General features: G+C 71.9%; 48 protein-coding genes, 1 tRNA gene and 1 pseudogene. 31 read left to right on the top strand and 19 right to left on the bottom strand.

Features of this window, described 5'->3' with window-relative positions; genetic code table 11:
• Positions 1-211 precede the first annotated feature (211 nt).
• The gene (locus ABZ815_RS48185; protein WP_357708868.1) at positions 212-961 is read left to right on the top strand and encodes a WecB/TagA/CpsF family glycosyltransferase; all 750 of its coding nucleotides are present in this window, start codon (positions 212-214) and stop codon (positions 959-961) included.
• Here the strand turns inward: ABZ815_RS48185 and ABZ815_RS48180 are convergent.
• The 6 genes from ABZ815_RS48180 to ABZ815_RS48155 are packed head-to-tail and all read right to left on the bottom strand — an operon-like array spanning position 951 to position 7,401.
• Complete coding sequence (locus tag ABZ815_RS48180) at positions 951-1,841, bottom strand: sulfotransferase (RefSeq protein ID WP_357708865.1); 891 nt, start codon at positions 1,839-1,841, stop codon at positions 951-953. The genes ABZ815_RS48185 and ABZ815_RS48180 overlap by 11 nt on opposite strands.
• The gene (locus tag ABZ815_RS48175; protein ID WP_357708863.1) at positions 1,838-3,091 is read right to left on the bottom strand and encodes a polysaccharide biosynthesis C-terminal domain-containing protein; all 1,254 of its coding nucleotides are present in this window, start codon (positions 3,089-3,091) and stop codon (positions 1,838-1,840) included. Before ABZ815_RS48175 ends, ABZ815_RS48180 begins: the two co-directional genes overlap by 4 nt.
• The gene (locus tag ABZ815_RS48170) at positions 3,079-3,933 is read right to left on the bottom strand and encodes a sulfotransferase domain-containing protein (RefSeq protein WP_357708861.1); all 855 of its coding nucleotides are present in this window, start codon (positions 3,931-3,933) and stop codon (positions 3,079-3,081) included. The genes ABZ815_RS48175 and ABZ815_RS48170 overlap by 13 nt, the downstream gene beginning before the upstream one ends.
• Entirely contained in the window at positions 3,930-4,826 is an 897-nt protein-coding gene (locus ABZ815_RS48165; RefSeq protein ID WP_357708859.1) for a hypothetical protein, read from the bottom strand. The genes ABZ815_RS48170 and ABZ815_RS48165 overlap by 4 nt, the downstream gene beginning before the upstream one ends.
• On the bottom strand, positions 4,823-6,088 hold the full coding sequence (locus ABZ815_RS48160; RefSeq protein WP_357708857.1) for a hypothetical protein: 1,266 nt from the start codon (positions 6,086-6,088) through the stop codon (positions 4,823-4,825). Before ABZ815_RS48160 ends, ABZ815_RS48165 begins: the two co-directional genes overlap by 4 nt.
• Positions 6,085-7,401, bottom strand: a complete 1,317-nt coding sequence (locus ABZ815_RS48155; RefSeq protein WP_357708855.1) for a Wzz/FepE/Etk N-terminal domain-containing protein — start codon at positions 7,399-7,401, stop codon at positions 6,085-6,087. Before ABZ815_RS48155 ends, ABZ815_RS48160 begins: the two co-directional genes overlap by 4 nt.
• A 356-nt stretch (positions 7,402-7,757) precedes the next feature.
• On the opposite strand from ABZ815_RS48155, the gene ABZ815_RS48150 reads away from it, so the two are divergent.
• Positions 7,758-8,777, top strand: a complete 1,020-nt coding sequence (locus ABZ815_RS48150) for a hypothetical protein (RefSeq protein WP_357708853.1) — start codon at positions 7,758-7,760, stop codon at positions 8,775-8,777.
• An 11-nt stretch (positions 8,778-8,788) separates the two neighbouring features.
• Here the strand turns inward: ABZ815_RS48150 and ABZ815_RS48145 are convergent, their stop codons facing one another.
• From ABZ815_RS48145 to ABZ815_RS48135, 3 genes are read right to left on the bottom strand one after another with little or no spacing between them, the layout of a single operon-like run.
• A complete protein-coding gene (locus ABZ815_RS48145) occupies positions 8,789-9,691 on the bottom strand; it encodes a sulfite exporter TauE/SafE family protein (RefSeq protein WP_357708850.1) in 903 nt (300 codons plus the stop codon).
• A complete protein-coding gene (gene cysC, locus ABZ815_RS48140; protein WP_357708848.1) occupies positions 9,679-10,905 on the bottom strand; it encodes an adenylyl-sulfate kinase in 1,227 nt (408 codons plus the stop codon). The genes ABZ815_RS48145 and cysC overlap by 13 nt, the downstream gene beginning before the upstream one ends.
• A 59-nt stretch (positions 10,906-10,964) precedes the next feature.
• Positions 10,965-11,684: a methyltransferase domain-containing protein gene (locus tag ABZ815_RS48135; RefSeq protein WP_357708846.1), complete on the bottom strand. Its 720-nt coding sequence runs from the start codon at positions 11,682-11,684 to the stop codon at positions 10,965-10,967.
• Between the two features lie 62 nt (positions 11,685-11,746).
• Here ABZ815_RS48135 and ABZ815_RS48130 point away from each other — a divergent pair, with 62 nt between their 5' ends.
• From ABZ815_RS48130 to ABZ815_RS48035, 20 genes are all read left to right on the top strand, one after another.
• Positions 11,747-12,118, top strand: coding sequence for a signal peptidase I (locus tag ABZ815_RS48130; protein WP_357708844.1), 372 nt, complete (start codon positions 11,747-11,749; stop codon positions 12,116-12,118).
• A 75-nt stretch (positions 12,119-12,193) separates the two neighbouring features.
• Positions 12,194-15,694 (top strand): transcription-repair coupling factor, encoded by a 3,501-nt coding sequence (gene mfd, locus ABZ815_RS48125; RefSeq protein ID WP_357708842.1) that lies wholly within the window; start codon positions 12,194-12,196, stop codon positions 15,692-15,694.
• The gene (locus ABZ815_RS48120) at positions 15,691-16,317 is read left to right on the top strand and encodes a SurA N-terminal domain-containing protein (RefSeq protein ID WP_357708875.1); all 627 of its coding nucleotides are present in this window, start codon (positions 15,691-15,693) and stop codon (positions 16,315-16,317) included. The genes mfd and ABZ815_RS48120 overlap by 4 nt, the downstream gene beginning before the upstream one ends.
• A gap of 4 nt (positions 16,318-16,321) precedes the next feature.
• A complete protein-coding gene (locus ABZ815_RS48115; RefSeq protein ID WP_357708840.1) occupies positions 16,322-17,257 on the top strand; it encodes a MazG family protein in 936 nt (311 codons plus the stop codon).
• A 75-nt stretch (positions 17,258-17,332) separates the two neighbouring features.
• Positions 17,333-19,207, top strand: coding sequence for a protein kinase (locus tag ABZ815_RS48110; RefSeq protein ID WP_357708836.1), 1,875 nt, complete (start codon positions 17,333-17,335; stop codon positions 19,205-19,207).
• 123 nt (positions 19,208-19,330) lie between these two features.
• Positions 19,331-20,608 (top strand): phosphopyruvate hydratase, encoded by a 1,278-nt coding sequence (eno, locus tag ABZ815_RS48105; protein ID WP_357708834.1) that lies wholly within the window; start codon positions 19,331-19,333, stop codon positions 20,606-20,608.
• A 71-nt stretch (positions 20,609-20,679) separates the two neighbouring features.
• Entirely contained in the window at positions 20,680-21,090 is a 411-nt protein-coding gene (locus ABZ815_RS48100) for a septum formation initiator family protein (protein ID WP_357708832.1), read from the top strand.
• Entirely contained in the window at positions 21,080-21,568 is a 489-nt protein-coding gene (locus tag ABZ815_RS48095; RefSeq protein ID WP_357708830.1) for a DUF501 domain-containing protein, read from the top strand. Before ABZ815_RS48100 ends, ABZ815_RS48095 begins: the two co-directional genes overlap by 11 nt.
• The gene (locus tag ABZ815_RS48090) at positions 21,559-22,506 is read left to right on the top strand and encodes a Ppx/GppA phosphatase family protein (protein ID WP_357708828.1); all 948 of its coding nucleotides are present in this window, start codon (positions 21,559-21,561) and stop codon (positions 22,504-22,506) included. Before ABZ815_RS48095 ends, ABZ815_RS48090 begins: the two co-directional genes overlap by 10 nt.
• A gap of 187 nt (positions 22,507-22,693) precedes the next feature.
• Positions 22,694-24,115 carry a hypothetical protein gene (locus tag ABZ815_RS48085; RefSeq protein ID WP_357708825.1) on the top strand — a complete coding sequence of 474 codons (1,422 nt, stop codon included), beginning with the start codon at positions 22,694-22,696 and terminating at the stop codon, positions 24,113-24,115.
• An 88-nt stretch (positions 24,116-24,203) separates the two neighbouring features.
• Positions 24,204-24,530 (top strand): PadR family transcriptional regulator, encoded by a 327-nt coding sequence (locus tag ABZ815_RS48080; RefSeq protein WP_357708822.1) that lies wholly within the window; start codon positions 24,204-24,206, stop codon positions 24,528-24,530.
• Positions 24,527-25,453 (top strand): hypothetical protein, encoded by a 927-nt coding sequence (locus ABZ815_RS48075; protein WP_357708820.1) that lies wholly within the window; start codon positions 24,527-24,529, stop codon positions 25,451-25,453. The genes ABZ815_RS48080 and ABZ815_RS48075 overlap by 4 nt, the downstream gene beginning before the upstream one ends.
• An 18-nt stretch (positions 25,454-25,471) precedes the next feature.
• Positions 25,472-26,266 carry a uracil-DNA glycosylase gene (locus ABZ815_RS48070; protein WP_357708817.1) on the top strand — a complete coding sequence of 265 codons (795 nt, stop codon included), beginning with the start codon at positions 25,472-25,474 and terminating at the stop codon, positions 26,264-26,266.
• Between the two features lie 95 nt (positions 26,267-26,361).
• Entirely contained in the window at positions 26,362-27,678 is a 1,317-nt protein-coding gene (locus ABZ815_RS48065; protein WP_357708814.1) for an NAD(P)/FAD-dependent oxidoreductase, read from the top strand.
• Between the two features lie 80 nt (positions 27,679-27,758).
• Positions 27,759-28,271: an ACT domain-containing protein gene (locus ABZ815_RS48060; RefSeq protein WP_357708812.1), complete on the top strand. Its 513-nt coding sequence runs from the start codon at positions 27,759-27,761 to the stop codon at positions 28,269-28,271.
• Positions 28,268-28,792 (top strand): peptide deformylase, encoded by a 525-nt coding sequence (locus ABZ815_RS48055; protein ID WP_357708809.1) that lies wholly within the window; start codon positions 28,268-28,270, stop codon positions 28,790-28,792. Before ABZ815_RS48060 ends, ABZ815_RS48055 begins: the two co-directional genes overlap by 4 nt.
• A 49-nt stretch (positions 28,793-28,841) precedes the next feature.
• Positions 28,842-28,917 (top strand) — tRNA-Leu (locus ABZ815_RS48050).
• A 366-nt stretch (positions 28,918-29,283) separates the two neighbouring features.
• Complete coding sequence (locus ABZ815_RS48045) at positions 29,284-30,075, top strand: Bax inhibitor-1/YccA family protein (RefSeq protein ID WP_357708806.1); 792 nt, start codon at positions 29,284-29,286, stop codon at positions 30,073-30,075.
• 158 nt (positions 30,076-30,233) lie between these two features.
• Positions 30,234-30,467, top strand: a complete 234-nt coding sequence (locus tag ABZ815_RS48040) for a DUF4287 domain-containing protein (RefSeq protein ID WP_357708803.1) — start codon at positions 30,234-30,236, stop codon at positions 30,465-30,467.
• Between the two features lie 56 nt (positions 30,468-30,523).
• Positions 30,524-30,931: a PPOX class F420-dependent oxidoreductase gene (locus ABZ815_RS48035; RefSeq protein WP_357708800.1), complete on the top strand. Its 408-nt coding sequence runs from the start codon at positions 30,524-30,526 to the stop codon at positions 30,929-30,931.
• Positions 30,932-30,994: 63 nt separating this feature from the next.
• Here the strand turns inward: ABZ815_RS48035 and ABZ815_RS48030 are convergent, their stop codons facing one another.
• From ABZ815_RS48030 to ABZ815_RS48020, 3 genes are all read right to left on the bottom strand, one after another.
• Complete coding sequence (locus tag ABZ815_RS48030; RefSeq protein WP_357708798.1) at positions 30,995-32,212, bottom strand: acetyl-CoA C-acetyltransferase; 1,218 nt, start codon at positions 32,210-32,212, stop codon at positions 30,995-30,997.
• Positions 32,213-32,286: 74 nt separating this feature from the next.
• Complete coding sequence (locus tag ABZ815_RS48025; RefSeq protein ID WP_357708795.1) at positions 32,287-33,615, bottom strand: PQQ-binding-like beta-propeller repeat protein; 1,329 nt, start codon at positions 33,613-33,615, stop codon at positions 32,287-32,289.
• Between the two features lie 147 nt (positions 33,616-33,762).
• Entirely contained in the window at positions 33,763-34,746 is a 984-nt protein-coding gene (locus ABZ815_RS48020; protein ID WP_357708793.1) for an SGNH/GDSL hydrolase family protein, read from the bottom strand.
• Positions 34,747-34,872: 126 nt separating this feature from the next.
• Between ABZ815_RS48020 and ABZ815_RS48015 the strand changes: the two genes are divergently transcribed.
• Complete coding sequence (locus ABZ815_RS48015) at positions 34,873-36,243, top strand: cystathionine beta-synthase (RefSeq protein ID WP_357708791.1); 1,371 nt, start codon at positions 34,873-34,875, stop codon at positions 36,241-36,243.
• Here ABZ815_RS48015 and ABZ815_RS48010 read toward each other — a convergent pair whose 3' ends face one another.
• Positions 36,244-37,092: an NAD(P)-binding domain-containing protein gene (locus ABZ815_RS48010; protein ID WP_357708788.1), complete on the bottom strand. Its 849-nt coding sequence runs from the start codon at positions 37,090-37,092 to the stop codon at positions 36,244-36,246.
• Positions 37,093-37,164: 72 nt separating this feature from the next.
• On the opposite strand from ABZ815_RS48010, the gene ABZ815_RS48005 reads away from it, so the two are divergent.
• Positions 37,165-40,392 (top strand): BTAD domain-containing putative transcriptional regulator, encoded by a 3,228-nt coding sequence (locus tag ABZ815_RS48005; RefSeq protein WP_357708786.1) that lies wholly within the window; start codon positions 37,165-37,167, stop codon positions 40,390-40,392.
• A gap of 276 nt (positions 40,393-40,668) precedes the next feature.
• On the opposite strand, the pseudogene ABZ815_RS48000 reads toward ABZ815_RS48005, so the two are convergent.
• Positions 40,669-40,935: pseudogene (locus ABZ815_RS48000) on the bottom strand (histidine kinase dimerization/phosphoacceptor domain-containing protein); the annotation flags it as partial.
• A 589-nt stretch (positions 40,936-41,524) separates the two neighbouring features.
• Between ABZ815_RS48000 and ABZ815_RS47995 the strand changes: the two are divergent.
• Positions 41,525-41,734 carry a hypothetical protein gene (locus ABZ815_RS47995; RefSeq protein ID WP_357708783.1) on the top strand — a complete coding sequence of 70 codons (210 nt, stop codon included), beginning with the start codon at positions 41,525-41,527 and terminating at the stop codon, positions 41,732-41,734.
• A gap of 122 nt (positions 41,735-41,856) precedes the next feature.
• The gene (locus ABZ815_RS47990; protein ID WP_357708780.1) at positions 41,857-42,996 is read left to right on the top strand and encodes a cystathionine gamma-synthase; all 1,140 of its coding nucleotides are present in this window, start codon (positions 41,857-41,859) and stop codon (positions 42,994-42,996) included.
• Positions 42,997-43,017: 21 nt separating this feature from the next.
• Here ABZ815_RS47990 and ABZ815_RS47985 read toward each other — a convergent pair whose 3' ends face one another.
• Both ABZ815_RS47985 and ABZ815_RS47980 read right to left on the bottom strand, forming a co-directional pair.
• The gene (locus ABZ815_RS47985; protein ID WP_357708777.1) at positions 43,018-43,449 is read right to left on the bottom strand and encodes a hypothetical protein; all 432 of its coding nucleotides are present in this window, start codon (positions 43,447-43,449) and stop codon (positions 43,018-43,020) included.
• 10 nt (positions 43,450-43,459) lie between these two features.
• Entirely contained in the window at positions 43,460-43,585 is a 126-nt protein-coding gene (locus tag ABZ815_RS47980) for a hypothetical protein (RefSeq protein WP_357708775.1), read from the bottom strand.
• Positions 43,586-43,724: 139 nt separating this feature from the next.
• On the opposite strand from ABZ815_RS47980, the gene ABZ815_RS47975 reads away from it, so the two are divergent.
• From ABZ815_RS47975 to ABZ815_RS47965, 3 genes are all read left to right on the top strand, one after another.
• Positions 43,725-44,147: a DUF6292 family protein gene (locus tag ABZ815_RS47975; protein WP_357708773.1), complete on the top strand. Its 423-nt coding sequence runs from the start codon at positions 43,725-43,727 to the stop codon at positions 44,145-44,147.
• 189 nt (positions 44,148-44,336) lie between these two features.
• Positions 44,337-44,693, top strand: coding sequence for a tetratricopeptide repeat protein (locus tag ABZ815_RS47970; RefSeq protein ID WP_357708770.1), 357 nt, complete (start codon positions 44,337-44,339; stop codon positions 44,691-44,693).
• A gap of 54 nt (positions 44,694-44,747) precedes the next feature.
• Positions 44,748-44,912, top strand: a complete 165-nt coding sequence (locus tag ABZ815_RS47965) for a hypothetical protein (protein ID WP_357708767.1) — start codon at positions 44,748-44,750, stop codon at positions 44,910-44,912.
• A 26-nt stretch (positions 44,913-44,938) separates the two neighbouring features.
• Here ABZ815_RS47965 and ABZ815_RS47960 read toward each other — a convergent pair whose 3' ends face one another.
• The 3 genes from ABZ815_RS47960 to ABZ815_RS47950 all read right to left on the bottom strand — a co-directional run bounded on the left by ABZ815_RS47960 (position 44,939) and on the right by ABZ815_RS47950 (position 49,129).
• On the bottom strand, positions 44,939-46,906 hold the full coding sequence (locus ABZ815_RS47960; RefSeq protein ID WP_357708872.1) for a hypothetical protein: 1,968 nt from the start codon (positions 46,904-46,906) through the stop codon (positions 44,939-44,941).
• Positions 46,907-46,943: 37 nt separating this feature from the next.
• Positions 46,944-47,702: a hypothetical protein gene (locus ABZ815_RS47955; RefSeq protein ID WP_357708764.1), complete on the bottom strand. Its 759-nt coding sequence runs from the start codon at positions 47,700-47,702 to the stop codon at positions 46,944-46,946.
• Positions 47,703-47,764: 62 nt separating this feature from the next.
• Positions 47,765-49,129: a sigma 54-interacting transcriptional regulator gene (locus tag ABZ815_RS47950; RefSeq protein WP_357708762.1), complete on the bottom strand. Its 1,365-nt coding sequence runs from the start codon at positions 49,127-49,129 to the stop codon at positions 47,765-47,767.
• A gap of 199 nt (positions 49,130-49,328) precedes the next feature.
• Between ABZ815_RS47950 and ABZ815_RS47945 the strand changes: the two genes are divergently transcribed.
• Complete coding sequence (locus ABZ815_RS47945) at positions 49,329-50,510, top strand: FIST N-terminal domain-containing protein (RefSeq protein WP_357708870.1); 1,182 nt, start codon at positions 49,329-49,331, stop codon at positions 50,508-50,510.
• Entirely contained in the window at positions 50,507-51,481 is a 975-nt protein-coding gene (locus ABZ815_RS47940; protein WP_357708760.1) for an ROK family protein, read from the top strand. The genes ABZ815_RS47945 and ABZ815_RS47940 overlap by 4 nt, the downstream gene beginning before the upstream one ends.
• Positions 51,482-51,651 lie beyond the last annotated feature (170 nt).

The following is a 51,651-nucleotide window of genomic DNA, read 5'->3' as shown; positions in this document are numbered from 1 at the left end:
CGACACGGCGGCGGCCAGGACCGCCGCCCCCGAACCCGCGCGACCCCACGCCTCCGAGGCGGCGGCGGCCAGGACCCACGCCTCCGAAGCCGCGTCCGCGCGGACCCGGGGGCCCGAGGCCGGTGTCGGCAGGGCCCGGCGTTCCGGTTCCGTGGTCACCCGGCCTTCCGGGGGCCCGGCCGGTCGCGGGGCGGCCGCTGTCAGGGAACGGGTGCAGGTCGGCGGGGTCGGCGTGGACGTCGTCTCCGAGGCCGACGTCGTGCGCTGGGTGGCCGCGGAGGCGGCGGCCGGCCGGGGCGGACGCATCGTGACGCCCAACGTCGACATCTGCCGGGCCGTCGCCCGCGACCCCGCCCTCCAGGAACTCGTGCGCTCGGCCGACATCGTGGTGGCCGACGGGATGCCGCTGGTGTGGGCGGCCCGGCTGCTCGGCACCCCGCTGCCCGAGCGCGTCACCGGGGCCGACCTGATCTGGTCGCTCAGCGAGGTGGCCGCGGCCCGGAGCTGGCCGGTCTACCTGCTCGGCGGGCCGCCGGGGGTGGCCGAGCTGGCCGCCGACGAGCTCAGGAGCTGCCGTCCCGGGCTGAAGGTGGCGGGGGTGCACGCGCCGCCGTACCGCTTCGACGACACGGCCGAGGGGAGGGAGCGGGTGCGGCGCAGGGTGGTCGCGGCGCGTCCCCGCCTGGTGTTCGTCGGGCTGGGTTTCCCCCGGCAGGACCTGCTCATCGCGGAGCTGCGCGAGGAGCTGCCCGAGGCGTGGTTCGTGGGCTGCGGGGCGGCCATCGCCTTCGCCGCCGGGACGGTCCAGCGGGCGCCGCGCTGGATGCGCCGGGCCGGGCTGGAGTGGGCGTTCCGGCTGATGAGCGAGCCCGGACGGCTGGCGCGGCGCTACCTCGTGGACGACCTCCCCTTCGCGGTACGCCTGCTCGCCGGCTGCCTGCTGACCAGGCTCAGGCGGTGAGCGCCCGGACGCGGGCCGCCTCCTGCGCGGTGAGCCCCCGGGCCGCGGTGGCCACGGCGTGACGGGAGTCCATCGGGCGGAAGGCCGTACGCGACAGGCCCGACCAGGCGAAGGCCGCCGACCGGCGGGACGGCGTGGTGCAGGCCCGGACGATCCGGCGTTCGGCGGACGGCGTCCAGGGCAGCCCCGCGTGGGCGTACAGGGCTTTGAAGCCGGTGACCGGGTCTTCGGCCAGGGACTCGTACGAGGTGACCAGGACACCGGGCGTGGCGGCCAGCACCGACCGGGCGGCCCGCCACAGGGCGGCGGTCGTGGCCAGGTCGTCGGCGCAGCCGAGCAGCGGACGCAGGTCCAGCAGCCCGGGATGGTCGCGGACGAGGAGCGGCTGGCCCAGCAGGTCGCGGACGTCGAACCGCCAGCCGAGCCGCCGCCAGCTCGCCGCGAACGACACCGGATCGCGCACCAGGACGATCACCGCGCAGCCCAGCCGCCGGGCGAACCACCCGGCCGACAACACCGCGAACGGGTCGTCCAGCAGCGCCCGGCGCCCGGTCAGGCGGCCTAACGCGAACGCCGTGCCGTACCGCGCCAGGCGGGCCAGGTCGTAGGGGGAGTGGTTGGCGCGCAGCTCGGGCAGCCAGTGGTAGCGCAGGGCGACCGTGTCGCGGAAGGCGGGCAGGAAGTCGGTGGCGTTGTCGTCGCAGATGTACTGGAACCTGTGGGTGACCTCGGCCCGCAGCACACCGGGGCAGCGGCCGGGCGGGTGCTGCGGGTTGAGCGGCTCGTTGACGTAGACCAGGCCGCCTCCGGCGGTGAGCATCTTGCCGGCCCAGCTCGTGCCGCTCCTCGGCAGGCCGGTGACCAGGACGGGCGCGTTCACGCGGCCGTCGCCCAGGTGCGCGGGCGCAGGGCGGGCAGGGTGTGGCGGCCGAACGGGCGCAGGCCGTAGCGGTGGTGGAGCTGCCACAAAGGGAGCAGGTTCTTCACGATCACCCCGCCCGACCAGCCGACGACCGCGCCGAACGCGCCGTGGGAGGGGATCAGGACCAGGTCGAGCGTGGCCGTGCAGGTGATCGCGGCCAGGAGGTTGAGCAGGCTGGTCAGAGTGTGGCCGGCGGCGGTCAGGACGACGTCGACCATGCCGCAGGCGGTCGCCACCAGCATCGTCCCGGCCAGGACGAGGGCGATGGGGGCGGCGGCGCCGTACGCGGGGCCGAAGACGCGCAGCAGCCACGGCGCGAGGACGGCGTAGCCCAGCCACACCGGCCAGGTCAGCAGCACCAGCCAGATCGTGGTGGCCTGGTACAGCTCGCGCGCCCGGCCCAGCTCCCTGTCGGCCAGCGCCCGGACCAGCCGCTCCTGTACGGCCTGCGCCAGCCCCTGGTTGGCGAGCTGCCCGACGACCCGGAACCGGGTGGCGGCCGTGTAGACGGCGGCCTGGGCCGGCCCGCCCAGCCAGGCGACGACCACGATGTCCAGCCGCTGGAACACGGCCTGGATGGCTCCGGCGACGGACCTCGGCGCGGTGTAACGCCACAGGTCGCGCCCGGTCCCCGGCAGGTACGGCGTGCGCGGCGCCCGTCCGCGCAGACCGGCGAGGGCCAGGACGAGCAGCGGCAGGAAGGGCAGCGCCCAGGCCGCCGGCAGCCATTGCGGCGCGTGCGCGAGAGCCGCCCAGGTGACGAGCACGAGCTGCGCGACGGGCAGCAGCACGCCGTCCAGCAAAACGGTGGGCCGCATCGAGCCGAACCCGCGGGTGGCGGCCAGGGCGACGTCGCCGAGCACGATGACCGGCAGGGCCCAGGCCAGCAGCCCGATGCGCGGTTCCAGCAGCACGCCGGCCGCGCAGGCGGCGAGCGCGCACGGCACCAGGGCCGCCCGGAAATATCCAGAAATACCGCGATAGTCGTACGTCTTGGCTCGCGCGATGAAGTACACCAGCCCGTTGCCGGCGTCCAGCTTGGCGATGCCGGCCGCCATCAGGGCCAGGGCCGTCACGCTGAAGAACGCCCCGGCCTGCGCCGGGCTGAACGCCCTGGTCACCACCACGGCCACCAGGAACTGCGCCAGCGCGCTCACCCCGGCCCCGGTCAGCCCGGCGATCCCGCGCCGGACCATCACCGGCGCCACGACGGCTCACCGCCCAGCCAGCGCGTCAGCCGCGCGTCGTAGGGCTCGAAATGGTCCCTGAGCGCCTGCTCCAGCACGCGGGGCACCGGCCGGGGCAGCGGCCTGCCGTTGTGCCGCTCGAAGGCCGGATAGCCCAGGTGCGGCACCGTCAGGAACTCCAGGACGCGGTCGTAGGCGGTCTCGGGCTCGGCGAAGAACCGGTGGCTGTCGAGCACCAGGAGACGGTCGCGGCCGAAGAGCGGTTCGAGGCGGTCGAGCTGGTCGGCGTACCGGCCGCGGGCCACGTACGCGTGGTGGCGGTGGGAGTGGTGCTCGGCGAACGGCGACACGCGCAGGCTCTCCTCCGCCCCGGCCAGCCGCTCGGCCTCCAGCTCCAGGGCGGACTCGAAGTGCGACTCGTACTCGAAGCCCCTGGCCAGCTCGTGGGCGTGGGCGGAGGAGGCCCGCGCGACCGGGTCGCGGACCAGGACGATCAGCTTGACCCCGGGCAGGTCGGCGGCGATCCGCTCCCCGGCCAGCGGATGGAACAGGTAGTAGGGGGACGACTCGAACGCGTGGGCCCGGCCGCCGTACCGGTGGGCGAGCAGCGCCGCGCCCGCCCGCAGCGGGAAGTGCGCCTGGTACCAGGCCATCGGCCGGTCGTAGCCGACGTCGAAGTAGTGGACGCCCTTGTGCAGGACGGGCTTGAGCAGCAGCGGGTGCTGGGCCAGCGCCCGGTAGAGCGAGGTCGTGCCGCACCGCTGCGCCCCCACGATGAGGAACGACGGCAACACCCGCGCGCTGGACGTGAACCGGCCCGCCAGACGCGAGATGGACAGCACCGGCCGCTTCATCGTCCTCATGGCAGCAGCTCCTCGTGGTCGACGGCCGGGTTGAGCCAGGTCTCGGGCGGCCCGAGCGGGTGGTGGCCGTCGGCGGCGTGCCGGTCGGCCAGCGCGATGAGGTAGCGCAGCGCCGTGCGCTTGGCCTCGGCCGGCGACAGGCCGAGCGGGGCTAGCTCGCGGGCCGCCCTGGCCACGCAGGCGCGGGCCGCCGTGGGCGGGGCCATCCTGCGCAGCGCGCGCTGGAAGAAGTGGTGCACGGCGTCGAGGCCGTAGAGCACGCCGGTCTCGTACCGCTCCCAGTCCCAGACGAGCAGCCGGCCGTCGGCGGACGGGCAGATGTTCCACGGGGACAGGTCGCCGTGCCAGGCCGGCGAGGGGCCGCCGGTGGCGGCGATCTCCTTGACGGCGGCGTGCAGCAGGGACGGGGGCACCCGGCCGCGCCGTACGGGCAGCGGCGAGAGCGCCAGCACCGGCAGGCCGCGCCACTCGCCGTGGTGCAGCACGTCGGGCACGACGACGGTCTTCAGCGGCGCCCCGGCCAGGCCGCGCAGCGCGGCCGCCTCGCGGCCGACCAGCTCGCGGGCCAGCGGGCCGTCACCGACCTTCACGAACGCCAGCAGCCGCCCCCCGGTACGGGCCTCCAGCACGGGCTTGCGATTGGGCCGCAGCGCGGGACGCACGTGGAGCACGGTCTCCACGGGCGCGTCGAACACCTCGCCCAGGTAGGCCGCGATGGAGTCCTCGACCGGCACGGTGACCGCGCCCCCCACGTGCCACCAGCGCCGCGGGGCCAGCCGCCGGGGCAGCACCCGGTGCGGCAGCACCGAGTACGGCCGCGGCGACCCGGTGCCCGGATACAGCAGGCGCACGGTCTCGCGGAGGTATCCGAGCCGCGCGGAGGCGTCCTTCATGCGTTCCTCCACAGCAGGGCGAACGAGATGAGATAGAGGCTCAGCGGCGTCACCAGGCCGTCGTAGACGAACATGTAGAGCAGCACGAGACCCATCACCAGCACCCCGGCCAGCCCGATCGGGGAGCGGTCGGCCCAGTGGCGGCGGATGGCGCCGAGGAAGAAGGCCACGTAGAGGGCGGCCCCGGTGAAGCCCTGGGTGATCAGCAGCAGCCAGAGCTGCCCGTCGCTGCCGAGCGGCGGGTGCCCGCAGGCCGCGCACCACTGGGTCTTGCCGGTGGTGATCGAGCGGTGGTTGCCGAGCGAGTTGCGGGTGTTGCCGTAGCCGATGACCGGCGAGTGACGGGCCGCGGCGACCGTGGCGGTCATGGTGAAGGCCCTGACGTCGTTGGAGTGCGGTTTGTCCAGCCGTTGGGCGAACACCGAGGCCAGCGGGCTGAGCGCGAACACCACCAGCCCGGCGGCCACCGCCCCGCACAGCGCGACCCTGGTACGGCCCGCCACCCGCACGATCAGGTACGCCACCGCCAGCCCCAGCCCGATCCACAGGCCGCGGTTGAGCGAGTACACGACCGGGACCGCGGCCAGCGCGATCACCAGGACCGCCAGCACCCGGCGTCCCCGCCCGCCGTACGTCCACCACCCGACGACGAACCAGATCAGCAGCACCGACGCGTTGCTGCCCCACGCGTTGGCCCATTCGAAGGGCGCCTCCGGCCTGGGCGCGGAGTAGCCGAGCACCTTCTGGGTCTGGGCGGCCGTGGGATGGATGAGGTTCTGGACGAAGGAGTTCTCGCTGATCCAGCCGGGCAGCAGCATCTCCACCGGCGAGGTGAAGCCGAAGTGCGGGAAGACCATGCCGAGCAGGCCGCCGGCGACCGTCGTGAGGAACAGCACGCCGAGCCAGCGCACCAGGCGCAGTTGCGGCAGCTCGCGCTCGGTCAGGTTGCCCAGGTAGAGCACCATGACCAGGACGGACACGTACAGGGCCAGGCGCATGGCCCAGCCGATCAGGCGGCCGGAGCTGAACTCGCCGTACGTGCCGGGCGGCAGCTCGTCCAGCATCATCGCGCTCAGCAGGTAGCCGGCGAGCAGCAGCAGCCACAGGCCGAACCCGTGGGGCACCCGGACCGGCCGGCGCCGCCACAGGATCACGGCCATCGGCGCGGCCAGCACGATCACCGACAGGCCGCCGAACCCCAGCGCCCACCAGACCGGGTAGCCGAGCAGGAGCGCCGCGATCGGCCAGGCTGGTCCTGTCACGTCTGCTTGCGTTGCCGGTGGTGGAACGACGGCATGGGCGTGGTCTCGGCCGCCAGGCTCACCTCCAGCTCGCCGGTGGCGACGAGCTTGCCGAGCGAGGTGTGGGTACGCGGCTCCAGCAGCGGGACGAACTCCGGCACCGCGTCGGTGGCCGTCACCACGCCGACGATCGGCACGTCGTGCCGCTCCAGATGGCGGGCGGCCGCCGTCACCTCGGGCGCGCTGACCCGGCCCAGCCCGACCAGCAGCAGCGCCGCGTCGGCCCTGGCCAGGTCACGGACGTCGGAGCCGTCGAGCACCGACAGCGGCGCGCTGATGGCCAGCGGCTCGGCCAGTGAGGAGGCGTAGAGGTCGGGGGGCAGCGACCGGACCAGCAGCCGCTGGCCCGGGCAGGCCGCGACCACGGCGCAGGCCAGCTCGTGCAGCACGCCGTGCTCGCGGGAGGCCGACAGGTCGGTCAGCACGGGCAGCCCGGTCAGCCGCTCGACGTCGGCGGCCGTGCGCAGCCGGGTGTCGAGCCGGTCGCGGGTGTAGGCCGCCGCCGCGCCGAGCAGCAGGCCGGCCATCAGGCCGGTGCCGAGGAAGAGCGGCAGGCTGGGCGAGCTGGGCCGGGTCGGCGGCAGCGCCTCGCTGATGACCGAGCCGGGGGTCACCGCGATCGTGCGCAGCGCGTCGTACTTGAGCGTCAGGCTGGCGGCCTGCCGGTTGAGCACGCTCTGGCGCTGGGTGGCGATGGCGTGCTCGGCGCTGCCCTTGGGCAGCCGGCCGACCTCTTTGATGGCCGCGTCGAGGCCCGTGTCGACCTGCTTGAGCTTGGCCAGCACCGCCTGCTGCCGTTCGGCCATCGCGGCCTTCGCGCTCTCGCGCCTGTTGGCCAGGTACGCGTCGGCGTAGGCCCGGGACTGAGCGGCGGCAGCCACGGGGTCGGCGTCGGTCACGGAGATCCACAACACCGCGGAGTTGGGCGGCACGGAGACCTCGACCGGCCGGGGCGCCGTGATCCGCAGAGTCTGGGCGACCCGGGCCGAGACCACCGCCGACTGGGCGATCTGGGCCTCGGTGTCGAGGTTGAGCGGCTCCCGCTGCCGGTTGCTCACCTGGTTGCTCTGGTCCTGGCCGTCGACGGACGTGACCAGGACCTGGGTGATCGCGGTGTAGGCCGGCGGGGTGGCCCGCATCAGGGCGAGCCCGGCGGTGCCGCCGACCACCACGCAACCGACGAGGAGCAGCCAGCGCCTGCGCAGCAGCGAGAGGTGCTCGTCCAGGTCGGCGCCCGGCGGGCGGCGCGCCTGGAGATCCGGCGACGGGCTCATGGGGACGGTCTCCTGGAGGGGATGCGCGCTGTCGCGAGTGGGCAACGCTGCGTCACTTGCCGCAGTGTGCGCCCACTATAGGCCGGACGGATATTACCCAAGTCGAATACTGAAGATTTTTTCCGGTACGGCCGCCAAGATGCCCATTTTTGAAAGGATATTTCGCAAAAAGCTGGGTGGATGGACAGGTGCCTTGAGCTGGGCAGACGAGCACACTGGCTGAAGTTCGAGGAATGGCATGGCAAGGTTCAGGTTTGACAGGCGGGGTCCGTCGACAAGGGGGTTGGAAGGCGTTGCAGATTCGGGGCTTTTCTCATTTCGCGACTTTCGCGACGAAAACCGCATTTATCTGCGCGGTGCTCGCCCTCCCGGCCGCCTGCTCGACGGCCGAGGGCGCGCCCGCCCGGGTCGACACCAGCACGGCCGAGCTGGCCGGCGCGCCCTCCTGCGCGGTCACCGCCAGGCTCATCCCCTCCTGCGGCGCCTGGTGGGGCGTGGCGCCCGAGGTCTTCACCGGCGCTCCCGTGGCCGAGGCGCTGCGCGGGGCCGAGTCCCGCATGGGCGCCGGCGCCGACGTGCTGCACGTCTACCATCGCGGCAGCGAGCTGTTCCCCACCCCGCAGGAGATCGGCCTGGCCCGCGACCCCGGCCGGCCCAGGCTGCTCATGATCAACTGGAAGCCGTCGTTCGACCGCACCTGGGCCGAGATCGCCGACGGCGCGCTCGACCGCCGCATCGACCGCCTGGCCGCCTACCTCAGGCGCACCTTCCCCGAACGTTTCTTCCTCACCCTCCACCACGAGCCGGAGAACGACGTGAACGCCCGCTCGGGGTCGGGCATGCAGGCCACCGACTACGCGGCGATGTACCGGCACGTCGTGCTCCGGCTGCGCGCGCAGGGGGTGAAGAACGCCGTGACGGTCATGACGTACATGGGGGCGCCCAACTGGGCGGCCAAGCCCTGGTTCGAGGACCTCTATCCGGGCGACGACGTGGTGGACTGGGTGGCCATGGACCCGTACGCCGACGACCGGGTGCACGACTTCGACGGGCTGGTGAACAAGACCCGCAAGGAGTACGGGCAGTGGCCGGGGTTCTACCGGTGGATGCAGGCCCGCTTCCCCGGCAAGCCGGTCATGGTGGCCGAGTGGGGGGTGTTCGAGCGGCCGGCCGACCGGGCCTTCAAACGGCGGTTCTTCGAGTCGGTGCTGAGACAGATCAAGCGGTATCCGCAGATCAAGGCGTTGCTGTACTTCGACTCGCCGCGGGCGCCGCGCGGCAACACGAGCTTCGACTCCGATCCGGGCGCGGCCCGCGCCTTCACCCAGCTCGCCCGCGACCGCTACTTCCGCTCGACCCGCGTGCCGCGGCCCTGACGCCGCGCCTTCTAGCGCCGCGCCTCCAGGGGCCGCCCGACGGCCGCGTTCGCGTCGCCGCGCCGGGCGAGCAGGCCGCCGCGCAGCCGCCAGCCGGCGAACGTGACCGCGCAGGCGGTGACGAGGAGCCAGGCGGTGAGGGCGTTGCCGACGTCCAGGAGCTTGAGCGCGGAGGCGAGCAGCACGATCGCCAGCAGGGCCCTGATCAGGCCGCCCGGAGCGCGTGAGGAGATCCGCGCGCCGAGGTAGACGCCGGGGATCGAGCCGACGAGCAGCGAGAGCGTGAGCTCCAGCTTGAAGTCGCCGAACAGCAGGTGGCCGAGCGCGGCCGACGCGACCAGAGGCACGGCCTGCACGAGATCGGTGCCGACGAGCTGGTTGGCCTTGAGCGCCGGATAGAGCACGAGCAGGGCCACGATGATCAGCGAACCTGAACCTACGGACGAGATGCCCACCACGAGCCCGCCTACCGTACCGACCAGTAGGGTCGGAATTGGGCGCACGACGATGTCGTGGGCGCTCGACGAGCCGCCCCTCGCGCCGAGCCAGCCCTTGACCGCCATGCCCGCGACGGCCAGCAGCAGCGCCACGCCCAGCGCGTACTTGACCGCGTCGGTGACGGCGAACGCGCGGGCCAGGAACACCCCGCAGAACGCGGCCGGCACCGACCCCGCGCACAGCCAGCCCACCAGCCGCAGGTTGACCGTGCCGCGCCGCAGGTGGACGACGCTGCCGACCGGCTTCATCACCGCCGAGGCGACCAGGTCGCTGGAGACCGCGGCCAGCGGCGGGACGTTGAAGAACAACATCATCATCGGGGTCATCAGCGCCCCGCCGCCCATGCCGGTCAGACCGACGACGACGGCGACGACGAAGGACCCGGCTACCAGCGCGAAGTCGATCAACGTACCCATCCTCCGGACCGCAGCGCCCCCAGGACCTGGGAGACGGCCGCCTCGATCGAGATGTGCGTGGTGTCGATCACCAGGTCGGCGTCGTCCGGCTCCTCGTACGGGTCGGAGACGCCGGTGAACTCGGGGATCAGGCCGGCTCGGGCCTTGGCGTACAGGCCCTTGCGGTCGCGCCGCTCGCACTCCTCCAGCGGCGTGGCGACGTGCACGAGCAGGAAGTCGGCCCCGACGGACTCGACGCCCTCGCGCACCTCCTCGCGGGTGGCCGCGTAGGGGGCGATGGGGGCGCAGATCGCCAGGCCGCCGTGGCGGGCGGTCTCGGCGGCGACGAAGCCGATGCGCCGGATGTTCAGGTCGCGGTCGGCCTTGGAGAAGGTCAGGCCCTTGGACAGCAGGTGGCGCACGACGTCGCCGTCGAGGTAGGTGACCGTGCGGGTGCCGAGCTCCAGCAGCGCGTCGCGCAGGCCGCGGGCGATGGTGGACTTGCCCGAGCCGGACAGGCCGGTGAAGAAGACGACCAGGCCGCGGCGGTGGGGCGGGCCGGGCAGCGTGACGGGCTCGGGGCCCGCGTAGTGCTCGGTCGCGCCGTAGGCGGTGGCGACGTGCTCGCGCAGTTCGAGGTCGATCTCCGGCTCCGCCCGCGGCGCCAGCGGGACGGGGACCACGAGGGTGCCCTCGGGCAGGCGTTCCCCGGCGCGGAGCGCGGCGCGGACGACCCCGGGGCCCGCCTCGCCGTACGCGAGGGGGAGCAGCACGATCACCGCGTCGAGCTCCTTGGCGGTGGCGGTGATCTCGGTGAGGTCGTCGAGCGGCCCGCGCATGGTGACGGCCAGCGCGGGCCGGCCGCCGAGCTCGGCCCTGACCTCGGCGGGAGTGCGGCGCAGCCGGGCGAACGGGCCGTGCTCGGGCGTGCCGAGCGCCTTGAGCGGGCCCGAGGTCAGGCCGTCGGCCTCGCGCGCGGCCACGGTGAGCACGGCCAGTGGCAGGCCCTCGGGGTCGAGCAGCCGCACCTCGTCGCCGGGCGAGACCTCGGCGGGAAGGTGGAGGGTGACGGGCGCGGGCCACGGAGTGCCGTCGGCGAGCGTGCCGCGCTCGTGCACGGCGTGCACGTCGTCGTGGCCCAGGAAGCCGGTCAGTGGCTCGAACGCCCCGGACAGCAGCAGCTCAAGGTCGGCCAGCTCGTGCGCGTCCGGGGTCCACTCCACGGTTTCCGACATCCCAACTATTCCGATTGAATTGGTAGGAAAGGAGTCTACTCACTCATGGGGCCGTGTCGCTAGAGCAGGCGGGCGAAGTGATGTTGCGGCTTCCTGATCACCATGGTGATCTCGTCGTGGGAGGCGGTGTAGCGCCCGCCGCTCAGCCGGTCGACCAGCCTGACGGCGGCGGAGCCGAGCCGGCCGGCGCGGGCCGGGCCGCTGATCCGGCGCTCGTCGTCGATGATCATCAGGCCGCGGCTGAGACAGAAGGCGTGCATGCCGTCGCTGGAGGCCAGCGGCTCGTAGACGACGGGCAGCGGACCCGGCGTGCCGGGGGTGACGAGCGCGCGCCACAGCAGCCGACGCAGCCACGACGGCGTGAGCCGGTCGAGCACCCCGTAGGCCGACTTCCTGTCGCGCATGCGCAGCAGCACCAGGCCGCCCGGGCGCAGCGACTGGAGCAGGCGGTCGAACACCAGCTCGGCGTGCTGGACGCGTTCGAGCAGGAAGGACAGGTGGATCACGTCGTAGGCGCGGTGCTGGAGCGGCACGCAGCGCAGGTCGCCGAGCGACCAGGCCACCAGGTCGGCGCGCTCCTCCACGACGTCTCTGATGACCGGGTGGTCCTCGTCGGCGCCCGTGGCCCTGGCCTCCAGCGGTTCCACGTCGAGCGGCTCGTCGTGGGCGCACCCCGCGACGAGCAGGTCGAGCCGCCGGCTGAACCGCCCGGCCCAGTGCTCGCGGATCCGTTGACCGAAGATGTCGCCTCGCTGGGCGACTGATCGCACCTCAGACATGTCACCTACAGTAATCAATCGAGCGGTCTCGGTTACGCACTTCCCTGCTAGCGTCCTGCCCCGTGGACGAGCAGGTTTACGTGGGGAACGCCGACATCGACGCCGCGGGCGACCGCGGCTGGCTGCTCGGTCACTTCAAACCCCTCGGCGACCCACGGCACAGTGAAGAAGTCGAGATCAAGTGGGGTGTGCACCCGGCGGGCGACGAGCGTGCCCAGTGGGTCAGGGGTGAGCAGCGCACCGCCCTGCTCGTCCTGATCAGCGGCCGGTTCCGGGTGGAGCTGCCGGGGCGCAGCGTGCTGCTGGCCGAGCGCGGCGACTATGTGGTGTGGGGCAAGGGCGTGGACCACTCGTGGGTCGCCGAGGAGGAGTCGGTGGTGCTCACCGTACGCTGGCCGTCGGTCCCCGGTTACCGGGTGCCGCACCCCGAGTAGGCTGGGTGGAGACCCCCGCGACCTTACCCGGCCGGGGGTAGTTGTGTTGCCGTCGTGGGGCTGTGGGCGTATCTGATGAGTCTTTCCGGACTGCTTGACCTTGTTGCCCTGGGGGCCGGGGCCGACCCGAAGCTGACCGCCGCGCTCGAAGAGGGCGGCGACGTCTCACTGATCGCGCCCTCGGCGCTGCGGCCGTTCGGCGTGGCCGCGCTGGCCGCGCACGATCAGCGCACCGTGCTGGCCGTCACCGCCACCGGGCGTGAGGCCGAAGACCTCGCGGCGGCGCTGACCAGCCTCGTCGAACCCAGCTCGGTCGCGGTGTTCCCGGCCTGGGAGACGCTGCCGCACGAGCGGCTCTCGCCGCGCAGCGACACCGTGGGTCAGCGCCTGGCCGTGCTGCGCAGGCTGGCGCACCCGGTCAAGGGCGACACCGCCGCCGGCCCGCTCGGCGTGGTGGTCGCCCCGGTCAGGGCGCTGCTCCAGCCGATCGTCAAGGGGCTCGGCGACCTGGAGCCCATCAGGCTGAGGGCGGGCGACGACGCCGACCTCGACGCGGTGGTCGAGCGGCTGGTCACCAACGGTTACCACCGGGTCGACATGGTGGAGAAGCGCGGCGAGGTGGCCGTGCGCGGCGGGCTGCTCGACGTGTTCCCGCCCACCGAGGAGCATCCGCTGCGGCTGGAGTTCTGGGGCGACACCGTCGAGGAGATCCGCTGGTTCAAGGTGGCCGACCAGCGCTCGCTGGAGGCGGCCGAGGACGGCCTGTTCGCGCCGCCGTGCCGCGAGCTGCTGCTGACCGGCGAGGTCAGGGCGCGGGCGCGGGAGCTGGCCCAGGAGCACCCGGCGCTCGCCGAGGTGCTCGACCAGCTCGCCGAGGGCCTGCCGGTCGAGGGCATGGAGGCGTTCGCGCCCGTGCTGGCGGGGGAGATGGACCTGCTGCTCGACCACCTGCCGATCAGGTCGGCGGTGTTCGTGTGCGACCCCGAGCGCATCAGGGGCCGGGCCGAAGAGCTTGTACGCACCTCGCAGGAGTTCCTGGAGGCGTCCTGGATCAACGCGGCGGCCGGCGGCGAGGCGCCGATCGACCTGGGCGCGGCAGCCTTCCGCACGCTGGAGGACATCCGCGGCCACGCCGACTCGCTGGGCCAGCCGTGGTGGACGATGGCGCCCTTCGGCAACGGCGTCGAGCTCGACGCGCAGGACTCCGAGGCGTACCGGGGCGACACCGCCAAGGCGCTGGGCGACATCAAGGGCTGGCTGGCCGAGGACAAGGCGGTCGTGCTGCTCAGCGAGGGCCACGGGCCGGCCGAGCGCATGGTCGAGCTGCTCAAGGGCGTCGACGTGCCCGCCAGGCTCCAGCGTTACCTGGACAAGGCGCCCGAGCCCAAGGTCGTGCACGTCTCGACCGGCCTGATCGAGCACGGGTTCATCACGCCGCGCCTGGCCGTGCTCACCCACCTCGACCTGGTGGGCCAGAAGGCGTCCACCAAGGACATGCGCCGGCTGCCCTCGCGCCGCCGCAACATGGTCGACCCGCTCCAGCTCAAGGTCGGCGACCACGTCGTGCACGAGCAGCACGGCGTCGGCCGCTACGTCGAGATGGTCCAGCGCACGGTCCAGGGCGCGACCCGCGAGTACCTGGTCATCGAGTACGCCAAGGGCGACCGCCTCTACGTGCCCACCGACCAGCTCGACGAGGTCACCCGCTACGTCGGCGGCGAGGCGCCCACGCTCAACCGCATGGGCGGCGCCGACTGGGCCAAGGCCAAGTCCAGGGCCAAGAAGGCGGTCAAGGAGATCGCCGGCGAGCTGATCAGGCTCTACTCGGCCCGCATGGCCTCGCCGGGCCACGCCTTCGGCGCCGACACGCCGTGGCAGCGCGAGATGGAGGACGCCTTCCCCTACGCCGAGACCGGCGACCAGCTCGAAGCCATCGACGAGGTCAAGCGCGACATGGAGCGCGGCGTCCCGATGGACCGGCTGATCTGCGGCGACGTCGGCTACGGCAAGACCGAGATCGCGGTGCGGGCGGCGTTCAAGGCCGTCCAGGACGGCAAGCAGGTGGCCGTGCTGGTGCCGACCACGCTGCTGGTGCAGCAGCACCTGTCCACCTTCACCGAGCGCTTCTCCAGCTTCCCCATCGCGATCAGGCCGATCTCGCGCTTCCAGAGCGACGGCGAGGTCAAGGGCACGATGGAGGGGCTCAGGTCGGGCGCGGTCGACGTCGTCATCGGCACCCACCGGCTGCTCAGCCCGGAGGTCAGGTTCAAGGACCTCGGGCTGATCATCATCGACGAGGAGCAGCGGTTCGGCGTCGAGCACAAGGAGGCCATGAAGCATCTGCGCACGCAGGTCGACGTGCTGGCCATGTCGGCCACGCCGATCCCGCGCACGCTGGAGATGGGCCTGACCGGCATCCGCGAGATGTCCACGATCCTCACCCCGCCTGAGGAGCGGCATCCGATCCTCACGTTCGTGGGGCCGTACGAGGAGAAGCAGATCGGGGCGGCGATCCGGCGCGAGCTGATGCGCGACGGCCAGATCTTCTTCGTGCACAACCGGGTGGCCTCCATCAACCGGGTGGCGGCGCGGCTGCGCGAGCTGGTCCCCGAGGCGCGCATCGCGGTGGCCCACGGCCAGATGAACGAGCACCAGCTCGAAAAGATCATGGTCGGCTTCTGGGAACGCGAGTACGACCTGCTCGTCTCCACCACGATCGTCGAGTCCGGCCTCGACGTGCCCAACGCCAACACGCTCATCGTCGACCGGGCCGACAACTACGGCCTGTCGCAGCTCCACCAGCTCAGGGGCCGGGTCGGGCGAGGCAGGGAACGCGGTTACGCCTACTTCCTCTACCCGCCCGAGAAGCCGCTGACCGAGACCGCCCACGAGCGCCTGGCCACCATCTCCCAGCACACCGAGATGGGCGCGGGCATGTACGTCGCGATGAAGGACCTGGAGATCCGCGGCGCGGGCAACGTGCTGGGCGCCGAGCAGTCGGGCTTCATCGCGGGCGTCGGCTTCGACCTCTACGTGCGCCTGATGTCCGAGGCCGTGCAGGAGCAGAAGGCCAAGCTGTCCGGGGCCGAGGTCCAGGAGGAGCAGCAGGACGTCAAGGTCGAACTGCCCATCAACGCCCACATCCCGCACGACTACGTCACCTCCGAGCGGCTGCGGCTGGAGGCGTACAAGCGGATCGCGGCCATCGTCGCGCCGATCCACATCGACGAGGTGCGCGAGGAGCTCACCGACCGCTACGGCAAGCCGCCGGTGGAGGTGGAGAACCTGCTGGAGGTGGCCCGCTTCCGGATCAGGGCGCGGGCGGCCGGGCTCACCGACGTCACGCTGCAGGGGCAGAACATCAAGTTCGGCCCGGCGCGGCTGCGGGAGTCGCAGCAGGTCAGGCTCGACCGGCTGTACAAGAAGGCCATCTACAAGCAGGCGGCCGAGACCCTGCTCGTGCCGGTTCCCAAGACCAAGCCGCTGGGCGGGCAGCCGTTGCGCGACCTCGATCTGCTCAAATGGTGCGGCGACCTGGTCGAGGCGATGTTTCTTGAGCCCGCGCGGGTAAGCTGAGCGCGGTTTTTGTTCGGAAAGGGACGCATGTGAAGTCGATTCGAGTGGCTGTGGCCGCCGGCGCGGTAGGACTCGCCGCGCTGACCGCCTGCTCTTCGCCCATGGAGGCCGGAGCAGCGGCCGTGGTCGGGAGCGAGCGCATCTCGGCCCGCGACCTGACCAGGAACGTTCAGGAGTACGAGACCGCGCTCAAGCGCGCCAACGTCTCGGCCGAGCAGCTCGGGGTGCCCGTCACCCAGTTCGTGCTCTACCGGATGGCGAACGAGAGCGCGTTCAGGCAGCTCGCGGCCAAGCACAACGTGCAGGTCAGCGAGGGCGAGATCGACGCCGCGCTCAAGGACCCGGGCCAGTACCAGTCGCCCGAGATCAACCTCATCGCCAGGGGCGTCAGCCCGGCCGACGCGCGCGGCTACCTGCGTGCGGAGCTGGGCGCGGTCAAGGTGCGCAACCAGCTCGGCAACGCCCAGGACCAGGCGGCCCAGGAGAAGTTCGTCAAGGAGCTGACGAGCATCAAGCCGATCTACAGCCCGCGTTACGGCGAGTTCACCCAGCAGGGCTTCGTCGACCCGGGCCGGTTCGGCAAGTCCTCCCAGCAGGCGCAGCAGCAGCCGCAGCAGGGCTAGCCCGATGCCGCTGATCGTCGTCACCACCTCGCCCAGGGTCGCGCCGGGCCTGCTGAGCGACCAGGCCTGGCAGGCGCTGCGCTCGGGGCCCGTCCTGACCGGCTCCGACGCCCACCCGCAGCTTCCCTATCTGGCCGCCGCCGGGGTCGAGGCGGAGGTCGTCGTGCCCGACGCGGTCGCGCTGTCCAGGCGGGCGGTGCGCGAGCGGGTGGTCTGGCTCGCCGGTGACGACGAGGACTTCATGCGCGCGATCGGGCGCGCGGCCATCGCGCTCGACGAGCCGCCGCTCATCGAGGTCGTGCCCGGTTCGTACGACCTGCCCGGCTCGCGGGTGCTCGACCTGGTCGCGGTGATGGACCGGCTGCGCACCGAGTGCCCGTGGGACCGCAAGCAGACGCACGAGTCGCTGGTGCCGTACCTGCTGGAGGAGGCGTACGAGGTCCTGGAGACGATCGAGCAGGGCGACCACGCGGCGCTCCGCGAGGAGCTCGGCGACCTGCTGCTCCAGGTGGTCTTCCACGCCCGCGTGGCCGAGACGTTCGACATGGACGACGTGGCCGCCGGCATCGTCGAGAAGCTCGTCCGGCGGCACCCGCACGTGTTCGGGTCGGTGCGGGCGGAGAGCGCTGACCAGGTCAGCGACAACTGGGAGGCGATCAAGGCGGCCGAGCGGGCGGCCAAGGGCGAGGAGTCGTCGTCGGTGCTCGACGGCGTCCCCATGGGCCAGCCCGCGCTCGCGCTGGCCGCCCAGCTGCTGCGCCGGGCCGAGCGGGCCGGCGCGCCCGACGCGCTGGCGTCGGCGATCGGCCAGGGCGTGGCGCGGGAGCTGTTCGACCTCGTACGCCGGGCCCAGGAGGCCGGGCTGGACCCCGAGGCCGAACTGCGGGCCGCGGCCCGCGCCTACCGCGACCGCGTACGCGCGTGGGAGTCGAACGCCTGACCGCCCTGGTTGTCGGAACAAGTCGCCAAATGCCAGGATCCTGAGGGGCTTGAACCGGCGAGCCGAGGGGGACTGGTGGTGGAGCTGAGGCCGCTGCGCTCGGGGGAGCCGCGGGAGGTGGCGGGCTACCGCCTGCTCGGCCGGCTGGGCGACGGCGGGCAGGGGTCGGTGTTCCTGGGCCGCGACGCCGACGGCGGCCACGCGGCCGTCAAGGTCCTGCATCCGCGGCTGCTGGGCGACGAGCGGGCCACCCGCCGGTTCCTGCGCGAGAGCGTGACCGCGGCCAAGGTGGCGGGGTCGCGGACGGCCCGGATCTACGGCAGCGGGCTGGCCGAGGGGCGGCCGTACATCGTCAGCGAGTTCATCGACGGGCCGTCCCTGCACGACCTGGTCTTCGACGGCGGCCCCCTGACCGGCGCGGAGCTGGAACGGCTGGCGGTCGGCACGATCACGGCGCTGACCGCCGTCCACGGGGCGGGCATCGTCCACCGCGACCTCAAGCCGAGCAACGTGCTGATGGGCCAGGACGGCCCCCGCGTGATCGACTTCGGCATCGCCAGGGACATGGACCTCTCCACCACCGCGAGCAGCGTCGTCGGCACGCCCGGGTACATGTCGCCGGAGCAGATCGCGGGGGAAAGCGCGACGTCCGCGTCCGACGTCTTCAGCTGGGCGTCCACCGTCGGGTTCGCCGCCACCGGGCAGCCGCTGTTCGGCCGGGACTCGATCCCCGCCGTCATGAACCGCATCCTGCACGCCGAGCCCGACCTGCGCGAGGTGCCCGAGCCGCTGCGGGGCGTGCTGCGCGCGTGCCTGGCCAAGGAGGCGGGGGCGCGGCCGTCGGCCGACGAGGTGCTGGCGTGGTTGGTGGGGCGTACGGCGGCGGCGCCGCGCGGCCATGCCCCCAGGAGGGCGCCGCATGAGCCGCGGGGTGTGCGGGCGGCGGCTTCCGAGGCGCGGCAGGGGATGCGGTGGGCGGCGGCCGGGGTGGGCGTGCTCGTCGTCCTGGGCGTGGGGGCCGGGATGTTCTGGCGGAACGCCGGTCTTCCCGCCGTCGAAGGGCAGAACGGGGCGCCGGCGGCGTTCGGGGTCGAGCTCGGTCCCGAGTTCGGGCCCGCGTCCGGGGCGGACGTCGCGGCGATGGCCATCGGGCACCACAAGGGCGCGCCCGTCGTCGCCTACGCCGAGAGGTCCGGCAAGTCGATCGAGGTGTGGGACCCGCGCGTCGGCGAGCCGCTCGACCGGCTCCCGGACGCGGGCCCCACGCCGGTGCGCTCCCTCGTGCTGATCCCCGTGGGCGGCAGGCAGACCGCCGTCTGGACGGGTACGGACGGAATCGTGCGGCGCTGGCGCATCGGCGACGCCCGTCCCGGCGTGTGGCACCAGGTGTGCCGGTCGGAGGCCCGGCTGGCGTCCGGCCAGTGGCGCAAGCAGCCCGCGGTGGTGATCGGCTGCCCCGACGGTCAGGTCGTGACGCTCGACCTGACCTCCAACCGCATCGTCGCCAGCGACCGCCTCGCGACCGGCCCGGTCACCGCCCTGGCCTGGGACGAGTCCACCGGCAAGGCCCTCGTCGGCACCGGCCGGGGCCTGGTCGGGGCGCCCGCCGGGCTGCTCGGCAAGGGCGAGGTGCGTTCGGTCGCCGCGTTGGGCGACGGCCGGGCCGCCGTCACCACGGGCGGCTCGACCGCCGTGTACGACCTGGACAGCGGCGCCTTCGAGCGCGGCTTCAGCACGGGCGCGGCGGACGTCGGCGTCACGGCCGCGGGCGGGCGCCGGATGATCGCCGGCGGCGGCGACGGGGTGACCGTGTGGAACGCCGACCGCGGCGAGCGGCTGGGCGACCTGGCGCCCGGCCGGAAGGTCACCGGGCTGGCGGTGGGCGACGGGCTGCTGGTCGTCGCGACGGGCAGCCGCCTCCAGGCCTGGAGCCTGTCCTCGACCGGCTGACCTGCGACGGGCCCGAGCTCGCGTTCCGGCGGCCGGGCCGTGGGGGTGACCGTGCCGTACCGGTGCACCGGGGTACCGATAGGCTCTGATGGCATATTGCCTTTCGCTTAAGGAGCGCTACCCGTGGCTACCATCGAGGTCGTTTACGCTCGCGAGATCCTCGACTCCCGGGGCAACCCCACGGTCGAGGTCGAGGTCGTGCTCGACGACGGCAGCAGCGGCCGGGCCGCCGTGCCGAGCGGGGCGTCCACCGGCCAGTTCGAGGCGGTCGAGCTGCGTGACGGCGGCAAGCGCTACGGCGGCAAGGGCGTGGAGAAGGCCGTGCTCGCGGTGACCGACGAGATCTTCGAGGAGATCAACGGGGTCGAGGCCGAGGACCAGCGCATCATCGACCAGATCATGATCGACCTCGACCGCACGCCCAACAAGGCCAAGCTGGGCGCCAACGCCATCCTGGGCGTCTCGCTCGCCGTCGCCAAGGCCGCGGCCGACAGCGCCGACCTGCCCCTGTTCCGCTACGTCGGCGGCCCCAACGCCCACGTGCTGCCCGTCCCGATGATGAACATCCTCAACGGTGGCGCGCACGCCGACACCAACGTCGACATCCAGGAGTTCATGATCGCGCCGATCGGCGCGGAGACGTTCCGCGAGGCCGTGCGCATGGGCACCGAGGTCTACCACGCGCTCAAGGGCGTGCTGAAGGAGAAGGGCTACGCGACGGGCCTGGGCGACGAGGGCGGCTTCGCCCCCAACCTGCCCTCCAACCGCGACGCCCTCGACCTGATCCTGGTCGCGATCGAGCGGGCCGGCTACGTGCCGGGCGAAGACGTGGCGCTGGCCCTCGACGTGGCCGCCTCCGAGTTCCACAAGGACGGCGTCTACACGATCGACGGCAAGGGCGTCTCGGCGCAGGAGCTCATCGCCTTCTACGAGGACCTGGTCGCCAACTACCCGCTCGTGTCCATCGAGGACCCCCTCGACGAGGACGACTGGTCGGGCTGGAAGGCCATCACCGAGGCCCTCGGCGACAAGGTCCAGCTCGTCGGCGACGACCTGTTCGTCACCAACCCCGAGCGGCTGGCGCGCGGCATCGACGAGGGCACCGCCAACGCCCTGCTGGTCAAGGTCAACCAGATCGGCACGCTGTCGGAGACCCTCGACGCCGTCGACCTGGCCCACCGCAACGGCTACCGGTGCATGATGAGCCACCGTTCCGGCGAGACCGAGGACACGACGATCGCCGACCTGGCGGTGGCGGTCAACTGCGGCCAGATCAAGACCGGCGCCCCGGCGCGGTCCGACCGTGTGGCCAAGTACAACCAGTTGCTGCGCATCGAGGAGCTTCTCGACGATGCCGCCCGCTACGCGGGTCGCGCGGCTTTTCCGCGGTTCCGACGCTAGTTTCGACTGACGGCTCGCGGCCGGGGAAGGTCTGACGGCCGCGAGCCGTACGTCGAAGGGGGTGTGCAGCATTGGCGAAGAGGCCGCAGCTGACCGGGCGGGCCGCCATCCTCGCGGTCGTGGTGTGCGCGATCGCGATGAGCCTGGCCTACCCTGTGCGCGAGTACATCAGCCTGCGCCGCAGCATCGCCGAGCTGCAGGCGGAGAAGGCCAGGGTCGAGGCCGAGCGGCAGACTCTGCTGGCGCGCGACAGACAGAGCGACGATCCCAACTGGATCAAACGCACCGCCAAGGAGCGGCTGCACTTCTGCGGCCCCGGCGAGAAGTGCTACGTGGTGATGGAGCCCGACCAGGGCAAGGAGCAGACGGCCGTGAAGCAGCCCGTCGAGGTGCCCCCGTGGTACCAGACGCTGTGGGAGTCGGTGGAGGCGGCCGACAAGGGCACGGGCCGCAGAGCGGTGGAGAGCAGCAGTGGAAAGTGACGACGTCGAGGCGGTCCAGCGGCAGCTCGGCCGTCCGCCCAGAGGTCTGCGCGAGGTGGCCCATCGCTGCCCGTGCGGCAACCCCGACGTGGTGGAGACCGCGCCGCGGCTGCCCGACGGGTCGCCGTTCCCGACCCTGTACTACCTGACCTGCCCCAAGGCCGCCTCGGCCATCGGCACGCTCGAAGGCTCGGGCCTGATGCGCGAGATGCAGGCCAGGCTGGCGACCGACCCCGACCTGGCGGCCGCCTACCAGGCAGCCCACGACGACTACGTCGCCAGGCGCGACAAGGCGGCCCACGACGAGGGCATGGAGCCGCTGCCCCGCGGCATGCAGAGCACCGGCGGCATGCCGCTGCGGGTGAAGTGCCTGCACGCCCTGGTCGCGCACGAGCTGGCGGTGCCGGGGAGCAACCCGTTCGGCAGGGAGGCGCTCGACGCGCTCCCCGACTGGTGGAGTGACGGACCATGCGTGTAGCGGCCATCGACTGCGGCACCAACTCGGTGCGCCTGCTCATCGCCGACGTCCGCGACGACGTGCTGCACGACGTCGAGCGGCGGATGGAGATCGTCCGCCTGGGGCAGGGCGTCGACCGCACCGGCATGCTGGCGCCCGACGCGCTGGAGCGCACGTTCAAGGCGATGCGTTCCTACCGCGAGCTGATCGACCGGCACGGCGCGGTCGCGACCAGGGTGGTTGCCACGAGCGCGACCCGCGACGCCGGCAACCGGCAGGAGTTCGTCGACGGCGTCCGCGAGATCTTCGGCGTGGCGCCCGAGGTGGCGACGGGGGCGGAGGAGGCCGAGCTGTCGTTCACGGGGGCGACCAGGGGCCTGCTGCGCATCTCGCCGGAGACCGAGCTGCCGCAGGGCCCGCTGCCCCCGTACCTGGTGGTGGACATCGGCGGCGGTTCCACGGAGTTCGTGGTCGGCTCCGAACACGCCGAGGCCGCGCTGTCGGTGGACATCGGCTGCGTACGCCTGACCGAACGCCACCTGCGCGACGCCGGCGACCCGCCGCCGGCCCCGGCGCTGGAGGCCGTCGTCGCCGACATCGAGGCGGCCCTCGACCGGGTCGCGGAGGCGGTGCCCGTCGAGCGGGCGCACACGCTGGTCGGTCTGGCCGGGTCGGTGACCACGATCGCGGGCATCGCGCTCGACCTGCCGGCCTACGACTCCGCGCGCATCCATCACTCCAGAATCTCCGCCGAACAGGTCCACGAGGTGACGCGGCGGCTGCTCGCGATGACCCATGGTGATCGCGCCCGGGTTCCGGTGATGCATCCCGGACGTGTTGACGTGATTGGTGCCGGTGCCCTTATTCTTGACCGGATCGTGCGCCGTTTCGCGTTTTCGCAGGTCGTCGTCAGCGAACACGACATCTTGGACGGAATCGCCTGGTCTCTCGCTGGCTAGACCGCCAAATCCGGACATTTCCGATCTATGTCCCGTGTTGAGTGTGCAATCACTATTGTGATTAGGTAAAGGCGCAAAACGGGGGCTTTGCCATTTTGCTGTGCACGGAAGGTGCCGGCGTGGCGACCGTTCCCGAGCGCGTCTTTTCCCTCACGGAATGGAGCACTCTCACATGATGTCTGTTGGGTTGGCACGTAAGGCGGCGGCGTTCGGCGCCTCCGCCGCCGTGCTGGCCGCCATGGCGGCGGGCCTGGTAGCCAGTCCCGCGCAGGCGGCGACCTCGTCCGCGGCCGGCAAGGCAACCACGGCCACCGCGGCCAAGTCCGCCAAGGTGTCGGTCACGGCGCCGAAGGCGTCCGACCAGGACTACCAGGGTTCCTGCCCGGTCAAGGTCAACTTCTCGGCCAAGATCAAGGTCCCGGTCAAGGGCAAGACCGAGCTCGCCTACCGTTGGCTCCACGGTGACGGGTCCAAGGGCAAGGTCCAGGTTGTCAAGCTCAAGGGCCACGGCACCAAGTCGGTCACCGTCAAGGAGTCGGTGACCTTCAAGGGTGAGGTCAAGGGCTGGGAGGCCGTCCAGGTCCTCGGTCCGAAGAAGGTCACGTCCAAGAAGGGCTACTTCTCGGTCTCGTGTGTCGACCTCGGTGATGTCCGTACGGACAAGGACGTGTCGGTCTCGGCGCGCGCCTGGGCGAACCCCTCGTCCTACGAGGGTGTCTGCACCCCTGGTGACAAGATCGACTTCACCGGTCTGATCAGCGTCAACCACCCGAGCTGGGTCCGCTACCGCTGGATCCTGAACGGCGAGGTCGTCGACTACGGCAAGGTCAGAGTCTCGAGCAAGCGCAAGGTCGGCTTCGGCATCTCCCCGCGTCACAGCCAGCGTGGCTGGGCGCAGCTTGAGATCGTCGGCCCCGACAGCGCCCGCTCCAACCGCGCCTACTACAAGGTGTGGTGCAAGGACTCGACCCCCGCTCCCGCTGCGAAGGTGTCGGCCACCGACCTGGTGACGGCCACCAACAACAACGGCTGCAAGGTCGGCGCGCACGCCAACGTCAACGCGACCGGCGCCGCGCGCGTCCAGTGGACCTGGGCCCTCAACGGCGAGTCCGTCGCCAAGGGCGAGAGCTACTTCTCGGCCGGCGGCTCGAAGACCGTCGAGCTCCCCGAGCGGGCGCTGACCGGCGAGGCCGCCAAGGGTGGCAAGATCACCCTGACGGTCACCGGCCCGAACAACAACGACTCGATCACGCAGTCGTACGCGGCGTGCGAGGCTCCCAAGCCCACCGCGTCCGTGTCGGCCGTGTCGGTCACCGGTAACCGCAACGACATGTGCGCGGACAACCGTGGTCCCGGCGTGGACTTCTCGGCCACCCTGCACAGCACCGGCCCCACCACCGTCAAGTACTACTGGGTGGTCAACGGCGTCAAGGACGTCAACGTCCTGGAGCGTCAGGTCAACGGCGACGTCGCCGTGACCTGGGGTGTCGGTGGCACGCACAACAGCAAGGAGACGAAGGGCACCATCGAGCTCGTCGTCGTCAGCCCGAACGCCGCCTCGTCGGGGGTCGCCAACTACTCGGCGACCTGCCCGAAGGTCGACGCCTAAGCTGATCATGTGACCGGGCGGCACCCTCAGGGGAGCCGCCCGGTTCTCTTGTTGCCACTACTGTGCTTTGCGCAGTACTCTTCTTTGCGTGGATAGCAGTCAACTGCTCAAGGGCGTGCTCGACCTGGCCGTCCTCGCCGTGCTCGACGAGCGCGACGGCTACGGCTACGACGTCGTGCGCAGGCTCAGGGAGGCGGGCCTGGAAGACGTGGGCGACGCCTCCGTCTACGGCACGCTGCGCCGCCTGTTCAAGGCCGGCGCGCTCAACTCCTACGTCGTGGCCTCCGACGAGGGCCCGCACCGCAAGTACTACGGGCTCAACGAGGTCGGCCGCACCCTGTACGCCGCCTCCGCCAAGCGGTGGACGTCGTTCGCGGCCACCATGGATTCCCTGCTCAAGGAGGGGCACGCATGACCGCGCCGATCACGCCGATCACGCCGGAACAGTACGCGCAGGCCGTCCGCGACGCCCTGGCCGGTCACCCCGACCGGGACGAGCTGATCGAGGACGTCGACGACCATCTGGCCGAGATCGCGGCCGAGTCGGACCTGCCGCTGGAGGATCGGCTCGGGCCGCCCGCCGCGTACGCGGAGGAGCTGGTGGCCGCCTACGGAGGGCGTCCCCAGAGCCGTCAGAGGCGCCGTCCGCGGCCGGGGGTGTGGGCGGCACGGGCGCACGCGGAGCTGCTGCGCCACAAGCCGTACCGGAGCTTCGCGGCCTTCCTGCCGGAGTTGCGGCCCGGCTGGTGGGTGCTGCGCGGCTACCTGCTGGCCATGCTGCTGCTGGCGATCACGGCGCGCGGCGGCGTCGTCCCAAGGAACCCGGCGGAGTGGGCGCTCGTGGCGGCGGCCGTGTGGGTCTCGGTGTGGTTCGGCCGGGCCCGCGGGGGGCGCCTGGTCGCGCTGCTGGCGACGGGCGTCAACGTGCTGGCGGGGCTGGCGCTGCTCGCCGGCATGGCGGCGGCCTCCGACGGGGACGACCAGCCGGTCATGATGTCGGCGCCGGCCGACGTGATGCTCGTCGGGGGCGGTCTCGACATCTACAACATCAAGCCGTACGCCAAGGACGGCAGCCCGCTGACCGACGTCTACCTCTACGACCAGGACGGTAAGCCGATCACGCTCGACCCCGAGAGCCGCGGCTACAGGGTCGACCGGTCGTGCGGGGAGCCGGTGCTCAACCGCTACCCGCTGCCGCTGATCCAGGAGCAGGAGCTGATGGCGGAGAACGGCATGCCCACGGCCACGCCCAGCGCGTGCCCGACGGCCTCCACGGCGCCCCCCACCCCTACGCCCACGCCGACCACCGTCACGCCCGCGCCGAAGAAGACCGGATGATCGGGCACCATCGGTGTCATGAGCTTCGTACCACCCGGCACCGGCTGGCCCGGCGACCCCGCCACCCCTGACACCCCGGTGGCCCATGACCCCGCGGACGTGCGCCGCCTCGCCTCCACCGCCGGCACCCTCGCGGAGCTCACGGCCGAGCAGTCCGTCTGCCGCGCCTGCCCGCGTCTGGTGGAGTGGCGCGAGGAGGTGGCGCGCGTGAGGCGGCGCGCGTTCGCGGACGAGACGTACTGGGGCCGTCCCGTCCCGGGTTGGGGGGCCGAGCGGCCGAAGGTGCTGCTGGTGGGCCTGGCACCGGCGGCCCACGGGGGCAACAGGACCGGCCGCATCTTCACCGGCGACCGCAGCGGCGACTGGCTGTTCGCCTCGCTCCACCGCTGCGGCCTGGCGGCCAAGGAGACCAGCACGTACGCCGGCGACGGCCAGGAGCTCATCGACACCCGGGTCGTGGCGTCGGTGCGCTGCGCGCCTCCGGCCAACAAGCCCACGCCCGAGGAGAAGGCCGCCTGCTTCCCGTGGATGGCGCGCGAGGTGGCGATGGTGGCGGGGAGCGTACGGGCGGTGGTGGCGCTCGGCGGGTTCGCCTGGCAGGCCATGTGGCCCGCGCTCAAGGACGCCGGCTACGAGCTGCCGCGCGTGCGGCCCCGGTTCGGCCACGGCGTCGAGGTCGAGGTCCGGTACGACTCCGTCCCCGTCACCCTGATCGGCTGCTACCACCCGAGCCAGCAGAACACCTTCACCGGCCGCGTCACCGCCCAGATGCTGGACGACGTCTTCCTCCGGGCCAGGTCGCTGGCGGTGTGACGCGTCCCACCATCCCCGGGTTGGACTCTCCGGAAGACCCCGACGTAAGCTTGTGAATGCTTTCACAAGCATTCCACGAGGGATGGGGCCTCAGGATGAACAAGCACATTTTGATCGTCGGCGGCGGTTACGTCGGCCTGTACACCGCGCTCCGGCTGCAGCGCCGGCTCCGCAGCGAGCTGCGCGGCGGCGAGGCGAGCATCACGATCATCGACCCCCAGTCCTACATGACCTACCAGCCGTTCCTGCCCGAGGCGGCGGCGGGCAACCTCTCGCCCAGGCACATGGTGGCCCCGCTGCGCCGGATCCTGCCCAAGGTACGCATTCTCAACGGCACAGTCACCAAGGTCGACCACGCCGAGCGCGTCGTCACCTTCCAGCCCGCCGAGGGCGAGCCGCGTCAGGTGGCCTACGACCTGATCGTGATGGCCGCCGGGTCCATCTCGCGCACGCTGCCGATCCCCGGGCTGACCGACATCGGGATCGGGTTCAAGACCGTCGGCGAGGCCATCGCGCTGCGCAACCGCGTGCTGCACCTGCTCGACGTGGCCGAGTCGACCGTCGATCCCGAGGTGCGGCGCAGGGCGCTCACGTTCGTCGTGGTCGGGGCCGGTTTCGCGGGCGTCGAGGCGCTGGCCGAGCTTGAGGACATGGCCAAGGACTCCACCCGCTACTACCGCAACATCACCCCGGCCGACCTGCGCTGGGTCCTGGTCGAGGCCACGAACCGGGTGCTGCCCGAGGTCGGCCCCGAGATGGGCAAGTGGACGCTGGAGCAGCTCCGCGAGCGCGGCATCGAGGTCAAGCTGGACACCAGGCTGGAGTCGTGCGAGGGCGGCCACGTCGTGCTCAGCGACGGCACCGAGTTCGACGCCGAGACCCTGGTGTGGACGGCGGGCGTCAAGCCGAGCCCGGTCGTCAACGACAGCGACCTGCCCCTGGACGAGCGGGGCCGGATCAAGACCACCGCCGCCCTGACCGTCGCCGGCACCCGCGACGCCTTCGCCGCCGGCGACGCTGCCGGTGTGCCCGACGTGACGAACCCGGGCCAGTACTGCGCCCCCAACGCCCAGCACGCCGTGCGCCAGGCCAAGGTGCTGGCCGACAACATCGTCCGTCACCTGCGTGGCGAAGAACTGGTCGATTACCGGCACAAATATGTCGGATCGGTCGCCGGGTTGGGCCTGCATCAGGGCGTCGCGAATGTCTATGGCGTGAAGCTGCGCGGTTTCCCTGCGTGGTTCATGCACCGCACCTACCATCTGTCGCGGGTGCCGACGCTGAACCGCAAGGTCCGTGTCGTCGTCGACTGGACCCTGGCCCTGTTCTTCAAGCGAGAGACCATCTCACTCGGTGAGATGGAGCATCCGCGCGACGGATTCAGGGCCGCGGTGGCGACGACCCGCCGCTAGCCCAGGCACGGCAGCGCCCCGGCGAACATCGCCGGGGCGTTTTCGGCACCCCTGAACTAAATGCGGAAGGGGTACCACGGGTGGGGCTCTCAGCGGTGACCGTGCTCGGCGTGGACCGGCCCGGCGTGATCGCCGCCGTCACCGGTTCGCTGGCCGACTGCGGCGCGAACATCCAGGACTCGACCATGACGCTGCTCGGCGGTTACGTGGCGATGATGCTGCTGGTCTCCGGCGATCTCGAACCCGACGAGCTGACGAAGCGGCTGTGCGCCCCCGAGCTGGTGGTCTCCGCCTCGGCGATCGAGGCGCGGCGGCACTTCTGCGACGACGGCGGCGGCCACGGCTACGTCCTGACCGTGCACGGCCCCGACCGGCCGGGCATCATCTCGGCCGTCAGCGCCGTGCTCGCCGCCGACGGCGGCAACATCACCGGCATGAGCACCCGGCTCACCGGCCGCCTCTACGTGCTCATCGCCGACGTCGAGCTGCCCAAGGACGTCGACGTCGCCGCCCTCATGCGCCGGCTGGCGGCCGTCGGGGCGGGGCTCGACTCGGAGATCACCTTCCGTCCCGTCGAGCCGGACCTGCTGTGACGGGCGCCAGAGGCACCCCGCGCCGGGTGCTCGGCGCGCCCCACCCGGCGCTGTCGGCCAGGGCCGAGCCGGTCGATCCGGCGGCCCCCGAGACCGTGACGGCCGCCGCCGACCTCCTCGCGACCCTGCGCGGCGAGATCGCCATGACCGGGCTGGCCGCCCCCCAGATCGGCCTGAGCTGGCGGCTGATCGCCTTCAACGCCTGGGCCCACCCCCGGGCCCGGTCGTGGGCCGGTGAGCTCGTCCTGGTCAACCCTCGCCTCACGAGTGCCTCCCATTGGGACGGCGGGCGCGAGGGGTGCGCGTCCATCGCGGGGCTCACCGCGGACGTACGGCGGGCGACGCGTATCACCGTACATGGGCATTTGCCAGGCACAGGGGAGCCGGTCACCGTCGAGGCGGACGCCTTCGAGGCTCGCTGCATTCAGCACCAACTGGACCATCTGGACGGTCTACTCTTCTTGGACAGAGTGTCAGGGGCGCTATCACTTCACCGCAGACTTCACACTTGTGACGCCTGATGCGAAGTTGTGCTCCTCGGAAGCATGGTCCGTTTCGTATGATTGCGGCGCCCCCGTAGCCCAATGGCAGAGGCAAACCCCTTAAAAGGGTTGTAGTGCGGGTTCGAATCCCGCCGGGGGCACCATTCTTAAGTGTCCCCGACCTGGGGTTTTCTCCGAGTGAAGCATCTTGTCGCGGCTGATGGTTCACTACTGCTATCAACCCGTCACACAATGCTTCCTCTCGTTTGCCGGGAAGACCCGGTGTGGTGAGGCGTCGGGAAGATTCCGTTTTCATCACGAAACCCAACAGAACACTGTTTCAATTGCCCGCGCCGGACTTACTCGCCGCCCGGCCGCCGGCCCCCGGGACGGCCGTGGCGACCTTGGGAACTCCCGCCCGGCCACGTTCGTTGTCCTCGCTGCCGAAGTCCCCCGACGAACTTCGATCTCAGCGTGAGTTGACCTAGGTGCCGCCAGGCCCCGTAGGCTCGGCGCCACAGGAGGCAGCGATGGAGAGCAAGAACCCCGTTTTCAGCAGGACGCGTCAGCAGCACGCGGGATGGGCCGGCCCCGCCCCGTCACCCGACACCCTGCGGAACATGTACGACGCCCCGTCGTACGCACCCCCGGCCCCGCCCGCCCACCGGGCGATGACCCTCGACGACGTCGTGGTCCGGGGCTTCCTCACCCTCGGAGCGCTCGTCGTGGCCGCGGCCGCGGCCTGGGTGCTCAACGTCCCCCCGGGGCTGGCCATCGGCGCCGCCGTCGTGGCCCTGATCCTCGGCCTGATCGCCTCGTTCACCCAGAGCACCAACCCGGCGCTCATCCTGGGTTACGCGGTCTTCGAGGGCGTCTTCCTGGGCAAGATCAGCCAGGTCTTCGAGGGGGCCATCAGCGGCATCGTCTTCCAGGCGGTGCTCGGCACGGCCTTCGCCTTCGGCGCGGTGCTGACCGTCTACTCGCTGCGGGTCGTCCGCGTCACGCCCAAGCTGGTCAAGTTCGGCATGGCGGCCGCCATCGCGGTGGTCGGGCTGGTGCTGGTCAACCTGATCGTCGGGATCTTCAACGGCGTCGGGCTCGGCCTGCGCACCGACAGCCCGATCGGCTGGATCTTCAGCCTCGTCATGATCCTGGTCGGCTGCTTCTTCCTGCTCCTCGACTTCGACTCGATCGAGCAGGGCGTGCGCCAGGGCGCTCCGGAGAAGTTCGCCTGGCAGTGCGCGTTCGGCCTCACGCTGAGCCTGGTCTGGATCTACCTCGAGGTGCTCCGCTTCATCAGCTATTTCACCGGCGACGACTGATCGTTCACCTCCTGGGGGCCTCGCCGTAACGGCGGGGCCCTCTCTTTGTGCGACCGGAAATCTACCTGCCGTCACAGAATGATGCCTGGCTTGGGGGTTGCCATTCGCAGCGCGGTGTTGCAGTGTCGAGCAAAGGACCTTAATCCGCGGAGGTGCCCATGTCCTTGAACCACTCACCGGAGACGCAGACGAAGCTCATCGCAAGGGTCCCCACGATAACGGGACGCGAACTCCCCGAGTGGTTCCAAGCCATCGACAACGGCCCGTCCTTCCTGAGGTGTGACGAGCGGGCCAACTGGCTCGCCGACGAGCACGGGCTGACCCACGGCTACGCCGCCGCGATCGTGCTGGAGCACGAGCGGCACCGCCGTACCCGGATGGGCTCGATCTAGAGCTCTTCCCCATCCCCGCGCCCGTGCTCGCCGCACGGGCGCGTCATCATGAACACATGGATCTGGACAAGGCACTCGGCTTCATCGAGACCAACCACCACGCAGTCCTGCTGACCAGCCGTCGCGGAGGGCACCCGCAGATGTCGCCGGTGCTGGCGGGCGTGGCCGACGGTCGCATCGTCGTCAGCACGCGCGAGACGGCGATGAAGGTGCACAACATCCGCCGTGATCCCCGCGTCTCCCTCTGCGTGCTCGCCGACGGCTTCTTCGGCCAGTGGCTCCAGGTCGACGGGACGGCCGAGATCGTCTCCCTGCCGGAGGCGATGGACCAGCTCGTCGCCTACTACCGCGACATCTCCGGCGAACACCCCGACTGGGACGGCTACCGCGAGGCCATGGTCCGCGATCGGCGCGTCATCGTCCGCGTGACCCCGCTCCAGGCGGGCCCGGACCGCCAGGGCTGACCCGCACCACGCGAAACGGCCCCGCACCGGCCGTGAGACCGGTACAGGGCCGCCTGGCACGATCTAGGACAGGCGCTCCAGCACCATCGCCATGCCCTGGCCGCCGCCCACGCACATGGTCTCCAGACCGAGGCTCTTGTCGTGGTGACGCAGGCTGTTGATCAGCGTCGAGGTGATGCGCGCGCCGGTCATCCCGAACGGGTGCCCCACGGCGATGGCCCCGCCGTTGACGTTGAGCCGGTCGAGGTCGATCCCGAGGTCCTGGTACGACGGGATCACCTGCGCCGCGAACGCCTCGTTGATCTCCACCAGGTCGATGTCCTCGATCGCCATCCCGGCCCGGGACAGCGCCTGCTTCGAGGCCTCCACCGGCCCCAGGCCCATGATCTCGGGCGAGAGCCCGCTGACGCCGGTGCTGACGATCCGGGCCAGCGGCGTGATGCCCAGCTCGGCCGCCTTGACGTCGCTCATGATGACCAGGGCCGCCGCGCCGTCGTTGAGCGGGCAGCAGTTGCCGGCGGTGACCGTGCCGTCGGGGCGGAAGACCGGCTTCAGCGAGGCCACCCCCTCGTACGTGGTGCCGGCCCGGGGGCCGTCGTCCTTGGCGACCACGGTGCCGTCGGGGAGCGTGACGGGGGTGATGTCCTTCTGCCAGAACCCGTCGGCCAGCGCCTTCTCGGCCAGGTTCTGGGAGCGCACGCCGAACTCGTCCTGCTCGCGGCGGCTGACGCCCTTGAGCTGGGCCAGGTTCTCGGCGGTCTGCCCCATGGCGATGTAGATGTCGGGGACGGCGCCGTCCTCACGCGGGTCGTGCCAGGTCTGACCGCCCTCGGCCGCCTGCTTGGTGCGGCCCAGCGCGTCGAGGAAGAGCGGGTTGTGGGTGTCGGGCAGCGAGTCGGAGTTGCCCTTGGCGAACCGGGAGACGGTCTCGACGCCGGCCGAGACGAACACGTCACCCTCACCCGCCTTGATCGCGTGGAAGGCCATCCGTGTCGTCTGCAGCGAGGAGGAGCAGTAACGCGTGACGGTCGTGCCCGGCACGGTGTCGAGCCCGAGCAGCACCGCCACCACCCGGGCCATGTTGAAGCCCTGCTCGCCGCCCGGCAGGCCGCAGCCGAGCATGAGGTCGTCGATCGTGTTCGGGTCGAGCTGGGGCACCTTGGCCAGCGCCGCCTGGATCATCTGTACGGTCAGATCGTCGGGACGGATGTCCTTGAGCGACCCCTTGAAGGCTCGTCCGATCGGGGAACGCGCGGTTGCGACGATGACTGCCTCGGGCATGGCCCCTCCTTGTGTCCGGCGCTGATATTAGAACTATATTCCAGTCCTCCTCGCAAGCACCCCGGGGCCCCGCGTCAGCCGTACATGCCGGGGGCGGTGGCGGTGTGGTCGTTGACGGCGTGCACGGCGCCCTTCTCGTCGCGCCACAGGCGCCAGCCGTCCTGGCTGCCGGTGAACCAGGGTGGCGGGGCGCTCATGGGGGAGACGCGGGTGCCGCTGCCGAGGTCGTACTCGCAGACGGCGGCCGTGGAGTAGAAGCCGGGGGCCTGGCCGCGCAGCGGCAGCGGCTTGGGGTCGGTGACGCAGAAGGACCAGCCCCGCTCCTCGCCCACCTGCGCGGGCTTGCCCGAGACCAGGTCGAAGGCGCTGCCCTTGGCGTCGTGCTTGAGGAAGCCCAGCTTGTCCATGCGGTCGGGGAAGGCCAGCCACCAGCCCGAGCCGGGGACGTCGGAGGCGGTGATCTGGCCGACCACCCGGCCGGTCTCGGAGTCGAGCCTGGCGAAACCGCCGTAGGCGCCCCGGCGGTCGACCGGGCGGACGACGGGCGCGTAGCCGGGGCTGCCGCTCGGGTAGACGCGCACGACCGAGGGACGCATCCAGTTGACCGTGCCGTCGCCGATCCGGATGGAGAACAGGCCGAAGGTGGAGACCTTCTTCGTCTGGGGGTTGGTGTAGGGGGCGACGTAGCCGACCAGGTTGTCGCCGGTCGAGCCGAACGCCCACCCGCCCGACAGGTCGATGCCCGGTCCGAGCGCCTGCTCGATCGGCTGCTGCCACTGGAGCTTGCCGGTCTTGACGTCGTACGACTCGATCATGGGGTTGGCGGCCATCCGCAGCAGCAGGACCCGGGCCGGGTCGGACCACTCGACCTCGGAGATGCCGGGCAGTTTCCACATCACGCGGCCGGTGGCGGGATCGAGCACGACCATGCGGGCGTGGGCCAGGGCGGTGTGCTCCGACACACACAGGTACGGGCCGCAGCGCTGCGGCCCGAACGTGGAGTGCATCGGCCGGGTCCACTTCTGCGCCCCGGACCGGGCGTCGCGGGCGATGAGGGTGGCGTTCCAGCGCCCCTTCCTGGTCGGGTCGAGCGCCACGATCACCCCCTGGCCCTTGGCCGTCTCCACGATCGCGGGGGCCGAGACGCCCATGCCGGGCAGGCGGCCCGCCATGGTCGCCGGGTACGCCCACAAGCGCCGCCCGTTGTCGAGGCCGAGCGCCACGGTCTCCAGCGTGCCGTCGGGCTTCATGGACGTCGTGGTCACCACACCGGCCGCGGACACGATCCGGCTGACCGCGTTGACCTGGGTGTTCTGCCAGGAGGGGAAGTTCGCCGTGGCGGCGTCGCTGCCGGAGCAGGCGGTCAGGGCGAGGGTCCCCGCGAGGGCCAGGGAAGGTTTCATGAGGGGCCGGAGCACAGACAATTCACTCCAAAGAGAACGAGGAGTGACGGCTAGGGCTCGGAGGGTGACCGGATCAGGGGTCGTCAAGCCCCCCGCCACGCACGTTCACGCGTCGGTGGGGGGCGTCGAGTCGTCCGCCGGGCGCGCTCAGGCGTCGGTGGGCGTCTCGCCGAGTCGCCGGCGGAACAGCGTGGCCCACTTGCCGTGGAGCCCCGTCGCCCGCCCGTCGACCCGGGTCGCGCTGACCTCGGTGCCGGGCTCCTCCGCGGCCGTTGCCGCCGCAAGGTAGATCGGTTGCAGTCCTTCGCCCCGCGCGGGCCGCGGCTCAGGCCACAGCCCCAACGCAGCGCACACCGACGGTAGCACCGCGTAAGCGGCCTGCGCGTAACCTCGGTCAGATGGATGGAAACGATCCGGTCCGAACATTTCTGTCGGATTTGTATCGAATTCCGGCCCCAGGACGTCGGCGAACGCCACCGTCCGGCCGCCCGCGTCCACCACGGCGACGGTCTGGGCCGCCGCGAGCTGACGGCTCCACCGCCGGGTCACCCAGCGCAGCGGCTGGGCGATGGGCCGCACCGTGCCCAGGTCGGGGCAGGTGCCGACGACCACCTCGACGCCCGCCTCGCGCAGCCGCCGCACCGCCTTGGCCAGATGGCGCACCGCGACGGCCGGCGGCGTCTGGGTGATGATGTCGTTGGCGCCCACGAAGATCACCGCCACGTCCGGGCGCATGGCGAGGGCGGCGTCCACCTGTTCGGGCAGCTCCGCGGAGGGGGCGCCGGACTTGCCCGCGACGAGCAGGTGCACCGGGCGCTCGGCCACGGCCGCCACGCCGTTGGCCAGGAGTACGGCGGGGGTGTGGCTGGGATCGGTCATGCCCAGGCCCACCGAGGTGGAATCGCCGAGCATGACCATGTTGAGGGGGATTCCGTGGAAATCGCCGTAGATGCCGTCCGAGGGCGGTCCGTCCAGACCGTGGGGGCGGCCGATGGCCTTGCGCGCGAGCAGTCCCTCAGCGATCAGCAGGCCGTACGCCGTGGCTCCGAGCGCCGTCAGCCCGCCACCTCCGAGCGCGGCCGCCATGGCGATCCTCCTGGCCGCGCGTGCCATGCCTGCTGCCCAGACCACGTAGTGTCCTCCCGGTCGAACTCGGCGGTAGCGTTTGCTTGAAAACTAGCCGAGGGCCTGCCACCCCCAATGGATCTCGGCCTCGGGCAAGCTGATCAAGCTTCGGCAAAGAAGGTGAACACCTCGGTGCGCGTTTACGATTCCCTGGTCGATCTCATGGGGAACACTCCGCTCGTCCGGCTGCACAAGGTCACGGCGGGGATCTCCGCCCAGGTGCTGGCCAAGGTCGAATACTTCAATCCCGGCGGTTCGGTCAAGGACCGCATCGCGCTGCGCATGATCGAGGCCGCCGAGGCGTCGGGCGCGCTGCGGCCGGGCGGTGTCATCGTTGAGCCGACGTCCGGCAACACCGGTGTGGGCCTGGCCATCGTGGCCCAGCAGAAGGGCTACCGGTGCCTGTTCGTGGTGCCCGACAAGGTGGCCCAGGACAAGATCGCGGTGCTGCGCGCGTACGGGGCCGAGGTCGTGGTCTGCCCGACCGCCGTCTCGCCCGACCACCCGGAGTCGTACTACTCGGTCTCCGACCGGCTGGCCCGCGAGATCCCCAACGCCTGGAAGCCCGACCAGTACTCCAACGTCAACAACCCCGACTCCCACTACCACTCCACCGGTCCCGAGCTCTGGGAGCAGACCGACGGCCGGATCACGCACTTCGTGGCGGGCATCGGCACCGGCGGCACGATCAGCGGCACCGGCCGCTACCTCAGGGAGGTCTCCGACGGCCGGGTGAAGATCATCGGGGCCGACCCCGAGGGCTCGGTGTACTCCGGCGGCTCCGGCCGTCCGTACCTGGTGGAGGGCGTGGGCGAGGACATCTGGCCGGCCACGTACGACACCGGGATCTGCGACGAGATCATCGCGGTGTCCGACAAGGACTCCTTCAACATGACCCGCCGCCTGGCCCGCGAGGAAGGGCTGCTGGTCGGCGGCTCGTGCGGCATGGCCGTGGTGGCGGCGCTGCAGGTGGCGGCCAAGGCCGGGCCCGACGACGTGGTGGTCGTGCTGCTGCCCGACGGCGGCCGCGGCTACCTGTCGAAGATCTTCAACGACGACTGGATGGCCGACTACGGCTTCCTGACCACCAGCTCGGACGAGGGTCTGGTCGGCGACGTGCTGGCGCGCAAGGGGCCGGGCCTGCCGGAGTTCGTGCACGCCCACCCGCACGAGTCGGTCGGCACGGCCATCTCGATCATGCGCGAGTACTCGGTGTCGCAGCTCCCGGTCATGAAGGAGGAGCCGCCGGTCATGGCGGCCGAGGTGGTCGGCTCGATCGTCGAGCGCGACCTGCTGGAGGCTCTCTACCACGGCAGGCTCGCCTCCGACGACCCGATCTCCGACCACATGTCGGCGCCGCTACCCACGATCGGCAGCGGTGAACCCGTCGCGCGCGCGGTCGAGGCGCTGGAGAAGGCCGACGCGGCCGTCGTCCTGGAGGACGGCAAGCCCGCCGGGCTGATCACCCGGCAGGACCTGCTCGCCTTCCTCGCCAACCACTGATCAGGGTTTCCTGATCGACTCGATCACGGTGCCGAGGCCCTCGTGGCCCCGTCCCTCGGCGTCGGCGCGCTCGAAGAGCCGCTTCAGCGCGTTCGGCACCGTGGTCTCCACCCCCGCCTCGGCCAGCGCGTGCACGACGTGGCCGAGGCCGACGGCCTGCATGTGCAGGGAGTTCAGCTCGCCGGGGTAGACGCCGGCGGCGAACTCCTCGGCCAGGACCTTGGCGAACCCCATCGTGCCGTCGCCGCCGAGCTGGCTGAAGGTCTCCCGCGCGTACGGCAGGAACTCCAGCGGGGAGACCCCGGCCGTGCGCAGCATCGCCATGGCGTGCATCTGGCTGGTCAGGCTCGACCAGAAGATCAGCAGCAGCGACTGGTAGTACATCATCGCCAGGCCCTCGTCGTCGCCGACGTGGACGACGTCGCCGAGTGCCCTGAGTGTCGCGGTGTGCCGGTCCAGCACGTCCTTCGGGCCGCTGTAGAAGGAGTACGCGCCCGGCTGCCCGATGCCCGGGGGCGGGACCATGATCCCGGCGGTGATGAGCGTGCCACCGCGTCCGGCCACCCAGCGGGCCGCCGCGCGCAGCTCCTCGGGGGTGCCCGAGCTGAGGTTGACCAGCACCTTCCCGTCGAGCCTGGCCTCGCCGAGGCTGTCGTACATCGCCTGGTAGGCGATCTGGCTGATCACCAGCAGGTCGCCGTCCGCGGCCGAGGCCGCACGCCGGGCTCCCTGGGCGACCAGCGGATCGGTCTTGCTCGCCGTACGGTTCCACACGGCCACGTCGAAACCCGCGCCGAGGAACGTCTCGGCCATCTTCGACCCCATCGGGCCGAGTCCCACAACTGTCACCTGAGTCATGACAGGGAGCCTGCGACACCGCGCTACGGAAATCCTTACGACCGGCTACGGGTTAGGCTCTGCATGGTGCGATTCGGGGTGCTCGGCCCGCTGGCCGTCTCGACCGGCGGCGAGGAGGTCCACGTCGCCGAGCCCAAGGTCCGCGCGCTCCTCGCCGCCCTGCTGGCGGCCGGCGGCGGTCCGGTCTCCGCCGACCGGCTGATCGACGACCTGTGGGGCGACCGGCCCACCCGCAACCCGCTCGGCACCCTCCAGGCCCGCGTCTCCCAGCTCCGCCGCGCGCTCGGCGACCCCGCCGTGATCGTCCACGGCCCGGCCGGTTACCGGCTGGCCGCCCACGACTCCGACGCCGCCCGCTTCCGCGCGCTGGCGGGCCGCAGCGGGGCCGCCCCGCGTGAGCGGGCCCGCGAGCTGGAGCAGGCCCTCGCGCTGTGGCGGGGTCCGGCCTACGCCGACTTCGCCGACGAGGGGTTTGCCCGTGCCGAGATCACCCGGCTGACCGAGCTGCGCCTGTCGGCCCTGGAGGAGCAGGCCGAGGTACGCCTCGCCCTCGGCCAGGACGTCGACCTCGCCGACCTGGTCGCCCGGCACCCGCTGCGCGAACGGCTGCGCGCCTCGCACATGAAGGCCCTGTACCGGGGCGGCAGGCAGAGCGAGGCGCTGGCCGGTTACGAGGAGCTGCGCGTCAGGCTGGCCGAGGAGCTGGGGCTCGACCCCTCGCCGGAGCTGGCCGCGCTGCACCGGGCCATCCTGCGCCACGACCCCGCGCTGACCGCCCAGCCGCCCGCCGACCCCGGGCCGCGCACCAACCTGCCCGCGCCGCTCACCGCGCTGATCGGCCGCGACGCCGACCTCGCCGAGGTCGCCGGCCTGCTGGCGGAGTCGCGGCTGGTGACCCTGACCGGGTCCGGTGGCGTGGGCAAGACCCGCCTCGCCCTCGCCGCCGCCCGCCGCCTGGCCTTCCCCGACGGTTCCGCCGATGATTCCGCCGGCGGGTTCGCCGGCGGGTTCGCCGGCGGGTTCGCCGACGGTGTGTGGCTGGTGGAGCTGGCCGGGGCCGCGGACGTGGCCGAGGCGGTGGCGGCCGTGCTGGGCGTGCGCGACGACGACTCCGTGCCGCTGGCGTCCAGGCTGGCCAGGGTGCTGGCGGGCGGGAGCGCGCTGCTGGTCCTGGACAACTGCGAGCACCTGGTCGAGCAGGTCGCCGGGTTCGTCTCGGCGGTGCTGCGGGCCGCGCCGGGCCTGCGCGTGCTGGCCACCAGCCAGGAGCCGCTGGGCGTGTCCGGCGAACGGGTCCGCGTCGTCCACCCGCTGCCCGAGCCCGACGCCGTACGGCTCTTCGCGGCCCGCGCGGACGTCGAGCCCGGCCCCACCGTGGCCGACATCTGCCGGCGGCTCGACGGCATCCCGCTGGCCCTGGAGCTGGCGGCGACGCGGGTGCGGGCGCTCGGCGTACAGGAGCTGGCCGCCCGGCTGGACGACAGGTTCAGGCTGCTCAGCGCCGGGATGCGGGACGCGCCGGCCCGGCAGCGCACGCTGCGGGCCACCATCGACTGGAGCTGGGAGCTGCTGTCGGCCGAGGAGCGCACAGTGCTGCGGCGGCTGGCCGTGCACGCCGACGGCTGCACGCTGGAGGCCGCCGAGGCGGTCTGCGCCGAGCCCGGCGTGGACGTGCTCGACATGCTGGCCAAACTCGTGGACCGGTCGCTGGTGGTCGTGGCGAGCGGTCCCCGCTACCGGCTGCTGGAGTCGGTGACCGCCTACTGCCTCGAACGGCTGCGCGAGGCCGGCGAGCACGACCTGCTGCGCGAGCGGCACGCTCGCCACTACACCGGCCTGGCCGCCCGCGCCGAGCTGCGCGGCCCGCGCCAGCACGAGTGGCTGGACCGGCTGGACGCCGAGAGCGCCAACCTGCGGCTGGCCCTGTCCGGCCCCGAGGCCCTGCGCCTGGCCAACGCGCTGGCCTGGTACTGGATCCTGCGCGGCAGGCTGCGCGAGGCCCGCAGGTCGATCGAGGCGGCGCTGGCTGCGGGCGGCGAGGAGAGCGCCGCCGCCCTGGCCTCGGTCTGGCTGGCCGGCATCGGGCTGCTGCTCGGCGAGCCCACCCCGCCGGTACGCCGGGCCGCGCTCGACCGTACGGGGGCCGCGCTGGCCGACTGGTTCCTGAGCTTCGTCCGCTGGGCGTACGGGAACCACGCGGCGCACCGGGCCGCCGTCGGGCGGGCGCTCGCGGCGTACGAGGAGCTGGGGGACCGGTGGGGGATGGCGGCGGCGCTGTGCCTGCGGGGAAAGCTCGCGGTGGGCCGCGGCGACCTGGCGGCGATGGAACGCGACGGCGAGCGGGGCCTGGCCGTCTTCCGGGAGCTGGGGGACGAATGGGGGCAGGTCGAGGCCATGGACGTCCTCGACCGGGTGGCCGAGATCCGCGGCGACTATGAGCGGGCGGCCCGGCTGCGGCACGAGGCGCTGCGGCTGGCCGAGGGGCTGGGGTTCGACGTGTCGTTCAAGCTGGCCGCGATCGGACGGCTCGCGCTGCTCACGGGCGACTACGAGCGGGCCGACGACTTCCACGGGCGGGCCTTGCGGCTGGCGGTGGCGCAGTCGTACCGGTCGGCGGAGGAGAACGCGCTGCTCGGCCTGGCCATGAGCGCCCGCAGGCAGGGGCGGTACGAGGAGGCGGAGTCGTACCTGCTGTCGGCGCTCGACTGGCTGCGGAAGGTGGACGGCACGCCCGGGACGGCGTTCGTCATGGCGGAGTGGGGGTTCGTGGCCGAGCAGCGCGGCGACGCCGGGACCGCGCTGGCCCGCCATCACGAGGGGTACGGGGACGCCTGCGCGACGGGCGACCCGAGGGCCGTCGCGCTGGCCCTGGAGGGACTGGCGGGCGCGCTGTCGATCGCGGGCCGGGAGCGGCTGGAGGAGGCGGCCGGGAAGCTGGGACGGGCGGCGGCGATCCGGCGAGCCGTCGGCGCGCCCCTGCCCGCCGGCGAACGCCACGACGTCGACCGCGTCACCACCCGCCTGCGCGCCGCCCTCGGCGAGGACCGCTTCACCCGCTCCTACGCCGCGGGCGAGCTCTCCCTCGGAGAAGCCCCTCTCGGCTCAGGGCGACTCGACCTCGGTGAGACCCCTCTCGGGTCAGGGGAGGGGGAACTCGGCGATCACTTCCCAGGGGCCCTCGGGGGACGGGCCCGCGTAGAGCCTGCCGCCCAGCGCCTCCACCCGCTCGGCCATGCCGACCAGCCCGAACCCGCCGCCCAGCCGGGACACCCGCGGGTCCGACGCGGTTGAGCCGAAGTTCCGCACCCGCAGCACGACGACCCGCTCGTACCGCCGCAGATCGGCCTCGACCCAGGCGGCCCGGGTGGCGTGCTTGCGCACGTTGGTGAGCGACTCCAGCAGGACCCGGTGCAGCGTCGTCATCACCTCCGGCGGCAGCGTGCGGTCGTCGATGCCCGACCCGATCTCGAACGCCACCTTCGGCCCCTCGACCGAGAACCGTTCGGTCAGGAGCCGCAGGTCGGCCAGCGTCGTGCCGGGCCTGCGGTCCGCCTCGTCCTCGGTGCGCAGGACGGTGACCATGCGCCGCATCGAGGTCAGCGCCTCCGACCCGGCCGAGGCGATCGCGTCGAGCGCGGGCAGCACCGCCTCGGGCTTGTGCTCGGCGACCGTACGGGCGGCCTGGGCCTGGACGACGATGCCGGTGATGTGGTGGGCGACCAGGTCGTGCAGTTCCCTGGCCAGTTCGAGGCGTTCGGCCCGCCGTACGGAATGCACCGCCTCGGTACGGCGCTCCTGCTGGAACCGTAGGTAGCCGCCGATGCCCGCGGCCATCGACCACCCCGCGAACAGCAGGAACGCGAACGCCAGCCCCGCGGTGGGGTAGTCGCGCCTGGCCGACTCGGCCATCAGCACGGCCAGCCCCACGAGCGCCAGCACCGCCGCCCGCCGTACCGGTTCCACGTGCCGCAGCACGCCGATGAGGAGGACCAGCAGCGACCCCGTCTCGGCCATGCCGGGCGCGCCCAGCGCGTCGACCGACGCGATGACCAGCGACACGGCGAAGGACAGCCCCAGCAGCGCGCAGAAGCCCTCAAGCCGGTGGCGGCGGCGCAGGACGACCGCCGCGATCCCGGCCGCGCCGCAGAACGGCACGAACCACTGCAGCCCCCCGGTGCTGACGGCGATGGCCAGGTCGAGCATCAGCATCAGGCCGAGCCAGCCGAGCATCGCGATCTCGCTCAGCCGCCGGACCCAGTACACGACGCCTTTCGAATCCCCCACGTCACGAGAGTAGGCCGGAAGTCGGACAACTCGTATCAACCGATCGGCCGACCCAGTCGCCGGCGGACCAGCCCTTCAGCGGAGGCGGCGGCGCAGGCCGCTCGGCGATGCTGGAAGCACGTCGGAAGGGGGACAGGACATGGTGGTCATCGGATTCGTTCTGCTGGGGTTGGGACTGGTCGTCACGGCGCTGCTCGCGCTGGCCGACCCGGTGTTGCTCTCCCGCATCAACGGGGAGGACGCGGAGGGCGGCAGCGGCCGCCACATCGACGTGGAGATCGTACGGCTCAGCGCCCCGGCCGCGACGGCCGCGACGGCACGCGAGCCCAGGGCGGCCCGAGCCGCATGAACGTGGCCCGCGCGGGCATGGCGCGCGGGCCCGGGGCGGGCGCAGTCGGGGGACGGCCCCGCCTTCGGCCCGCGGTCCGTTGGGGAACGGATCGCGGGCCGCTTTCCGTTAACGTGGGGCCTATGACCAACGGTTTTGAGACCCTGGCGATCCACGCAGGTCAGGAGCCCGACCCGCTGACCGGCGCGGTCGTGCCGCCGATCTACGCCACGTCCACCTACAAGCAGGACGGCGTGGGCGGCCTGCGTTCGGGATACGAGTACAGCCGCTCGGCCAACCCCACGAGGGCGGCGCTGGAAGAGGCGCTGGCCGCCGTGGAGGGCGGCGCGCGCGGGCTGGCCTTCGCCTCGGGACTGGCCGCCGAGGACACTCTGCTGCGCACGGTGTGCAAGCCGCAGGACCACGTGATCATCCCCAACGATGCGTACGGGGGCACGTACCGGCTGTTCGCCAAGGTGCACGAGCGCTGGGGCCTGCACTACGACCCGGTCCCGCTGCACGACCTCGACGCGGTGGCGTCGGCCATGACGCAGAAGACGAAGATCGTCTGGGTCGAGACGCCCACCAACCCGCTGCTCGGCATCGCCGACATCGCGGCCCTGGCCGAGCTCGCCCACAGGAACGGCGCGCTGCTGGTCGTGGACAACACGTTCGCGTCGCCGTACCTGCAGCAGCCCCTGGCGCTCGGGGCCGACGTGGTCGTCCACTCCACCACCAAGTACATCGGCGGCCACTCCGACGTGGTCGGCGGCGCGCTGATCGCGGGCGAGAAGGGCCTCGGCGAGGAGCTGACCTACCACCAGAACGCGATGGGCGCGGTGGCCGGCCCGTTCGACGCCTGGCTGACGCTGCGCGGGCTCAAGACCCTCGGCGTGCGCATGGACCGCCACTGCGACAACGCCGAACGCGTCGTCGACCTGCTGCTCGCGCACCCGCGCGTGACCCAGGTGCTCTACCCGGGCCTGCCCGAGCACTCCGGCCACGAGGCCGCCGCCAAGCAGATGCGGCGCTTCGGCGGCATGGTGTCCTTCCGCGTGGCGGGCGGTGAGGCGGAGGCCGTGGAGGTGTGCAACCGGGCCAAGCTGTTCACGCTCGGCGAGTCGCTGGGCGGCGTCGAGTCGCTCATCGAGCACCCGGGCAGGATGACGCACGCCTCCGCGGCGGGCTCGCCCCTGGAGGTGCCGAGCGACCTGGTGCGCCTGTCGGTCGGCATCGAGACGGTCGACGACCTGCTCGCCGACCTCACCCAGGCCCTCGGCTAGGGCGTCGGGGGACACCGGCCGTCAGGGCGTCGGGACGACCATCAGGAAGAGGATCACCAGCCAGATCAGGGCCAGCAGGCCGCTGATGGCCGCGACCCGGCCGGTCTGCACCTTCGCGTCGTCCTCCGTGTTCTCGCTCTCAAGAGCGCGGAGGGCGGTGCGCAGGTCGCGATCGATGATGACCAGCAGCACGATCGCCACGATGAACAGCGTCATCGACGCCGTCATGTACCACAGGCCGAGCACGCCGTTCCCGACGGCGATCCCCACGGCCACCCCGAACACCAGCACGCCCAAGGACGCGAGGCTGTAGATCCTCGTCGTGCGCTGGATGTTCCGCAGGACGGGCACGTTGTTGGTGCGGATGGCCCGGGGAGCGGCCATCGTCGCGGCGGTCAGCGGGCCGATCGTGAAGATGGCGAAGCCGATGTGCAGCCAGAGAAGCAGGGACATGCGCCTGAGACTAGTCCCCGACGATCTCGGTCGGCGGCTCGACACTCTCTTTAACCTGCGAGGAGCAACGCATGATCAGCTCCGTGGCCGCCACCGCGACGGCCATCAGGATGATCAGCAGGATCGTGGCAATCATGGGCTCTCCTCCTTCCCCGTGTCCGACGTGAATATCGTCCGTAATGACTAGACGGACGTGCAACGGAATAAGTTCGCCACGGGTATGGTTGGTGGCCGTCGCTTTTTTCTTACCTTCAGGGCACAAGGGGGTGCCGTCCGTGGCCATCAGGCACGTCGAGCCGTACACCGACGAGTGGCTGCAGCAGCCGGCCGGCTATGTCGAGCGCGTCGTCGACCTGCTCGGAGCCGAGGTGGCCGACTGGTGGGAGGGTCCGTGCGATCCGCGTGACGCCACCGTCAAGCTCGCCGACGACCACGCGCTGGTGTGGGACGAGGAGAGCGGCTGGCGGCTCGGCCGCTTCGTCGCCGGTGCGGCGGGCGCGCACACCGAGCTGACCGGCGTCCGCTACCTGGGCCACGGGCTGCTGCCCCGGCCGGAGCGCGTGCCGCAGGCTCTGGTGGACGCGCGGGCGGGGGTGGGCGCCAGCTCGGCCTGGCGGCCCTGTTACCGGTCGCACCGCAACTGCCGCGACGGGTTCGACGTCGCCCTCGACTTCTACGCCCGCCTGATCGAAGCCTGACACCCCGGAAGGGCAAGCGCCTCCGCCCGAAGGGCGCCGCACGCCGCAAGGCTCACCCTGGGGGAAGGGCCTCCGCCCAAAGGCGCTACATCCCTACCTCGATCCCGACCATGTGCACGCCCTGTCCGACAGCCTGGCGGGGGCTACGAACTCGGCGGAGTGCCTCTCGCGGCTCGCGCGATCGGGCACGTGAAGCACGTCGATCAGCTGGAGAGGGGTTCTCTTGGCCACGAGCTCCAGGGCGCGGTGTCCGACCTGATGTACCAGGTGGGCATCGCGCTGTACGACGCCGGACGGCTCGCCCAGTCCGAACGCGCGGGCGCGATCGCCCTCGACCTCGCCCATCAGGCCGAGGACCCGCCAGCGCGGGCCCGTGCGTACGACGCCCTGAGCCGGGTCAGCCTGTATCGCGGCGACCCGCTGCGCGCGGTGAGGCACGCCCAGCGGGGGCTGCGCGTCCCGGACCTTCCACCGAGCCGCCTGTCCAGCTTGCACATGCGGCTCGGCCGTGCCCTGGCCTGCGTCAACGGCGGCCCAATTTCTTGAAGGCAGACGCAGACGGTGGTGCGAGCGGATGAACCGGCGCTCGCCGTGCATCACATGCACAGCCTCACCCGCGCGCTACCGTTCGTCAGCAGCGCCCGCGTGAATACGCGCGTCACCGAGATCCTCACCGCAACAGCCATATGGGACCGCATCCCGGACGTGCGCACCGCGCGTGAACATCTGCGTTCGATGTTGCCTGCCGAATCCCCTTCCGCCTGACGAAATTCAGCTTCTCTTTCCGGAAGTCAGCGGGAGCGGCGGAGGCGGAGGAAGTCGCTGACGACATATTCGCCGAGCCGGTCCGCGCTCGGTGAGAACACCCGGCCGCCGTTCCTGCGGGCCACCTCGTCCACGAACTCCTTGAGCCGGTCGTCGGCCGCCAGCATGAAGACGTTGATGGTCGCGCGCCGCCGCGTCATCTTGTCGACCTCGGACAGCGTCAGTTCCAGCGTCTCGTGCGACGGCGGCCACTCGAAGGCGGACCTGCCGTTGCGCATGAGGTGGGCGGTCGGCTCGCCGTCGGTGACGACCAGCACCACGGGCTCGAAGTCGGGGTGGCGGTCGAGGTGGCGGCCGGCGATGAGGAGGGCGTGGTGCAGGTTGGTGCCCTGGACCATGTCCCAGTCGAGGCCGGCCAGCTCGTCGGGTTGCAGGACCCTGGCGTAGTTGGAGAAGCCGATGATCTGCACGGCGTCCTGCGGGAACTTGGAGGCCACCAGCGCCTGGAGGGCCAGCGCCGTCTGCTTGGCCGCGGCCCACGTGCCGCGCAGGGCCATCGAGTACGACAGGTCGACCAGCAGGCACACCGCCGCGGCGCTGCGGCGTTCGGTCTCGGAGACCTCGAAGTCGTCGACGGACAGCCGCACCCGGGCCCGCCCGTCCTGCGGGGCGGTCGCCACGCCGCCGCTGCGCACGCCGTTGACCAGCGTGCGGACGACGTCGATCGGCTGCTCGTCGCCGAAGCGCCACGGCCGGGTGGAGCCGGTCAGCTCGCCGGCCGAGCCCGCGTCGTGCTGGTCGTGGTCGCCGCGCCGGCCCGCGTCGAGGGAGGAGAACACGCGCCGCAGCGCGGTCTCGCCCAGCCGCCGGACCGCCTTGGGGGTCAGCTCCAGCTTGCCGCGGCGGCGCAGCAGGTAGCCCTGCTCCTCCAGCTCGCGTTCGATGCGCTTGAGCGCCTCCAGGTCGTCGACCGCCGCCCGGCCCAGGGCCCGGCGTACGGCCGCCTCGTCGATGTCGTCGAGCCGCGCGCCCGGGTAGTCCTGGCGCAGGGCGGTCTCCAGCTGGGTGAGGTCGGCCAGCTCCTCCAGCGCCGTGACGGCGTCGCCCATGGCGAGGGGCTCGTCGCCGGTCAGCCGCTCGGGCGCGTTCCAGGCCAGGTCGGGACGGCGGGCGTGGAGGGCCTCGCCGAGGCGGCGCATCTGGTCGGACAGGCCGGCCTGGTCGAGCGTCTGGTTGATGAGGTTGGACAGCTCCTCGCGCTGGCGGGGGGTCATCGAGGCCAGCATGCGCTGGGTCGCGGCGGCCCGCCGGGCCAGGATGTCGACGAGCTCCTCGATGTTCCGGGGCTTTTCTGGGAACAAATCGCCATATTTCGCCATAAAGGCGTCAAAGTCTTCTTGGGTGTGCTCGCCTCTGGTGTCCCTGTCCAGCATGTCGTTCAGGTCGGACATCATCTCCCGGACGCGGGCCATGGCCTCGGGGTCGGGATTGGCCAGCGCGTCCCGCAGGCCCCTGAACTGGCTGTCGAGCACCTCGCGCCGCAGCAGGTCGCGCAGCTCCTCGAACGTCTGCCGCGCCGCCGCCGAACGCCACTCGTACGTGTTCAGCTCCTGGATGGCGCTCGCGGTGTCCTCGGGCAGCCCGTCGAGCCCGGCCTCCCGCAGCCGCGCGTCGTCGGACGGGTCGGGGAACAGCTCGGCCCGCTCCTGCCCGATCGCCTTGTCCAGCAGCGCCCGCGCGCGTTCGAGGGTGCCGTCGAGCCGCCCGCGCTCGCGCAGGTCCCTGCGCCGCCTGCGGACCTCCCTGAGCATGTCGTCGAGCCCCCGCCGGTCCTGGCTGCCGGGCAGCCCCCGCTTGAGCAGGTCGCGCAGCGCGTGGACCGGCGTCGAACCGGACAGGATCGCGTCGCCCATCTCGTCGAGGGCCGCGCGTACGTCATAAGGGGGGGCCAGGGGGTCGGGGCCGTCGTGGTATTCGCCGTAGCGGAAGGCCATCACGCTTCCACGCTAACCCCAACCCGCCCCCGCCCGTCTACGGACGCCTGGCCACTTCCCACACCTCGACCGCGCTGTTCGCGTCGGGCGTATAACTCACCTGCGCCTGGACGGCCCGCCCGGCCCCCTTGAGCGCCTTGGCGAGGTCGGTCGACTCGCAGGGCAGCTTGCCGAGCCCGCGCTTGTCGACGCCGGACGCCCTGCCGGACACCCAGCGGTCGCCGCAGCGGGCCGTGGCCCGGTAGAAGGACGTGAGGTACGTGTAGCCCAGCTTGATCTGCTTGCCGCCGGTGCTGAACAGGAGCGTGGCGTCGTCGATCCGGGTGATCGAGCCGCGCGCGGTGACCGGCTCCGGCCAGGCGTCGAGCAGGAACTCCTGCGCCTTGACGGCCTTGCCGCCCTCGTACTCCACGCGCAGCGGCACCGCGCCCTCCAGGAACCCTGTGGTGAGCTGGGCGGGCTTGCACGCCGTACGGCCCAGCCCGTCGCGGTCGAGCGCGACCCGCCCCTCGGTCTCCTTCAGGTCGCAGGCCGTCGTCACCCGGCTGTAGGCGGCGCGGGTGTAGTCGAGCCTGAGCTCCTTGGCCCCCGTGACCGGGGTCAGCTTGTAGAGCACGTTGCCGCCGCGCCGGACCTTGGCGGGCTTCATGGGCACGATCCGCAGGGCGCCCTTGCCGTCGGCCCAGGCGTAGCCGTAGACGGACTTGGCGGTGGCCGTGGCGGTGGCCGCGTGCGCGGGAAGCGCGAGGCCGCCCAGGACGAGGCCGACGGCGGTGGCATGGATGAGCAGGCGCATGGGCGGTTCCCCCCGGAGTCGTGATCAACCAAACACTACGACGCGGGAAACCGCCCGTTTGTTCACGTCCTGTAGATCGTGACCCCGTCGAGGTCTTCCCTTGACAGCCGCCGCATCAGGTAAAGACCTTCAAGGGCGAACTCCAGAGCAGCCGCGGCGTGCCCGGGGGACTCCTCGCCGGCGCCCATGCCCAGCCTCGACATGACCTTGGCCAGGCCGCTGACCGGGCCGATCTGGTGCAGCAGCTCGGCCGCGGCCACCATGTCGCCGGACTCCACCTGGTTGCCCTCGGCGAACTTGTCGGTGATGGGGGACAGGTCCATGCCGCCCAGCCTGCTCCTGAACGTCTCGGCCGTGGCCCGGCGCAGCAGGTGGGCCAGGATCTCGGTCTCCCTGCCCTCCTCGCTGACCTCGAACTCCACCTTGCCGCGCAGGCTGTGGACGACGCAGGCCAGGTCGCAGACGCGCGTGACGGCCTGGTCCTCGCCCTTGATCGCGGACCTGCGCACGGCGGAGGCCGCGGCGGTCTCGGCGGCGGCGATCGAGAAGCGCGCCGACACGCCGGAACGGGCGTCGACGGCCGTGGACTCGCGGACCAGCCGGGTGAACCTGGCGATCACCTCGACCAGGTGCTCGGGCACGTCGGCCCCGATGTCGGGCACCGACTCCTGGCGGATGAGCGTGAGCTCGTCCTCGACCGTGAGCGGGTAGTGGGTGCGGATCTCCGCGCCGAACCGGTCCTTCAGCGGCGTGATGATGCGGCCCCTGTTGGTGTAGTCCTCCGGGTTCGCGCTGGCGATGAGCAGGATGTCGAGCGGCAGGCGCAGGTTGTAGCCGCGCACCTGGATGTCGCGTTCCTCCAGCACGTTGAGCAGCGAGACCTGGATGCGCTCGGCCAGGTCGGGCAGCTCGTTGACGGAGAACACGCCGCGGTTGGTACGGGGGACCAGACCGTAGTGGACGGTCTCGGGGTCGCCGAGGGTGCGCCCCTCAGCGATCTTGATCGGGTCGACGTCGCCGATGAGGTCGCCGACGGAGGTGTCGGGAGTGGCGAGCTTCTCGCCGTAACGTTCGTCGCGGTGCTTCCACGCCACCGGCAGCTCGTCGCCCAGTTCCCGCGCCAGGGTCTTGCAGCGCGTGCAGGCGGGTGCGTACGGATGGTCGTTGATCTCGCAGCCCTCGACCACCGGGGTCCACTCGTCGAGCAGGCCGGTGATCGTGCGGATGAGCCGCGTCTTGCCCTGCCCGCGCTCACCGAGCAGGACCAGGTCGTGCCCGGCGAGCAGCGCCCGCTCCAGGTGTGGCAGAACGGTGTCGTCGAAGCCCACTATGCCGGGGAACCGGGTCTCGCCGGCCCGCAGCCTGGCCAGCAGGTTTTCCCGGACCTCGGCTTTGACGCTGCGATGAACGTGGCCGCTCTCTCGCAACTCGCGGAGAATACGTGGCTGATGCACGGGAACGAGACTACGTCCCCCGCGAGAAATGCGGCAGGGAGTTTCGCATCTGGCGGAGATTTCGGATCTTGACCTATTGCGTGACGGTTCGTACGCGTGCTTGTCCCTTTAGTGGGGAGAATCGGCCCTAGGGAACATGGACATGTCGAGGGAGGCGAGAGGCGTGGCCTTGATGACAAGCCGCTTCGCCGACGGCCTCGCCGTGGGTTCCGACCTGGTGGAGGCCGCGGAGAACGCCGTCGGTCAGGCACTGTCGAGGCTCAGCGGGCAAGCGAACCTGGTCTGCTTCTTCATCTGCGGCGAGGACCCCGAGGACGTCGCCAGAGCGGGCCAGGCGGCGATGAAGCTCGCGCCCGAGGCGCACGTGATCGGCTGCAGCGCCACGGGAGTGATCGGAGACGGGCAGGGGGTCGAGCTGACGCCCGCGGTGAGCGCGTGGGCGGCCACCCTGGAGGGGGCCAGGCTCACCACGTTCGCGCTGGAGACGCTGGCGGCCGAGGACCGGTTCGTGGTCGTCGGGCTGCCCGAGCGCACGGGGGACGACCACGTGGCGATCCTGCTGGCCGATCCGTACACCTTCCCGACCGACGCGTTCGTGGAGCGTTCGGTCGACGTGCTCGGCGACCTGCCGCTGATCGGCGGGCTGGCCAACGGGTTGCAGGGACGCGGGTCCGTACGGCTGTTCGCGGACGGCAAGATCTACACCGAGGGCGCGATCGGCGTCCTGCTCAGCGGGCCGGTCAAGATCAGTACGGTGGTCAGCCAGGGCTGCCGTCCGATCGGCCCCAGCATGGTGGTCACGGCCTCGGAGGAGAACCTGCTGCTCGAACTGGCCGGACAGCCCGCGCTGGCCCGGCTGGAGGACATCGTCAGCGAGCTGGACGAGGACGACCGCGAACTGGTCGCCGCCGGGCTGCAGATCGGCGTGGCCATGGACGAGTACGCCGAACGCCACGAACGCGGCGACTTCCTCATCCGGGGCGTCATCGGCATCGACCCCGAACGCGAGGCCGTGGCCATCGGGGACATCGTGGAGATCGGCCGTACCGTGCGCTTCCAGGTCAGGGACGCCGCCACCGCCGACGAGGACCTGTACGACCTGCTCGACGCCCACCGCGAGGAACTGGGCAAGGTGGACGGCGCGCTGCTGTTCTCCTGCAACGGCCGGGGCTCGGCGATGTTCGGCACCGCCGACCACGACCCGGTCGCCCTGCGCGACACGCTGGGACCCATCGGCGTCGCGGGCTTCTTCGCCGCGGGCGAGGTCGGGCCGGTCGGCGGGCACAACCACGTGCACGGGCTCACGGCGTCCGTGCTGGTCTTCTCCAGCGCCGCGGAGCCGGAGCTGTCGTGATCCTGGCGATCGACGTCGGCGGCACCAAGATGGCCGCCGGGCTGGTGGCCCACGACGGCACCGTGATCACCTCCCGGCGCGCCGCCACCCCCCAGAACGCCGACGCCGAGACGCTGTGGGACACCCTCACGGCCCTCATCGACCCCCTGTCGGCCCGCGCCGAAGGGGTGGGCGTGGGCTGCGGAGGGCCGATGACCTGGCCCGACGGCGAGGTCTCGCCGCTCAACATGCCCGGCTGGCGCGGCTTCCCGCTGCGCGCCCGCCTCTCCGGCCGCTTTCCCGGCTTACCGGTACGCCTCCACAACGACGCCATCTGCCTGGCCATCGCCGAGCACTGGCAGGGCGCCGGACGGGGGAGCGCCGACATGCTCGGCATGGTGGTCTCCACCGGCGTCGGCGGCGGCCTCATCCTGGACGGGCGCCTGATCAACGGCGGCACGGGCAACGCCGGTCACATCGGGCACGTCGTGGTCGAACCGGACGGCGGCCCCCGCTGCGGCTGCGGCGGCCACGGCTGCCTGGAGGCGGTCGCCCGCGGCCCCGCCCTCACCGCGTGGGCCCTCTCCCAAGGCTGGACCCCTGCCCCTCCGGATGCGGAAGACCCGCCCGCGGACAGCGAGGGCGCGTACCAGGAGGACCGGGCGGTCACCGGGCGGGCGCTGGCGGCCGACGCGCTGGCCGGCGACCCCGTGGCCCTGCTGGCGATGCGACGGGCCGGACGCGCGCTCGGGATCGCCATCGCCTCCGCCACCCACCTGTGCGACCTGGACCTGGTGACGATCGGCGGCGGGCTGTCCCAGGCCGGTGAGCCGCTGTTCGGCCCCCTGGAGGAGGCCCTGCGCGACCACGCCCGAATGGGCTTCGCCCGCCGGCTCAAGGTCATGCCCGCCGCCCTCGGCCAGGAGGCCGGCCTGGTGGGCGCCGCCGCCCTCCTCCTGGCCGGCGGCACCTACTGGCCCTCCTGCCCCTGAGCCCTCGGGAGCGCCTGTCGGCCCTCCCGCCCCTTACCCCCGGGAGCGCCCATCGGCCCTCCCGCGACTGTCTTCGCGGGAGGGCCGGCGGGCAGGCGCGAGCCCAGGGGGCGCAGGGCGCGACCAGCCCGGGGTCCCGGGCCGCCGAGGGGTGGCCTCGGCGGCGGTCA

Origin of the sequence: Nonomuraea sp. NPDC047529, from assembly GCF_040642995.1 — a bacterium.
In the GTDB taxonomy this organism is placed as follows: domain Bacteria; phylum Actinomycetota; class Actinomycetes; order Streptosporangiales; family Streptosporangiaceae; genus Nonomuraea.
This window is presented reverse-complemented; position numbering and strand designations above follow the sequence as displayed.

Excerpts from the sequence above, each read along its gene's own strand:
- ABZ815_RS47965 (WP_357708767.1), top strand. The coding sequence starts at position 44,748 with ATGCACAGCCTCACCCGCGCGCTACCGTTCGTCAGCAGCGCCCGCGTG.
- ABZ815_RS48045 (WP_357708806.1), top strand. The coding sequence starts at position 29,284 with ATGGAGAGCAAGAACCCCGTTTTCAGCAGGACGCGTCAGCAGCACGCG.
- ABZ815_RS48165 (WP_357708859.1), bottom strand. The coding sequence starts at position 4,826 with ATGAAGGACGCCTCCGCGCGGCTCGGATACCTCCGCGAGACCGTGCGC.
- ABZ815_RS48070 (WP_357708817.1), top strand. The coding sequence starts at position 25,472 with ATGAGCTTCGTACCACCCGGCACCGGCTGGCCCGGCGACCCCGCCACC.
- mfd (WP_357708842.1), top strand. The coding sequence starts at position 12,194 with ATGAGTCTTTCCGGACTGCTTGACCTTGTTGCCCTGGGGGCCGGGGCC.
- ABZ815_RS47990 (WP_357708780.1), top strand. The coding sequence starts at position 41,857 with ATGACCAACGGTTTTGAGACCCTGGCGATCCACGCAGGTCAGGAGCCC.
- ABZ815_RS48075 (WP_357708820.1), top strand. The coding sequence starts at position 24,527 with ATGACCGCGCCGATCACGCCGATCACGCCGGAACAGTACGCGCAGGCC.
- ABZ815_RS48135 (WP_357708846.1), bottom strand. The coding sequence starts at position 11,684 with ATGTCTGAGGTGCGATCAGTCGCCCAGCGAGGCGACATCTTCGGTCAA.
- ABZ815_RS48030 (WP_357708798.1), bottom strand. The coding sequence starts at position 32,212 with ATGCCCGAGGCAGTCATCGTCGCAACCGCGCGTTCCCCGATCGGACGA.
- ABZ815_RS47945 (WP_357708870.1), top strand. The coding sequence starts at position 49,329 with ATGACAAGCCGCTTCGCCGACGGCCTCGCCGTGGGTTCCGACCTGGTG.
- ABZ815_RS48040 (WP_357708803.1), top strand. The coding sequence starts at position 30,234 with ATGTCCTTGAACCACTCACCGGAGACGCAGACGAAGCTCATCGCAAGG.
- ABZ815_RS47980 (WP_357708775.1), bottom strand. The coding sequence starts at position 43,585 with ATGATTGCCACGATCCTGCTGATCATCCTGATGGCCGTCGCGGTGGCG.
- ABZ815_RS47985 (WP_357708777.1), bottom strand. The coding sequence starts at position 43,449 with ATGTCCCTGCTTCTCTGGCTGCACATCGGCTTCGCCATCTTCACGATC.
- ABZ815_RS47960 (WP_357708872.1), bottom strand. The coding sequence starts at position 46,906 with ATGGCCTTCCGCTACGGCGAATACCACGACGGCCCCGACCCCCTGGCC.
- ABZ815_RS48065 (WP_357708814.1), top strand. The coding sequence starts at position 26,362 with ATGAACAAGCACATTTTGATCGTCGGCGGCGGTTACGTCGGCCTGTAC.
- cysC (WP_357708848.1), bottom strand. The coding sequence starts at position 10,905 with ATGTCGGAAACCGTGGAGTGGACCCCGGACGCGCACGAGCTGGCCGAC.
- ABZ815_RS48170 (WP_357708861.1), bottom strand. The coding sequence starts at position 3,933 with ATGAGGACGATGAAGCGGCCGGTGCTGTCCATCTCGCGTCTGGCGGGC.
- ABZ815_RS48155 (WP_357708855.1), bottom strand. The coding sequence starts at position 7,401 with ATGAGCCCGTCGCCGGATCTCCAGGCGCGCCGCCCGCCGGGCGCCGAC.
- ABZ815_RS48025 (WP_357708795.1), bottom strand. The coding sequence starts at position 33,615 with ATGAAACCTTCCCTGGCCCTCGCGGGGACCCTCGCCCTGACCGCCTGC.
- ABZ815_RS47995 (WP_357708783.1), top strand. The coding sequence starts at position 41,525 with ATGGTGGTCATCGGATTCGTTCTGCTGGGGTTGGGACTGGTCGTCACG.
- ABZ815_RS48005 (WP_357708786.1), top strand. The coding sequence starts at position 37,165 with ATGGTGCGATTCGGGGTGCTCGGCCCGCTGGCCGTCTCGACCGGCGGC.
- ABZ815_RS48035 (WP_357708800.1), top strand. The coding sequence starts at position 30,524 with ATGGATCTGGACAAGGCACTCGGCTTCATCGAGACCAACCACCACGCA.
- ABZ815_RS47955 (WP_357708764.1), bottom strand. The coding sequence starts at position 47,702 with ATGCGCCTGCTCATCCATGCCACCGCCGTCGGCCTCGTCCTGGGCGGC.
- ABZ815_RS48090 (WP_357708828.1), top strand. The coding sequence starts at position 21,559 with ATGCGTGTAGCGGCCATCGACTGCGGCACCAACTCGGTGCGCCTGCTC.
- ABZ815_RS48145 (WP_357708850.1), bottom strand. The coding sequence starts at position 9,691 with ATGGGTACGTTGATCGACTTCGCGCTGGTAGCCGGGTCCTTCGTCGTC.
- ABZ815_RS48115 (WP_357708840.1), top strand. The coding sequence starts at position 16,322 with ATGCCGCTGATCGTCGTCACCACCTCGCCCAGGGTCGCGCCGGGCCTG.